Below are 44,978 nucleotides of genomic sequence, written 5' to 3'. Positions count from 1 at the left end.
CAAATCCTGTCCCCGCAACCAAATCCACAAAACGGCCCGCCTCGCGCGGGCCGTTTTGCGTTTGCGGCCTGGCGCGGCCAGTTTTGATCCTCGTCAAGCTACCCGACGATGTGGGTCTCGGCAGGCGCCGTTTTCCCGTGTTAAACTGCTTGGCATGGAGATGGACACCGACAAGATCGACAATGCCGTTCTTGGGCTGCTTTGGCTAACGCTGCATGAAGAGAGGCGCGCCTGGAAGGGATTGGATTGGGATGCTCTGGATCGCTTGCACCAGAAGGGACTGATCGCCAATCCAGCAAACAAGGCGAAGTCGGTGATTCTGACAGATGAGGGCCTGCGACGGGCTGAGGAACTGTTCCGCACCCTGTTCACGCGGCCGGCGTCATGAGCGCTGCTGGCGTTCCATTTCGACAGCAAGAGTCGCGCAGGCAAAACCGACAATTTGCTCCGCAGACTCATCCCGCAACAATTGCGGTTGGGCGTTCCGCCCGACCATCGTCTGGCGGCGGTGTCCGGAGCGGCGGACTTTCAAGTCGAATTGCTACCGCCGGCGCTGCCATGGCGCCTGGTTCAGTTGATACGGTTTTCCATCCCCACCGTCAGCGGAATCTCAAGCCCCCGCCGCAACCCCGTCGCAACGACCGACACCCTGAATTTTCCTGCGAGCGCCTTGTCGAAAATGGCGCCGACGATGATGTCGGCATCGGCGTCGACCTCCTCGCGTATACGGGTGGCGGCTTCGTCGACCTCGAACAGCGTCATGTCAGTGCCGCCCGATATCGAGACAAGGACGCCCTTGGCGCCCATCATCGACGCTTCGTCGAGAAGCGGGTTTGCGATCGCCGCTTCGGCTGCCTTCCTGGCGCGGTCCTCCCCGGTGGCTTCGCCGGTCCCCATCATCGCGCGACCCATATCGCGCATCACCGACTTCACATCGGCGAAGTCGAGATTGATCAGGCCTTCCTTGACGATGAGATCGGTGATGCAGCCGACGCCGGCGTAGAGAACGCGGTCCGCCATGGCGAAAGCGTCCGCGAAGGTCGTCTTGGCATCGGCGATCCTGAAGAGGTTCTGGTTCGGTATGACGATGACGGTATCGGCGCTTTCGCGCAGCCGCTCGATGCCCTCATTGGCGGCATGCATTCGGCGGTTTCCTTCGAAGACGAACGGCTTGGTGACGACGGCCACAGTCAGTATTCCCGCATTGCGCGCGGCCTGCGCTATGACCGGTGCTGCACCGGTTCCAGTTCCGCCTCCCATGCCCGCGGTCACGAAACACATATGCGTTCCCGCAAGATGGTCCATGATTTCGTCGATCGATTCGACGGCCGCGGCATGGCCGACCTCGGGCAGGGATCCTGCACCAAGACCCTCCGTGACGTGCGCTCCCAATTGGATCAGCCGCGTTGCCTTCGACATGGTGAGCGCCTGGGCATCGGTGTTGGCAACGACAAATTCGGTGCCCTGCAAGCCTTCGGCGATCATGTTGTTGATGGCGTTGCCGCCACCGCCGCCAACCCCGATGACGGATATTTTGGGCCTCATCTCCGAGATTGCCGGCCTCGTTGCAGTGTTCATTTGCCGTCTCTCCCCTTGAATGCGCAAGCGCAGCGGTCGGTGGAAGGCTTGTTCCCGGCGCACTGCAAAGACTTTGGACAGTGCGCGAATCAGGACAGCCGAGCGTGACCAAGGGAATCAGACGGTTGAACCGGCTGCAAGTGCACTATTCGCGCTCGCGCATGTTATGCGCTGTTGGTTCGCCGTCGGTGCTACGTGTGGCGGCTGCCCGAATATCGTCCGATGACAACGTCTCCCGTAAAGCCGAGACCGATTTTCCCGTTCTACTTCACGCCGATGCCGGCAGTCAGGCCGCCATCGATCCTGTAGTCCGCGCCGGTGCAGAACCCGGCTTTCGACGAACACAGAAAGGCGATGAGTTCCGCCACTTCCTCCGGCTCGCCGATGCGCCCGATGGGGTGCGCTTCGCCGAAGCGCTTGTAGGCGGCCTCGACATCGGCGTCGGTGCCGTTTTCGCCGCGCGCCGCCTTTTCCAGGATCGGGGTGCGGATCGAGCCCGGGCTGACGGAATTGACGCGAATGCCAGAGCGCGCGTGGTCGAGCGCCAGAGCGCGCGTCAATGTGTGGATGGCGCCCTTGGTCGTGGCATAGGCGGCGACGTTCTGCTGGCAGGCGAAACCTTGCACCGAAGCCACGTTGACGATGGCGCCGCCGCCTCGCCTGATCATTTCCGGGATGCCGAAATGCGCGGTCATGTAGATCGAGCCGACATTTACGGACATCGCCCGGTTCCAGGTGTCGAAATCGGTGCTCACAGCGGTTCCATATGGATGGACCGCCGCGGAATTGACAACGATATCGAGGCCGCCGAACCGCTCGACACCGGCTGCGACCGCGTCGCGGACCTGATCCGGCACGGAGACGTCGACGGTCATGACCAGCGCCCCAGCGCCGGAGCTGTCCAGTTCCGCTGTCATCGCCGCGTTGGCCGCGCGATCGATGCCGCAGGCGATGATCGCCGCGCCGCCCGCAGCAAGACGTCTGGCGGTCGCCAGGCCGATCCCGGTCGTCCCCGTCACCAGAGCGATCTTGCCGTCGAAATCCTTCATTGCGCAAACTCCTTTAATTTGACTTCCATTGTGGCCCAACAATACGGTTCTGTTTTATCGCAAAGGGAAAGCCTCGATGGAACAGTGTTGGCGCTGGTATGGCCCGAACGACCCGGTGACGCTCGATCATGTCAAGCAGGCCGGAGCCACGGGCGTCGTGTCCGCCCTGCATAATATCTACGACGGCCGCGCCTGGCCTTTGACGGACATCCTGGAGCGCCAGCGGATCATCGAGGCCGAAGGGCTGACCTGGTCGGTCGTGGAGAGCATTCCCGTCCACAATTCGATCAAGATCGGCTCGGCGGAAAGGCTTCGCTATGTCGGCTGGTACAAGGACACGATCCGTGCGCTCGCCAAGGCTGGCATTGCGACGATCTGCTATAATTTCATGCCGGTGGTCGACTGGACCCGCACCGACCTTGCATATCGGCTTCCAACGACGGGCTACGCCCTGCGTTTCGATGCGATCGATTTTGCCGCATACGACATTTTCGTCCTGAAGCGCAGGAATGCCGAAGCCAGCTACAGCGCGGCACGTGTCGCCGAAGCGGAATCGCGACTGAAGGAACTGAGCGACGAGCAGATCGACAGGATCGAGCGCAATCTCATTGCCGGCCTGCCGGCGACCGAGCGCAGCTACGACCGTGATAGTTTTCGCGAGGCATTGGCGGAATATGACTCGATCGGGCCGAAGGAGTTGCGCGACAATCTTGCCTGGTTTTTGCGCGAGATCATTCCGGTGGTCGAGCAGGAGGGAGTGCGCATGTGCATCCATCCCGACGACCCGCCATTCTCGCTCTATGGCTTGCCACGGATCGTTTCGACTCCCGAGGACGCGCGTTTCATCCTCAACGCCGTCGACAGCCCGGCGAACGGCCTGACATTCTGCACCGGCTCCTATGGTACGCGCGCCGACAACGACATTGTCGGCATGGTCAAGGAATTCGCCGACCGGATCCATTTCGTCCATCTGCGCAATGTAACCATCGAGGATGACGGCTCCTTCTATGAAGCCGAGCATCTGGAGGGCGGCACCGACATGGCGCATGTCATCCTCGCTTTGATGCAGGAAGAGACACGTCGCCGTAGGGAAGGTCGCGCCGATTGGCGGATTCCCATGCGACCCGATCATGGCCATCTGCTTGCCGACGATATCGGCAAGACCAGGATCAACCCCGGCTACTCGTTGATCGGCCGCCTGAAAGGCCTCGCCGAACTGCGTGGCATCATGCGCGCTGTGGAACGTTTTGAGCTGGCCTGAGGATCGCAAACAGGAAGGCCCGGGCGATCAACATCGGCTGGTGCTAAGGTCGATGGCTTGATGAAACAAGCTCGGCCTTGCGCCGTGCCGTCTCCAACCCGATGGCGATGAAGCGGCGCGCATGCCGGGCCAGTTCCATATTGTCGGTCCACAGATTGCGCCAGATGGCGGTTTTCTTCGACAGGTTCTCGTCGACGATCTCGGACGAGAAGGATTCGAAACTGAGGTCGTCGCTATAGCCGATTGCGGTCAACGCATCGAAGATCGCGGCAAAGTCGATGTTGCCGGTGCCGAGGAAGCCGCGATGGCTCTCGCCGATATGGACATAGCCGATCTTGTCAGCCGCATGGCGGATGGCCAGCCCGATATCGGCCTCCTCGATGTTCATGTGGAAAGTGTCGAGATGCAGGAAGATGTTGTCGGAACCGGTGTCCTCGATGAACGCCAGCCCTTGCGCGGCGGTGTTGAGCAGATTGCTCTCGAAGCGGTTGACGATCTCGAGGTTGAGCGTAACGCCGGCGGCTTTGGCGGTCTCCGCGACCTTGGCAAGCGTTCCGGCGCTGCGGTTCCATTGATCGCGTGTCGGCGCCTGCGCCTGCAATCCATGGCTGGTGCTGAGGATGCCGGCGACCTTCTGGCCGCCGAGATCGCGGGTGAGCGCGATCGTGCGTTTCAGGATTTCGACGCCATGCGCGGCAATCGCCTTGTCGGCGATTGAAATGTCGCCGTCGGCCGGTAGTCCGATGCTGATCGCCACGCCGAGATCGAGCTCGGCGATGCGCTTGGCCAGTCCGCCAATATCGACATTGGCAGGGTCGAGATAGGAGAATTCGATCAGGTCGAAGCCGGCCTCTTTGGTGTTGGCCAGCGTCCGCTCGAGGTCGCCTTGCACCGAGCTCGCCGACCAGACAAAAGAATGGATTCCAATGCGCGACATGATCGTCTCCTGCTGGTCGAGAGCATCGGACCCAAAAGTGGAAACCGGTTTTGGGAAAATCCGATGCTCAAACAAAAAAACGGTGCGACCGGTCGTCCCGGCCGCACCAGCCTTGGGAGGCTCTAAGCTAGCGGGCCGCGGTCCAGCCCTTGTAGTCCTTCAGGTTCTCGGCCGTGATCAGCTGCGGGTCGAGCAGCACCGTCGCCTCGGCCGGCTTTTTGCCGGCAAGCACTTCGGCTGCCATCTGCAGCGACTGGCCAGCCATGACGTAAGGATCCTGCGAGGCCGAGGCCTTGATCATCGACGTGCCGGAAGAGAGTTCCTTCTCGATATCGGGCGCGCCGTCGACCGCGGTGAAGATGAACTCCGAGCGGTTGAGCTGCTTGGCCGCAAGTTGGGCGCCGATCGCCGTCGGATCATTGATGGCGAATACCGCATCGATCTTGTCGAAACGGGTCAGCAGCGACTGGAACACTTTTAGGCCGCCGTCGCGCGAGCCTTCGGCATTCTGGTCGTCGGAGAGGATCTTGATATCCGGGTGCTTCGCAAGCACGTCCTTGCAGCCCTTCACCCGCTCCAGGATCGACGACGATGCAGGGCCGTTCAGGATGACATAGTCACCTTTGCCACCGGTTTGGTCGACGAGGTACTGGCAGGCCGCTTCGCCGGCCTTGACGTTGTTGGTCATCACGGTGACGTCGGCGCCCGGCGCCGAGACGTCGAACGCGGCAACAACGATGCCCGCCGCTTGCGCCTTCTTAACCGCTGGTGCGATGGCCTTAGCATCGACGGCGTTGAGCATGATCACGTCGACGCCGGCCGCGATGAAGGAGTCGACCTGCGAGACCTGCTTGTTGAGGTCGTAGTCGGCCGACACCGACGTCACCTCGACATTGGGATTGATCTTTCTGGCCGTGTCTTCGATGCCCTTGATGGTGGCGACGAAGAACGGGTTGCCGAGCAGGCCGACCGATATGCCGACCTTGTTCAGATCCTTGGCCGAAGCCGGTGCGATGGCGACGGCCGCGAGGGCAACGCCGCAGAGCAGTTTAGCGATGGTCTTCATTGTTTTCCTCCTGATGCCCCGCGCCTCTCACGGTGCGTTACATGAAACCGGGTCGTTGACGCCGGCGACTAAGGTCAATCACGTTCTTGCTCCTGCCTGGAGCCTGTAGCGGTCGAGGGCGACCGCCACGATGATGACCAATCCCTTGATGATGTACTGCCAGATGTCGGAAACACCGGCCAGGATGAGCCCGTTGGAGAGCACCGCTATGATCAGGCCGCCGATCAGCGTGCCCCAGATCGAGCCGACGCCGCCGACGAAGCTGGTGCCGCCGAGAATGACCGCGGCAATGGCGTCGAGTTCGTAGGACTGCCCAAGCTGCAGCCCGTTGGCGGCATAGAGCCGGGCCGCCGACATGGCGCCGCCAAGACCGGCCAGAAGGCCTGAAACGCCATAGACGAAGAGCAGCACCAGCGGCACCTTGATGCCGGTGAGGCGGGCGGCCTCGGCATTGCCGCCGACGGCATAGATCCAGGTGCCGAGCACGGTGCGTTTGAGCACCAGCCAGGACAGCACCACGACCGACAGAGCAATGATGACCAGCCAGGGAATGCCGAACAGCGAACCGTTGCCGATGAAGTCGAACGGCAGGTCCGAGTTGAACACCGTGGTGTCCTGGCCGAGCAGGCGGGCGACGCCGCGCACGGCGGTCAGCGAACCCAGCGTAACGATGAAGGGCGGCAGCTTGATATAGGCGACGAGCAGCCCGTTGATGACGCCGAAGCCGAGGCCGACCAGAATGGCCGCCGGCACGCCGAGCATGCCCCACTCCGGCACCAGCGACACCATCACCGCCACCATCGCCGATGCGGCAAGGATGGAGCCGACGGACAGGTCGATGCCGCCGGTCAGGATGACGAAGGTCATGCCGGCCGCAAGGACGATGTTGATCGACGACTGCTGCGTGACGATCAACAGGTTGGTCTCGGTGAGGAAGCGCGGGTTCATGATCTGGAAGCCGGCCGCCAAAAGGATCAGAACCGGCAGCATGCCAAGGGCGGCGAAGGCGGTGCGCAGCCGCCGGGTTCTGCCGACGGCCTGGTCGCCCGCGCTCATCTCGGTTGCCTTGTCGGTCATCCCTTGGCCGCTCCCGTTGCAAGTTCCATGATTGCCTCCTGACTGAGCGGCTGGCCTTCGGATGCCGTCACCTCGCCAGCGATAGTGCCGTCGCGCATCACCAGCACGCGGTCGGCGACGCCGATCACCTCCGGCAGTTCGCTGGAGATCATCAGGATGGCGATGCCCTTCTTGGCGAGATCGTCGATCAGCCGGTAGATTTCCGACTTCGCCCCGACATCGACGCCGCGGGTCGGTTCGTCGAGGATGAGGACCCGCGGTTCGGTTTCGAGCAGGCGGGCGAGCAGCACCTTCTGCTGGTTGCCGCCCGACAGCGAGCCGGCATTGGCCTGCACCGACCTGGTGCGGATGGAGAGGTCGGAAACGGCCTTGGCGGCGCGCTTTTCGGCCGTCGCGAAGTCGCGCAAGCCTCCGGCCTGCGCATCCCTGGCGAGCACGCCCATGCTGATATTGTCGGAAATCGACATGTCGAGGAACAGGCCGAGTTCCTTCCGGTCTTCGGTAAGATAGGCAATGCCGGCGTCCAGCGCCTCGCGCGGCGAGCCGATCGCTATCGGCTTGCCGTCGAGTTCCAGCGTGCCTGATGTGTGCCTGTCGGCGCCGAAGATCAGCCGTGCGAGCTCGGTGCGGCCCGAACCGACAAGGCCCGCCAGCGCCAGCACTTCGCCCTTGTGCAGATCGAAGGAACAGTGCTTCAGGAGATTGCCATCCGACATACCGCGCACCGACAATGCGATCGCCCGCTTGCTGTCCGGCGGGCGGTGATCTTTTTTGTAGAAGGCAGACAGGTCACGGCCGACCATCATCGAAACGAGGCGCGAGGCGTTCAGATCGGCGCGATCGAGCGTGCCGACATAGCCGCTGTCGCGCAGCACGCTGACGCGGTCGGCAAGCTGGTAGACCTCCTCCATGCGGTGGCTGATGTAGATGATGGCGATGCCCTGCGACTTCAGCGTCGCAATCACCTCGAACAGCCTGTCCGTCTCGCGCGAGGTCAGCGAGGTCGTCGGCTCGTCCATGACGATGATGCGCGCGCTGCTCGACAGCGCGCGGGCGATCTCGACCATCTGGCGCTCGCCAAGCGACAGGCTGGAGACAAGGGAGCGCGCCGGGAAGGAAACGCCGAGCCGCGCAACGATTTCCTTGGCGCGCCGGTTGCACTGGTCGCGGTCGACGATGCCGAACCGTCTCGGCTCGTTGCCGAGGAAGATGTTCTGGGCAACCGTCAGGTTGGGCGCCAGCGACAGCTCCTGATAAATGACGGCAATGCCATTGGCGCGTGCCTTGATCGGGTCGCCGGTCGCGACCGGCGCGCCGTCGATCAAGATGTCGCCGCCGGGATCTGGCCGATAGGCGCCGGACAGCACCTTCATCAGCGTCGACTTGCCGGCGCCGTTTTCTCCCATCAGCGCGTGCAGTTCGCCGGCGTGCACAGTCAGCGACACATCCTGCAAGGCGCGGATCGGGCCGAACGTCTTGGAGATGTGCCGCATCTCCAGCACCGGCTGGCGCACTGGTTCGAACCGGGCAGCGGCGGTCATCGCGCGCCTCCCGCTGCTGCACCAACGATGCCTCGGTCGGCGGAAAGGCCGCGCCAGCTGTCGCGATAGAAGGCAAGCCCTGTGAGGCTTGAAGCACGAACAGGCTCCGGCGCCTCGGCGGCAAATTCGCGTCCAACACTCTCGAAGGCGAGAGCCGCCGCTCCAGTGGCGCTGCCCTCCAGCGTGGCGCCCTGCATGAAGGCCTGGCCGGGACGCAGCTGCGCCAGCAGGCTGGCGAGCAGGCCGCCACTGTTCAGCCCGCCATCGACGATTATGGTGTTGTTCGAATGGATCAGGTCGAGACACAGATCGACCATCAGCGCGACATAGAGCAGCGCCACGGCCGCGCGCTCCTCCGCGGTGGGTGTGCGCCCGACCAGTTCGCCGGGATGGCCAGGCATCGGCCCACCTGGCGCGAAGCTCGGTAGCGCCATGATGCCGGCGTCGATCACCTGCTGTACTGTGGAGCGGTCGATTGCCCCCTGCCAGCCGGCGCTGATCGTCGCGAATTCACGGCCGCCCATGAAGCGGATGGTCGGCACCGGGCCACCGTCGACATCGACATTGACCAGCATGTCGCGATCGCGATCGAGCGCGTCGAGCGGGCAGTCCGGATTGAGCACGACGACCCAGGTGCCGGTCGAGACGACGGTGACCGGGCCAAGCTCCTGCCGGCGATAGGCATGGAGCGCCGCATTGCTGTCATGGACACCGTTGTGAATGGCGATCGGCCGTGTCGCCCCGCCAAAGCGATGCTCGCCGATCACCGCGCCGGCACGCTCGAAGGCGGGCATCTGGCCGCGCCATCCTTCGGCGTCAACCAGCGAGGAGAAATCGCGCTTGCGCGGCGCCCACAGATGCGAGTGGCAGCCGAGATAGGACACCTCCGACACCGCCCGGCCACCAAAGCGCCAGCTCCAGTATTGGGGATAACCGAGGATCGATTTGGCGGCGGCGAACGCGCTTGATTGCACCGTCTTCAGCCACAGCATGTGGCGACCATAGTTGAAGCCGAGCGGCAGATGGGGCGAGAAGGTCTCGGCAAAATCCGGAATGCGGCGATCGATCTGAGCGGCAATCTCGGCCGGCGGCTCCTGCTCGTAGTCGAGGATCGGATGCGTCAGCGCTGCATCGTCAATCAAGGCAAAGGTGCAGCCATGGCCCGAAACCATCAACCCCTCTATGCGATGGATATCGACCGCCTCGCCGACGGCGCGAGCCGCCCAATCGTGAAGCGCTGCCTCATCGAGCACGCTGAAGCCGCCTTTGCGCGTCCATTTCGGCTGGGTCCGGCGCTCGTCGAGGATTTGCCCGTCCTGACCGAAGACGAACAGCTTCGAGTTGGTCTTGCCGAAGTCGAGGACGGCCACTTTCACTGGACGGCTCCCGAGGAAGAGGCGATCCGCACCATGACGCCGGCGTCTTCCAGCATGCGTGCGTCGGCATCGGAGAGGCCGTCGTCGGTCACCAGCGTGCCGATGCGCGACAAGGGCAGCGCGACGTTGCGCGCGTGGATCGACAGTTTGCGGCTGTCGGCCAGCACCACGATCTGGTCGGCGCATAGGCTGAGTTCGACGATGGAGCGGACCAGCAGCGGATGCGATTCCAGCACGCCCTCCGGGCTGATGCCTTGCGCGCCAAGAAAGAACTTCGATGCGTAGAAAGGCACCGTCTGGGTGAGCGAATGAATGATGCCAGGCTCGCGATGAAGTTCACCCCCGGCAACGGTTAGGCTACAATGGCCGTGGTCGCTCAAATAGGCGATGAGCGGCATCGAATTGGTGTAGAGCCGGATGTTGCGGTCGGCGAGTTTGGCGCCGAGATGGAAACAGGTCGAACCGCCGTGCACGATGACGGCGTCGCCATCGCGCACCATGGTCGCAGCGAGAGCGGCGATCTGCCGCTTGGCTTCGACCGCGAGATCGCGGTTCTCGTCGTAAGGCCTGGCAAAGGCGACACCCGCCTGCGAAGCGCCATCGAGCGCCGAGATGCCGCCGTAGACCTTCCGTGCTTCGCCGGCCTCGTCGATCTTGTCGATGTCGCGCCGCACCGTCGCAGCCGACACGCCGAGCCGCTCCTGCAGCTCGCGCACCGAGGCGAAGGGGCGATCCCGCAACAAGTCTACGATCTGACGCTGGCGGCCGGAGTCGCTCAACGGATACCCTCCCGAAATGCCATTTTGCCACGGCAATTGGTGAAACTTACTCAACGCGGATCAGATTGCAAGCTAGATTTGATGGGGTAAGATCACCATTGACGTAACTTACTCGCATCTGCGATACCAACGTCATTCGTTATCCCAGCTACGGGGATCCAAAGCCGTGGCTACGCGTCCGGTTTGTTGAAAGGAGTTTCGATGGCAATCAATGCGGATGCGCAGGAACTGGCCGCTTTGCGGTCGCTTTCGGCCAGCATCGGGCGCGACCCGCATTTGACCCAGGCCGCGGGCGGCAACACTTCGCTGAAAGCCGGAGACACGCTCTGGATCAAGGCTTCGGGTACCTGGCTGAAGAATGCGCTCGCCGAAGACATCATGGTTCCCGTGGCGATCCCCCCGCTGCTCAGGGCTGTCGAACAGCGCGACCCGGCCGCCGATCAGCCACAGGCGTTCGCCATCCAGGCGCTCAACATCCGTAAGCTGCGACCCTCGATCGAGACCACGGTTCACGCGCTGATGCCGCAGCGCGTCGTTCTGCATGTCCACTGCGTCGACACCATTTCGCTTGCCGTGCAGGCCGACTGCGAGGCTCAAATCGCCAAGCGCCTGGATGGCCTCGAATGGGCGTATGTCCGTTATCTCCGGCCGGGCCTGCCGCTTGCCCAGGGCATTGCCGAGCGCCTTCGGCCTGGGGTCGATGTGCTGATCCTTGCCAATCACGGCCTGGTGGTCGCAGCCGAGACCGTGGCCGGCGCCGAGGCGCTGCTGCGCCGCGTCACGGGGCTGCTGGCGCGGCCGCCACGCGAGGTGGCGGAGCCAGACATCGCGGCATTGACGGCGCTCATCGGACGCACCGGTTACAGGTTGCCGGCGGATGTCGAAGCGCATGCCGTCGCGATCGATCCTGAAAGCTGCCGCATGGCGTCGGGGGGCAGCCTCTATCCCGATCACGTCATCTTTCTCGGCAAGGGTTCGGTCGTGGCGCGGCCTGGCGAGGACGTTCTGCGCGTCATCGAACGGTGCGGCACGGCACCGGTGGCGATCCTGTTTCCCGGGCTTGGCGTGCTGATGCGCGGCGACGCCAGTCCCGGCGCCGATGCCATGCAACGCTGCCTTGCCGACGTGACGGCGCGGGTCGACGTCGCGGCGAAGCTGAATTATCTGACCGCCGCCGAGAACGACGAACTGATCAACTGGGACGCCGAGCAGTATCGCCAGAAACTCAATGCAGCTGGCGGCTGACATGGCGCGTTCAATTGGCCCCCTTTCGATCGGCATCGACATCGGCACATCAGGCGCCCGCGCCGTCGCCATGCGCCCGGATTTTTCGATTGCCGCGCGTTCCGCCGTTCCACTCGACAGATTTGGCCAGAACGCCCGCGACCCCTCAGTGTGGTGGTCAGCGGTGGGCGCGGCGCTGGCGGAACTGCTTTCGGGCATCGATCGTGCGGCGGTCCGGTCGATCGCCGTCGACGGCACTTCGGGCACGCTGCTGCCGGTCGACGGCGCCGGGCGGCCGCTGGCCGAGCCGTTGATGTACAACGACAAGGTCGACGACGACGCCATTCTGGCGGTGATCGCGCGCGAGGCGCCGGCCGCGAGCGCAGCACGTGGGGCGACGTCCGGTCTCGCCAAGGCGCTGTCATACCAGCGCCTGTCTGGCGTTGCCGCGGTGCTGCATCAGGCCGACTGGATCGCGGCACAGTTCTCTGGCCGCTTCGACACCAGCGACGAGAACAATGCCCTGAAAACCGGCTACGATTTCGAGGCCCGCCGCTGGCCGGACTGGATCGCGGCGACCGGCATGCGCATGGAACTCCTGCCTGATGTCGTCAGGCCGGGCGATGTCACGGGAACGCTCACCGCGAGCGCAGCGGACCTGTTCGGCCTGGCGCACGACGTCGCCGTGGTCGCCGGCACGACCGATGGCTGCGCGTCGTTCCTGGCGACGGGCGCTGCGGCAGTTGGCGACGGCGTCACCGCGCTGGGGTCCTCGCTGACCCTCAAAATCCTCTCCGACCGGCCGATCTCGGCGCCGCAGTTCGGCATCTACAGCCATCGGTTGGGAGATGCCTATCTGGCGGGTGGTGCGTCGAATTCGGGGGGCAAGGTGCTGGCGCAGCATTTCTCGCTCGGGCGTATCATCGAGCTGAGTGCGGCCATAGACCCCATGACGGAGACCGGCCTCGACTATTATCCGCTTCCCGCGGTCGGCGAACGCTTTCCGATCGCCGACCCTGCTCTGCCGCCACGTCTGACGCCGCGGCCTGCGGACGACGCAGACTATCTGAAAGCGATGTTGGAGGGCATTGCCGAGATCGAGGCGCTCGGCTATCGCCGGCTTGCCGAGCTCGGCGCGCCTCGCCTGCTCTCGGTGAGAAGTGTCGGCGGCGGTGCGGCAAATCCCGCCTGGACCGCGATCCGGCAGCGCAAGCTGGGGGTCGGTTTTCTGCCGGCGCGTTCGGATGAGGCGGCCGCCGGCACGGCGCGGCTGGCGCTGATGGGCGCAATCGAAGCGGGGCTTTTGTGAGCACGAAAACGGTTGAACATCTCGACGGCATCGCGGCGCTGGTTGAGCGCTATCAGGTGTTCCTGCTCGATCAGTTCGGCGTGCTGCACGATGGTACGAACCCCTATCCGGGCGCTGTGGAGGCATTGTCGGCGCTGAAGCGAGCAGGCAGGACGATCGTGCTGGTCTCGAACTCCGGCAGGCGGGCGCGGCCCAATGAGGCCCGGTTGCTGAAGCTCGGCTTCCAACCAGGAAGCTGGGATCAATTTGTCTCTTCCGGCGAGATCGCGTGGCGGTCCTTTCACGAAATGGCGGTATCCGGAACGCTGCGCCCAAACACAAAGTGCCTGCTGATCAGCCGCGAAGGCGACCGCTCGGCGATTGAAGGCCTGCCTTTCACGTTGACCGGGGACGGCGACGATGCCGAGCTGGTGCTGATCGCCGCCAGCGAGGGCGATCGCTACGACATCGACCATTATCGCAGACTATTTGCACCGGCAGCGATGCGGCAGGTGCCGTGCTTCTGCACCAATCCCGACAAGATCATGCTGACGGCAGTGGGGCCTCGCTTTGGCGCCGGTCAGCTTGCGGATCTCTACGAGAGCTTCGGCGGCAGCGTCACCCGTATCGGCAAGCCCTACGCCCCGATCTTCGACGCCGCGCTGGCGCTGGCGGGCAACCCGGACCGCAGCACTGTGGTCTGTGTCGGCGACAGTGTCGAACACGATATCGCTGGTGGAACTGGCGCCGGCGTGGCGACTGCGCTGGTCTTGTCCGGAATATTGGCGGACACCCCTGACCTGGCCGACCTTTTCGACAGTCTGGACGCCTACCCCGATTACACCACGGATATTTTCAAATTCGCTGATTGAGGCCGGGAATTTCCCAGGGTGATCACTGCCTTCTGGTCGTGCTACTTTCGGGGGCACAATTCTTGGCGCACATCGCTAGTTCGGAGGCTATTGATCCTGCATGCGTGATTTTCAATTTCCCGGACGGTCGCCGGTTCGTGCGACGGAAGCGATGGCCGCGACATCGCACCCTCTGGCGACGCTGGCGGCGGTCGAGATGCTGCGGTCCGGCGGCAATGCAATGGACGCAGCCGTGTGCGCGGCGGCGGTGCAGGCGGTCGTCGAGCCGCAATCGACCGGTATCGGCGGCGACTGTTTCATCCTCTACTGTCCCAACGGCCAAGGCGAGGTTCTGGCCTTCAACGGCTCCGGCCGCGCACCGGCAGCAGCAGAGGCTGAGTGGTATCTGGACAGGGGGCATGACGAACTGCCTGAGTCCGGTCCGCACGCAGTCACCGTGCCGGGCGCCGTCGACGCCTGGTGCCGGCTGCTCGACGATCACGGCAGAAAGGGCATCGACGCTGCGCTCGCACCCGCCATACGTTACGCCGAACAGGGCTACGTCGTCCAAGACCGTGTGGCCTTTGACTGGGCTGAAAGTGCTGCCTTGCTGGCCGCCGACGAACATGCCGCGCGGATTTTTCTGCCGGATGGAAAGGCGCCGCTGGCCGGCGAACTGCACCGGCAGCCGCAACTGGCCGACACCTTGCGCATCGTCTCGCGCCGTGGCCGTGCCGGCTTCTATGAAGGCGAGGTCGCCGACGACATGGTGTCGCGTCTGCGTGCTCTCGGTGGGCTGCATGCGCTCGAGGATTTTGCGGCCACGAAGGGCGACTATGTCAGGCCGGTCGGCACATCCTACCGGGGCTACGACATCCATCAGATGCCGCCGAACAACCAAGGGCTGACGGCACTGATCATGCTGAATGTGCTGTCGGGCTTTTCGCTTGGCTCCCTGGAGCCGAATGGTGCCGAGCGCTTTCACCTCGAGATCGAGGCGGGGCGGCTTGCCTATCAGGACCGCGACAATTTCATCGGCGACCAGAACCACGTCCATGTTCCCGTAGAGCAGTTGTTGTCTGGATCCCATGCGGACCAGCTTCGCGCCGAGATCGATCCGGCGCGCGCGATGACGCATCTGCCTCGCCTTGATCTCCAGCCGAGCGATACCGTCTACATCTCGGTGGTCGACCGCGACCGTAATGCAGTCAGCTTCATCAACTCGACCTTTTATTCGTTCGGCAGCGGGGTGGTCGGCCCCAGGACCGGGGTCGTCTTGCAGAATCGCGGCAGCAGCTTCTGCCTGGCGGCAGACCACCCAAACCGCATCGCCCCGGGAAAACGCCCGATGCACACCATCATGCCGGGCATGGTGACAGCCAAGGGCCGGGCGATCATGCCGTTCGGCGTGATGGGTGGCGGCTACCAGCCGTTCGGCCATGTCCACCTGCTCACCAACATGATCGATTTCGGCATGGACCCGCAGGAGGCGCTGGATGCGCCACGCGTGTTCTACAGACAGGATACGGTGGAGGCCGAGCGTGGCGTTCCGGCCGATGCAATCGCCGGCCTGCTCGAGCGAGGCCACCAAGTGTCCATCGCGACCGGGCCGCATGGCGGCGGCCAGCTGGTGCTGATCGACTGGGACAAGGGTACGCTTACCGGCGCGTCCGATCCACGCAAGGATGGTTGCGCGCTGGGTTACTGACGATCGGCCGCGCCCTGCGTGCTGGTCCTGTTCAGTTTTGGCGCTGCCGCCACCAGCGCCTTGCCGATCGCCGACTGCGGGGCACCGATGACCGCACGGGCGTTGCCGCTCTCGGCGACGCGGCCGGCATCGACAATGACGACACGATGAGCGATGGCGCCAATAACGCCAAGATCATGCGAAATGAATAGATAGGCGATCCGTTCCTCGCGTTGCAGATCGAGCAGCAATTGTAGGATCTGCCGGCGCACCGATACGTCGAGCGCGGACACCGCTTCGTCGAGCACGATCAGCGACGGCTTTGTCGCAATGGCGCGGGCAATCGCGATGCGCTGGCGCTGGCCGCCCGAGATCTCGTGGATGGCGCGGCCGGCGAGATCAGCGCTCAAGCCGACACGCTCGAGCAGAGCAGCGATGCGGTGCGGGCGCTCCGGTCGAGAGGCGACGCCATGGATGCGCAAAGGATCGTCAAGCACGCGCGCTACCATGGCGCGCGGGTTGAAGGCGGCGAGCGGGTCCTGGAACACCATTTGCAAACGCGCGCGCCGGGCGCGCAAGGCGGCGCCGTTCAGGGACAGGAAATCGCCGCCCTCGAACTCGATACGGCCGGCGTCCGGTTCGATCAGCCGCAGCACCAGCCTGGCGATCGTCGATTTGCCGCTGCCGGAAGGCCCGGCCAGCGCCAGCGTCTCGCCGGCCTCGATGTGGAAGGAAACGTCGTCGACGGCGGCGATTGTCTTGCCGCCGCGACGATATCGTTTGGTCAGGCCGGAAACGGCCAGCAATGGACTGCTCACCTCGTCGCTCCTGCCTGCCGCAGCAGCGGTTCGGCATCGAGGCCGAGATGGGCGTCGAGCAGCGCTCTTGTGTAGGCGTGGCGCGGGCTAGCGATGATCTGCGCCGTCGCACCGAGCTCGACCAGCTCGCCGTGCCGGAACACGGCGATGCGCTCGGCCAGCTCGGCGGCCAGCGCGATGTCATGGCTGACGAACAGCAGCGTCATGCCGTCCTCGGCCACCAATTGCCGGATCAGCGCGACGATCTCGGCCTGCACGATTGTGTCGAGCGCGCTGGTCGCCTCGTCGGCGATCAGCAGTTTCGGACCGGCCGCGATCGCTGCGGCGATCGCCACGCGCTGCTTCTGGCCGCCGGAAAGCTGGTGGGGATAGGCGCGCAGAGCGGCCTCCGGGTCGGGCAGGCGGACGCGTCCAAGCAGGGTTTTTGCCTTGGCATAGGATTGCGACCAAGTAAGGCCGAGATGCGTATTCGCGACTTCCGCGACCTGCTCGCCGACCGCCATCACCGGATCGAGGCTGGCCGACGGGTCCTGAAAGACGAAGCCGATATCGCGGCCACCGAATGGGGTGTGGGTGGACCGGGTAATGAATTCGGATGGCGGCGACTGCAAAAACCAGTCGATACGGCCTTCAATCCTGGTGGATTGCGGCAGCAGCCCGGCAATGGCCAGCGCCAGCGTGCTCTTGCCCGAACCGCTCTCGCCGATGATGGCGAAGCGTTCGCCGGCGGCGACATCGAAGCCGACATGTTTCAGCGCCGCCACCTCGCTGCCGTCACGGCGATAGATCACCGTCAGATCGCGGATCGAAAGCAGCGCCGTCACGACAGGCTCCTTCTCACCGCCGCCGTCTCGACGAAGCCTTCACCGGCGAGATAGACGCCGAGCACGGTCAGCACGAGCGCTACGCCCGGAATGATCGACAGGAAAGGCGCGGTGCGCAGCACGGCGCGACCTTCGGCGATCATGCCGCCCCAGGTCACGCGGTTGGGGTCGCCGAGGCCGAGAAACGAGAGGGCCGCTTCGGTGAGGATCGCGGCGGCGACGATCACCGACGACAGCGCCAGCACCAGCGGCAATGCGTTGGGCAGCACTTCGCGAAAGGCGATCTCCAGCGGATGCATGCCGATGACACGGGCGCCGGCGACAAAATCGCGCTCGCGGATCGACAGCACTTCGGCGCGGGCAACACGCGCCGGCCCCGTCCAGGCGCCAAGCGCGATCGCTGCGACAACGACGCCGAGCGACGGCCCGACGACACTGACGAAAGCCAGCGCCAGCAGGAAGCTCGGCACGGTCTGGAAGGCGTCGGTGATGCGCATCAGCACCTCGTCGACGAGGCCGCCGGCAAAGCCCGCCAGCGTGCCCACTATTGCGCCGACGGCAAGGGCTGCGGCTGCCGCCGCCAGCCCGACCGCCAAGGAGGTACGGGCGCCGTGGAGAAGCTCGGCCAGCACATCACGGCCGAGCCGGTCGGTGCCGAGCGGCAGCGACCAGTCCTGAAAGGGCGGCAGCAGCGCCGGCCCGGCAATAGCCTGCGGATCGCCGGGAAAGAATAGCGACGCCGATAGCGCCATGGCGAACAGCGCTACCAGAATGATCGCGCCGGCGATCGCTTCCGGCGTGCGAAGAAAGCGGCGAAACGGGCTCACGCGCTGGTCTCGCTGGCGCCGACGCGCGGATCGAGGAAAGCGTAGGCGATATCGACGAGAAGGTTGATGATGATAACGAGAACGGCGCTGACGAGAATGATGCCGAGCAGCAGCGGCGTGTCGCGCGCCGCCACCGCCTCCTGCGCCAGCCGGCCAAGGCCGGGCACCGAAAAGACGCTTTCGATGACGACGCTGCCGCCGAGCATCTGCGCCGATTGCAGGCCGAGCATGGTGACCAACGGCAACAGCGCGTTGCGGGCGACGTGAGCGAGCACGATGCGGCGGCGGGAAAGCCCCTTGGCGCGAGCGGCGAGCACAAAATCCTGCCGCCAGACTTCGGCCACGCCGGCGCGCATCATGCGCAGATAGAGTGCCAGATAGATGAAGCCGAGTGCGGACACCGGCAGGATGAGATGGCGGGCGATATCGGCCGCGCGGTCGAGGCCGGTCTTGCCCGACGCGATGCTCTCGATGCCGCCGATCGGAAACCAGCGCAGGTCGACGGCAAAGATGATGATCAGCACCAACCCGAGCCAGAAGCCCGGTACCGCATAGAGCGCCAGCGAACCGATCGACAGGAAACGGTCGCGAAAACTGCCGGGCCTGGCGCCGGCATAGACGCCGAGTGCCGAGCCGAGCCCGAAGGAGAGCGCGGTGGCGCTGCCCATCAACAGCAACGTATTGGGCAGGCGTTCGAGGATGACGTCGCGGATCGGCCGCGAGAAGGTGACCGACTGGCCGAGGTCGAGATGCAGCAGCGCCCAGAGGTAGTTCGCCAGCCGCGTCAACGCCGACTGGTCGAGGCCCCAACGATGGCGCAGCAATTCGATCATGCCGGCGTCACCGCCGGTCGAGACGATATAGGCGTCGACCGCGTCGCCGGGGGCGGCTTCCAGCAAAAGGAAAGTGCCGATCACGACAATCAGCAGCACGAAGACGCTGCCGACGAGGCGACGGCGAAGGAGGAGAACCGCGCGGGTCATGGTGGCGCCGGCTGCTTGGCGGTGTGCCGATCGTGAGATGCGCTGCGCCCCACACAGATTTCGCTGCGAATTTTCATCCGCGCGATAGTGTCACGATTCCAAATAAGTGTCCGCCCAGTTCGACACCGCCCAGCGCGGGTTGTTGGCGACATTCCCCACCGTGTCTCTGACAACGCTGATGAAGCTCCATTCGGCGACATTGATCAGCGGCAGGTCGGCTGCGACCTTTTTTTGAAACTCCTTGTAAAGTTCCGTCCGCACGGTGGGGTCGAGCGTCTCGGACGCCTTGGCGATGAGGGCGTCGAGTTCGTCGTTCTTGTAGCCGCCCTGGTTGGAGAAAGGCACGCCGTCCGGAATGCCGCTCTGCACCAGGATGGTAGTCGAGATCGCCGGATCGCCGCGGAACACCGGCGGCCCGACCGCAAGGTCGAAGGCGTGGTCGGTGTAGACCGCCTTGATATGCGCGGCCGAGTCGTTGTTGACCAGCTGGGCGTCGATACCGATGGCGGCCAGCGCCTGGCGCAGATAGTCGCCGAACTGCTTGGTTTCGTTGAAATAGGGCGCCGGCAGCAGCTTCAGCGAAAAGCGCTTGCCGTCGTCTCGCTTGCTGTAGCCGGCTTCGTCGAGCAAGGCGTTGGCCTTGGCCACGTCGAAGGCGTAGGTCGGCACATCGGCCGTATAGAATTGCGGATCGTTCTTCGGCACCGGGCCGGTGGCTGTCGCGGCGTAGCCGAGGAACACCGTCTTGACGATGAAATCCTTGTCGATGGCGTGGGCGATCGCCTGGCGCACCTTCAGGTCGGCAAGCTCCTTGCGGCGATGGTTGATCTCGACGACGAGCTGATAGGTCAGCCCCTCATAACCCTTGGTGATCACCTTGAGGCCAGGTACTTTGGATATGCGGTCGAGATCGGCCAGCGGCACAGCGGAAAAGGCGGCGAGCTGGATTTCTTCGGCCTCAAGCGCGCTTGCCGCCGAAGTGCGGTCGGGCAGCACCTGGTAGATGATTTCATCGAGATAGGGCTTGTCCTTGCCCCAATAGTCGGCATTCTTCTCCAGCCGGTAATATTCGCCTGGCTTGTGTTCGACGAATTTGAACGGGCCAGTGCCGATCGGTGCGTTGTTGGCCGGGTTCTCTTCGATCTTTCCGGTCTCGTAGATGTGCTTCGGCACCACGCTGCTCAGCGCCGGCAAGGCGTTGCGGATCAGCTGGAACGGTGTCGGTTTGGCGAATTTGAAAACCGCCGTCAGTTCGTCCGGCGTGTCGACCGCCTCCAGATCCTTGAACACGGTGCGGCCGAGATTCTGCAGCGGCTTCCAGATTTGCAGCGCCGAGAACGCGACGTCGGCGGAGGTGAAGGGTTTGCCGTCGTGCCATTTGACGCCCTCGCGCAATTTGAACGTCACCGACAGGCCATCGGCGGCGCCCTCCCAGCCTATCGCCAGGCGCGGGTCGAGCCCGTCCTTCCCGTCGAAGGACGCCTCGGCCAGCGTTTCCACGATTTTGCTCGAGATAAAGAACACACCGTTGGAAGCGACGATCGCCGGGTTGAGATTACGCGGCTCGGAATGGGCGGCGACAACCAGCCGCCCGCCTTTCTTCGGCGTCTGTGCCAGACCGATGGTCGGCAGCGCCGTCGAGGCCAGCAGGAATGCCGAACCGGCAAGCATGGTGCGCCTGGAAATCGTGACATCTGACATGATCGAACTCCGTCCCTCTCAGCCACCCGGCCGGGTGGCCCAGTACCCTCGGACGCCGGACGGCATCCTTGCAAGGATGATTATGAGCCTTGCCGAGGGTTTCGCCAGAGACGGATTTGGCGCATCCTCATGTGGCTTTGAAAATTTCGTCCGCTGGACCAGTTACAGGGAAGCGGTTCAATCCGACCTTATCTGGTAGGACCAGACTTATCTAGTAGAACCAGACTGGGCACCGCCGGCGATCCGAGCGGCCGGCCAGGGAATTCAGGGAGAGAAAGATGAACGTCGCCCCGGGTAAGAATGCCGTCAGCACCATCCCGTTCGACCACGCCAGGGTCGATCGGCTGATGGAGGAGGCCGGCATCGATGTGCTGCTCGCAACCTCCAAGCACAATACGCAATATCTGCTTGGCGGCTACAAGTTCATCTTCTTCGCCGCCATGGATGCGATCGGCCACAGCCGCTATCTGCCTATCGTTGTCTACGAGAAGGGCGGGCCGGACCACGCCGCCTATATCGGCAACCGCATGGAGGGCGCCGAGCACCAGAATAACCCGTTCTGGACGCCGACCTTGCACGCCGCCTGCTGGGGCACGCTCGACGCCGCCAATCTTGCAGTCGAACACCTGACGAAAATCGGCAAGGGCAACGCACGCATCGGTATCGAGCCGGCTTTCCTGCCGTCGGATGCCTACACGCTGATCCGCAAGGCGCTGCCGGATGCCAAGCTGATCGATGCGACTGATATGCTGGAGCGGATGCGGGCGATCAAAACCGAAGCTGAGCTGGAGAAGCTGCGCATCGCCTCCGAACTGATCACCGATTCCATGCTGGCGACCATTGCCTGGGCACGCGAAGGCACGACCAAGACCGAGATCATCGAGCAATTGCGGCGCGAGGAGACCAATCGCGGCGCGCATTTCGAATATTGCCTGCTGACGCTGGGCGCCAGCCACAACCGCGCCGGCTCGCCACAGGCGTGGAAGAAGGGCGAGGTGATGTCGATCGACTCAGGCGGCAACTATCATGGCTATATCGGCGACCTCTGCCGCATGGGCATTCTGGGCGAGCCGGATGCCGAACTCGAGGATCTTTTAGCCGAGGTCGAGACGGTGCAGAAGGCGGCCTTTTCCAAGGTACGCGCCGGCACACTCGGCGGTGATATGATCTCCTATGCGGAGGGCGTGCTGAAGAAATCCAAGGTTGCGCCCTATACCGATTTCTTCGCCCACGGCATGGGGTTGATAACGCATGAGGCGCCATTTCTGATGACCAACCATCCGGTGACCTATGAAGGCACCTATGCCGAAAAACCGCTGGAGAAAAACATGGTGCTCTCGGTCGAGACGACGATGCTTCACCCGACGCGCGGCTTCATCAAGCTCGAGGACACGCTGGCGGTGACCGAGACCGGCTACGTCATGTTCGGCGACCGGGGCAGGGGCTGGAATAGAGGTGGAGTTTGACAGCCCTGCAATGAAGGCGCTGCCCCCTCACCCGGATTGCCAACCGAATTGCAAAGGGCAATTCGGGACAATCCGACCTCTCCCCGAAGGGAGAGGAGATCGCCAGCGACGGCGCCTACCTCTTCTCCCCGCGGGGCCCCGAGGGGAGAAGGTGGCCGCCCACGGGTCTTGCCTCCGGCAAGCCCGAGGACAGGCTCCGCGGCCGGATGGGGGGCAACTCCAAATGCGATTAGCCCTGCCGCAAACAAGTAGGCGGGTGTGCAGAGATCACTTCCCGCCCGGCGGCAGCAGCCTGAAATCCGGCAGGTCACGCAGCGCCAGTTCCGGCCCGGCCGGCGAATAGACGACGAAGAGCTGCATGGGCACATCGCCGGTGTTCAGCGTCGAATGGAAGCGGCTTTCCGGCACATAGATGGTGCAGCCGGGGCCGACCTTCTCAACGACCGGATTGCCGTCCTCGTCCTCGACCATCTGCTCGCCATTGCCTGATATGACGAAGATGATCTCTTCCGCACCAGGATGGTTGTGGCGCGTGTGACCCTTGCCGGATGGAAGGTCGACGACGCCGCCGGAAAAGCGCGTGGCGCCGTTCACCTCGGGCGCCACCGTCAGCGAGAGTCTGCCCCAGTCGAAGCCGAAGGCGCTGACATCCTTCGGGTAGACAAACACCTTGCTCTTGTCGGTCATCGTCTCATCCCTTCTTTTTCTTCGCGGTCGTCTTGGCACCAAGCGTGACCGCCTTGAAATCGGCAGTCTGCCTGGCGATCGCCGCTTCCGCCGGCAGCCGCTCCATCGAGCTTGCCCCGTAAAAGCCGTGCAGGCCCTTGCAGCGTTCGAGGATGTAGCGGGCATCGTCCGGCATCGAGATCGGCCCGCCATGGCAAAGCAGAATGACATCCTTGCGCACGGCACGCGCCGCTTCAGCGATCGCGTCGATCTCCGTCACGCAGTCGTCGAGCGATTTGGCCGACGTCGCACCGATCGAGCCGCCGGTGGTCACCCCCATATGAGCGACGACGATGTCGGCGCCGGCCTTGGTCATGGCGCGCGCTTCATCGGGGTTGAACACATAGGGCGTGGTCAGGAGATCGAGCTCGTGTGCTGCGGCGATCATGTCGACCTCGAGCCCGAAGCCCATGCCGGTTTCCTCGAAACTCTGCCGCATCTGGCCGTCGAACAGGCCGATGGTTGGAAAGTTCTGCACGCCGGAAAAACCCATCGTCTTCAGCTCGGCCAGCAGCAGCGGCATGATGACGAAGGGATCGGTGCCGTTGACGCCGGCCAGCACCGGCGTCTTCTTCACCACCGGCAGCACCTCGCAGGCCATTTCCTTGACGATCTCGTTGGCGTTGCCATAGGCGAGCAGGCCGGCAGCCGAGCCGCGGCCGGCCATGCGGTAGCGGCCGGAATTGTAGATGATGATCAGGTCGATGCCGCCGGCCTCCTCGGCCTTGGCCGACAGCCCGGTGCCGGCGCCACCGCCGACGATCGGCACGCCGCCGGCCATCATCTTGCGGAACTTTTCCAGGATCTTCTTGCGCGGTATGGCGGGCATGGCTTCGTCTCTCACTGTCTGGCGATGTCGAGGAAAGCCGCAACCGCAGCCTTGGCGAATTCGGGATCGTTGATGTGCACCGGCAGGCGGATCACGCGACGCGTGTTATCCGGCATGATCGTGCGCTCGATGGCCTCGAAGAGTGCTGCATCGGCTTCAGGGTCAAAGAAGGCGCCGCCGTCAATGTCGAGCGCCGATACGCCCTTTTCGGGGATGAGGAACCGGACCGGACCGTCGCAGAGGCTCAGTCTCGCGCCGATCCATTCGCCGATTTTGCGGCTTTCTTCCGGTGTCGTGCGCATCAGCGTCACGTTCGGATTGTGCTCGTAAAACAGCCGCCCGCTATAGCGTTCCGGAATGGTCGACGGCGCCCAGAAATTCACCATATCGAGCGCGCCGACCGAGCCGACATAGGGCAGTTTCGTGCGGGCGATCGCGCCGAAGCGGTCTTCGGTCGCCGGCAGAACGCCGCCAAACAGGAGGTCGCAGACTTCTGTCGTCGTGATGTCGATGACGCCGGACAGCAAGCCGCTGTCGGCCAGCTTCTCCATGCTGCGGCCGCCGGTCCCGGTGGCGTGGAAGACCATGCAGTCATAGGTCGAACGAAGCTGCTCGGCGATGGAAGTCACGCATGGCGTTGTGACGCCGAACATGGTGAGGCCAATCGACGGTCTGCCGTCGGGTGGCGGCGGCGGTTTTGCAGCCATGCCTGCTATCGCCTGCGCGGCATTGTGCAGCACGACACGAGACAGCCGGTTCAGGCCGGCCATATCGGTCACCGACGGCATCATGACGATGTCGGAGACATCGACGTAAGGTGCAGTGTCGCCCGAGGCGAGCGTCGAGACCATGATCTTGGGCAGGCCGAGCGGCAGCGCGCGCATGCCTGATGTGATGATCGAAGTGCCGCCACCACCGCCGATGCCGATCACACCTGATATATCGGTGCGCGATTGGACAAACCGGGTGAAGGCGATGGCCATTGCCGCCACCGCGGTTCCGCGATCGTCGCTGCCCAGCACGGCACCGCTGCCATCGGGATGATGGCCGGCGACCTCTTCGGCCGAGACATCGACCGGCACGGTCGCATTGCGCGTTCCGACGTCGACGCGGGCGACAGCAGCACCGGTGGCTGCGACCGCATCGGCCAGAAAGGCGAGTTCCTCACCCTTGGTGTCGGCGGTGCCCACCACATAGACGCGCTTCATTGCGTTTCCCCGGTTCTAGGCGCGCTCGGTGTTGCCGCCTGCCGCTCTTTGCCCGGCCGTTCAGCATCGCGAAGGCCATTGCAATTTTTTGAGACGCGCGTATCGTATTGACATGAATGTCTCACGTCAACAAGCGGCGGTTTCCGACGATGCCGGTTCTGGGGCCGCACGTGGACCGCGCGCCCGCACAAGACGGTTGATGCTGGAGACGGCGACAAGGCTGATGCAGGCGGGCGCCACGCCTTCAGTCAGCGAGGTCGCCGAAGCGGCGGAAGTCTCCCGCGCCACCGCCTATCGGTATTTTCCAAGCCAGACGGCGCTGGTCCAGGCGGTGGTCGACGAAGGACTCGGGCCGATCCTCACCTGGAAATCGGCCTCGACCGATCCCGAGCGCCGCGTCGCCGAACTGTTCGATACCGCCATGCCGCGCATCGAGGCCTTCGAGGCGACCTTCAAGGCGGCGCTGAAGCTGTCGCTCGACCAGTGGGCGCGGCGGCAGGCAGGCACGTTGGGCAGCGAGCCGACCTTCACGCGCGGCCATCGTGTGGATCTGCTCAAGGACGCGATCGCACCGCTCAAGAACCGGCTGCCGCCACGCGAATTCAAGCGCCTGGCACAGGCCCTGTCGTTGATCTTCGGCGTCGAAGTGCTCATCATACTGAAGGATATATGGGGGCTGGACAGCCGCAAGATGATGTCGGTAGCGCAATGGGCAGCCGGCGCCCTGGTACGGGCTGCAGTGATGGAATCGATGACCGGAGGAGATAGAAGCGCGCCGGCGACAGCTACGGAATAGCATCGATCTGGTTCGACCAGATGGGGATGCCCACTACCGACAATAGCCGATATGCCGTAGCGCGAACAAGAGCCTTGTGTATCAACGAGTAGGAAAATTTAAGAAAAACAGACAGATGTTGCTGGAATCCGCTTGTCCGAGGCGCTGGCATCGTCCAAGAAAGAGCTTGACGTGCGTCCGAAATTGGTAATACCAGATCAGGACAATATAGCGGATTAAAAGTGAGGGCTGCGATCCATTTTCCGGCTGGGCGAGGAGGCTCAAAAACCGGAATGTTGCCATCACGGGAGGAACTACCAGGGTCGGCCTCGCCGCCGGCTCGCATGATACGGTAGAATGCGCACAAGGGAGGAAATCATCATGCGCAAGACAATGACCAGTATGCTTGCTGGTATCGGCTTAGTGCTCGCCTGCGGAACGTCCGTCTACGCGCAGGATAAGGAACTCACCATATTCTGGGCTGAATGGGATCCGGCGAACTATTTGCAGGAACTCGTCAACCTTTACGAGGCCGAAAGCGGCGTGAAGGTCACGGTCGAGACGACGCCGTGGCCAGATTTCCAGACCAAGGCCTTCACCGAATTCAACGCCAAGGGCAGCGCCTACGACATGGTCGTCGGCGACTCGCAGTGGTTAGGGGCAGCTTCCGAGGGCGGTCACTATGTCGATCTGACGGAGTTTGTGAAGAACAACAAAGTGCTGGAGACGATGGCCCCGGCGACTGTCAAATTCTATTCCGAATACCCGGGCAACAGCGGCAAATACTGGTCGATTCCGACTGAGGGCGACGCCGTCGGCTGGTCCTATCGAAAGGACTGGTTCGAAGACCCGAAGGAAATGGAAGCCTTCAAAGCCAAGTACGGCTATGACCTTGCCGTGCCGAAGACTTGGAAAGAAATGACCGACATCGCGGAGTTCTTCAACCGACCCGACCAGAACCGCTACGGCATCGCAATCTACACCCAGAACCAATATGATGGTCTCGCCATGGGCGTCGAGAATGCGATCTTTTCCTACGGCGGGGAACTTGGCGATTATGCGACCTATAAGGTGGACGGAATCATCAACTCGGACAAGAACGTCGCGGCGCTCGAGAATTACCGCAAGCTCTTCGGCTTCACGCCGCCCGGATGGACCAACGCCTTCTTCACCGAGGACAACCAGGCGATCACCGAGAACCTGGCGGCGATGAGCATGAATTATTTTGCCTTCTTCCCGGCCTTGGTGAACGAGGCGTCGAACCCGAACGCCAAGGGCACGGGCTTCTTCGCCAACCCGGCTGGCCCCGGGGGTGACCAGTTCGCCGCGCTCGGCGGTCAGGGCATCTCAATAGTCTCCTATTCCGAGAATAAGGAAGAGGCGATGAAGTTCCTCGAATGGTTCATCAAGGACGAGACCCAGAAGAAATGGGCCGAGCTCGGCGGCTACACTTGCAATAAGGCGGTGTTGGAGAGCGCCGAGTTCCAGAACGCGACGCCTTACAACAAAGCTTTCTACGAGACCATGTTCAAGGTGAAGGATTTCTGGGCGGTGCCGGAATACGCCGAGCTGTTGCAGCAGCTCAACCAGCGCGTCTATCCGTACGTCGTGAACGGTCAGGGCACTGCAAAGGAGACGCTTGACGCACTTGCAGCCGACTGGAACGCGACGTTCAAGAAGTACAACCGCATGCAGTAAAGCGCGGCTTGATCTCGGAGGGGGCGGTCGCCCGCCCCCTCCGTTTCCGTTTCAAGAACCGAAATTCAAGAAGAAGACTGGGAAAGAACGGTCCATGGCCACCACAGTCATAGCGACGTTGGATCCAAAATCGCGCGCCGCCTCCCATGGCATGAGCGACATCACGATCCGCAACCTCTTCATCATACCGACGATCCTATTCCTGATCATCTTCAACATTTTTCCGCTGATCTATTCGCTCGGTTACTCCTTCACCGACTTTCGTGCATCGACCAGCGCGGCTGCGAATTTCGTCGGACTGCAGAATTATCGCGAGCTGCTCAACGATCCCTACATCTGGAACAATTTCGCGGTCACGGCAAAATACGTGATCGTCTCGGTCGTCGGCCAGGTCGTGGTCGGCTTCGGCACGGCGATGCTCCTCAATCGCGACATTCCCTTAAAGGGGCTGATCACTACGCTGCTGCTTTTGCCCATGATGCTGTCTATGGCCGTCGTCGGTCTGTTCTGGAAACTGCTCTACGACCCGTCCTTCGGCATTATCAACTACGCGCTGGGCCTTGGGAAATTCGAATGGGTCGGAAATGCCGACATGGCTCTCTACGCGATCGCCATGACTGACATCTGGATGTGGGCGCCCTTCGTCATGCTGCTGTCGCTCGCCGGCCTGTCGGCAGTGCCGAAGCATCTTTACGAGGCGGCCGCGATCGACCGCGCCGGTTCGCTCTACACTTTCTTCCGCATCACGCTGCCACTGGTCGCGCCCATCCTGATGATCGCGATCATCTTTCGCACCATGGAGGCGTTCAAAACCTTTGATCTTGCCTATGTGCTGTCGACGCAGCCAACCACCGAGGTGATCTCGATCCGGCTCTACAAGATGGCGTTCCAGGAATGGCAGACCGGGCGCTCCTGCGCGCTCGCCTACATCGTGCTGATCATGGTCCTGGCGATCACCAATATCTACGTCAAATACCTGAACAAGGTGAAGGAGCGCTAGAATGGCCGCCGTCACCACCTCTGCCGAGCGTTCGCTCAACAAGCTCGCCATCGTCGGTGTGCTGATCGTCACGATGATCTTCCTGGCGCCGATCTACTGGATAGCCTCGACGGCGTTCAAGCCGCGCAATCTCGCCACCACTATCCCGCCGACAGTGGTCTTCCAGCCGGAGATATCGCCCTTCGTAAAGCTGTTCACCAAGCGGTCGCAGTTGCGCACTGCGCCGACGCCGGAACAATACGCCGCCGCCCCGTGGTGGGAGCGGCTGGTGTTTGACGGCGGCGAGAAGGTGGTGCGCTCGGGCAGGGGCGAGGTGCAGTGGTCCGGCTATCCGAGCCGTTTCATGAATTCGCTGATCGTGGCCATCACCTCGACGATCCTCGCCGTCGGCATGGGCACCTTCACGGCTTACGGGTTCTCGCGCTTCAAGATAAAGGGGGAACAGGACCTGCTGTTCTTCATCTTGTCGACGCGCATGCTGCCGCCAGTGGTGGTGGCGATCCCGATGTTCCTGATGTACCGGGCCGTCGGCCTCAACGACACGCATTGGGGCCTGATCATCCTCTACACCGCCTTCAATCTCAGCTTCTCCGTATGGCTGATGAAGGGGTTCATGGACGAAATTCCGAAGGAGTACGAGGAGGCGGCACTCGTCGACGGTTATACGCGCATGGAGGCCTTCTTCAAGATCGTGCTGCCGGAGGCGGCCACCGGCATCGCCGCCACCGCCGTGTTCTGCTTCATCACCGCGTGGAACGAATATGCGTTCGCGCTGATCATGACCAACCGACGCGCCCAGACGGCGCCGCCGTTCATTCCAAGCCAGGTCGGTTCCGGGTTGCCCGACTGGACGGTCATCGCGGCCGGCACCTTCCTGTTCCTGCTGCCGGTCGCCATCTTCACCTTCCTGTTGCGCAACCACCTCCTGCGCGGCATGTCCTTCGGAGCGATTCGCAAATGATCCGCCATGCTACAATCCAGCGCACGGCCGAGATCGTGATGGTGCTCGGCATCATCGCGCTCTGCCAGCCGTGGAATCTCTTCCTGCACCGCTACGGGCTGACGATCATCATCGTCGGGCTGCTGACGTTCATGATCACCGGCTGGGTCGGTCCGAGGCAGAAGCCGCAGGCGACTGGCGCGCCGGAAAAAGAAGGTCACCCATGACCCAGATCGAGCTTCGTGGCGTCCAGAAATTCTTTGGCGCCGTTCAGGTCATCAAGGATCTCAATCTCAAGATCGATGACAATGAGTTCATCGTGCTGCTCGGCCAGTCGGGCTGCGGCAAGACGACGACGCTTCGGGCCATCGCCGGGCTGGAGACGATCGACGGCGGCGATGTCCTCATCGACGGCAAGCCGGTGCAGCATCTCAAGGCCGCCGACCGCGACATCGCCATGGTCTTCCAATCGTTCTCGCTGTATCCGCATATGAGCGTCTACGAGAACATCGCTTTTCCGTTGCGCGCCATGCGCAAGAGCAAGGCGGAGATCGACGGCGAGGTGCGCTCGGTCGCCAAAGTGCTGCAGATCACCGACCTGCTCGGCAAGAAGCCGTCGGCGCTGTCGGGCGGTGACATGCAGCGCGTGGCGATCGGCAGGGCGCTGGTGCGGCGGCCGAAGGCGATGCTGATGGACGAGCCGATCGGCGCGCTCGACGCCAAGCTGCGCGAGGAGATGCGCGCCGAGATCAAGCGGCTGCATATCAAGCAGGGCTCGACCACCATCTACGTCACCCATGACCAGATCGAGGCGATGAGTCTTGCCGACCGCATCGTCATCATGCATGAGGGCGTTCTGCAACAGGTAGGCAGCCCATCGGAAGTGTATACGCACCCGGCCAATCTGTTCGTCGCGCAATTCGTTGGCTCGCCTGTGATGAACGTCGCCAACGCGGCGGTGACGATGAACGGCTCCGGCGCCAGGGTCACCCTCGACGGGGCCGCGGAAGGGTTCCTTTTCCCGGCCGAACTGGTCGGCCAACTCGACGCCGCGAACGTCGGGCAGGACCGCCTTGCGCTCGGCATCCGCCCCGAAGGAGTGATAGTCGCGCGCGAGGCGGCGGACGGTTATCTGCCGGTCGAGGCGCACATCATCGAACCGCTTGGATCCTACGACATTGTCGACCTCAAGGTTGGGGCACAGATGTTGCGCGCCCGCACCCGTTCCGGTTTCGTCGGCAAGCCGGGGGTCCAGGTCTTCGCCAAGCTCGACCCGGCGCAGGCGCACTTCTTCGACACGACAAGCGGCAATTCGCTGGGGGTGAGACTCTGATGGCCCATATCCAGCTCAAGAATATCTCGAAGACATTCGGCAATCACACCGCATTGACCGGGCTCAATCTCGACATTGCCGACGGCGAGTTCTTCGTGCTGCTCGGCGAGACCGGCGCCGGCAAGACGACGACGTTGCGCATGATCGCCGGCCTGGAAAAGCCGGACGAGGGTCAGATATTCATTGACGGCGCTGATGTCGCTGACTGGGGTGCGGCCGAGCGCGACGTGGCACTGGTTCTGCAGCAATACTCGCTTTATCCACGCTACACGGTGCGCGAAAACCTCGAATTTCCGCTGAAGCCAAAAATCCGCCGCATCGAGCCCGACGAGATCAAGACGCGCGTCGATCGCGTTGCCAGGACCTTGCGTATCGAGCATCTGCTCGACCGCAAGACGGATCGCCTCTCTGGCGGCGAGATGCAGCGCGTCTCGATTGGTCGCGCCATCGTCAGGAAGCCCCGCGTATTCCTGATGGATGAGCCGCTGTCGGCGCTCGATGCCAAACTGCGCGAGGCGCTGCGCACCGAGCTGAAGAACATCCAAATGAACCTTGGTCAGACCTTCCTGTTCGTCACGCACGACCAGATCGAGGCGATGTCGATGGGCGACAAGGTTGGCGTGCTCAACCATGGCCACATTGTCCAGACCGGCACGCCGTATGAGATCTACAACAATCCGCGCGACACCTATGTGGCGAGCTTCGTCGGCTCGCCGCCGATGAACCTCATCGACGGCAAGCTGGTCAACGGCCGCGCCGTGATGGCGCCGCTGAATTTCGAGCTGCCTTTTACGGGGGGTGCCAAGACGAGCGGTGCGACCGACGGTCGCCCGCTCGTCTTCGGTATTCGTCCCGAGGATGTCTATCTCGAGAGCGGGGCGCCGGTGGAAGCGCGCGTCCACGATGTCGAGAACCATGGCGTCGAAAAGATCCTGACGCTGCGGGTCGGCGACGCCATGCTGCGGGCCACGGTGCCGGCCAGAACCGATGTCGAAATCGAGCAGCCGGTGCGCTTTGCCTGGGATCCGGACAAGGTGGTGCTGTTCGACAAGGATAGCGGAATAAGCCTCCGTCACGCGGGCTAAAGCGCGTCGCGTTTGACCGGCCCCATGCGACGCGCTTTAGGTTGTTGTTTTATGCATGTCGTTATCGCAAGACCGCTGCACAGGCGCGACATGCATTAAGCGCGTCTGTTGGGTGGAGACGCTAAGCGGCTTGAAGTCTCTGGCCAGGCTTAGCCGGCTTGACGGGTCTCAGCCTGTTCCTCGGCCCGGAAATGGCTGGGAGCCGATCCGATGACGCGCTTGAACGCCCGACTGAAGGACGCGTCGGATTCATAGCCGAGGCGCGCGGCGACGACGGAAATCTTCAGCCGGTCGCGGACCAGCCATTGCCGTGCCTGGTGCATTCTCACCTGGGTGACATATCTCGCCGGGGTTTCGCCGACGATCGTTGCGAAGCGCTCGGCGAAACCCGATCGCGAGGCGCCCATCATCCTGGCGAGCGTTTCCACGGTCCAATCGCGGTCCGGTTCGAGGTGGATCGCGGCCAGCACGCGCCCGATCTCGCGGTCTCTCACCGCCGCAATCCATCCGGACGAGTCGCCGCAGCCGCGCTCAACCCATGAGCGGATGATGGTGGCGGCGAGCACATCGGCAAGCCGGGCCAGAATGCCGCCGGAGCCGACGCGCTCCATCGTCACTTCGCGCGCCATCGCCTCCAGCAGATGCGGGATACCAGGTTCATAGGCTTCCAACTCGTGCGCGCGCATGACATCCGGCATCATGCCGAGCAAAGGGTGCAAACCGTCGAGATTGAAATACATGCTGCCAAAAAACAGCAGCGTCCCCGGCCGACAGCCTTCGTTGGACAGGCAGTAAACGCCCTTGCAGACCTCTGCGACCTCATAGCCCTGGATCGGCGAAGCCTCAGTGCCCGGCTCGCTCGCCAGGACGTGTGCGGCACCGCGCGGCAGCAGCACCGCGTCGCCCGCCTTGAGCTCGACCCATTCGCCGGACGGCTGCAGCAACCAGCATCCTGTGCGGCCGATGAAGTGAAACCGCGCCGCCGTCTGAGCCGGAAACTGGAGGCCCCAGGGCTCCTGCATTTCACAGCGGCCATATTCGACGCCGTCGAGCCGTAACCCGCGCAATATGTCTGTCAGCGGATCGCCGGTAACCGGAACTTTGGACGAATGGTCAAGCATGATGGTGTTTCTAGCATGGAAACTCCAGACGGTCACTCCCTATGTTGCACTGCAGCCAAATGTTGCGCTGCAACCAGATCGGAGATCCCATCATGACCGAACCCGCGACAGGCGTCATCGACGCCGTTCTCGATCCCGCGGAAACCGACGAACGAGCCGAGCCGGCGTGGGGGGCGGTCGTATCTCTCGCGCTCGGTGTGTTTGGGCTGGTGACGGCAGAATTCCTGCCTGCCAGCCTGCTGACGCCGCTGGCGCAGGATCTCGGTGTGACCGAAGGCACTGCCGGCCAAGCGGTGACGGCAACCGCCGTCGTCGGCGCGATAGCCGCTCCGACTATGGCCATCATCACCAAACGGCTGGACCGCAGGCTCGTCATGTGGGGACTGACCGTGCTCCTGATCCTGTCGAACCTCTTGGCGGCGTTTGCGTCCTCGCTTCCCGTTCTTCTGATCGCCCGCATCATGCTCGGGATCAGCCTCGGCGGGTTCTGGTCGATGTCGGCGGCTATGGCGATGCGGCTTGTCCCGATGCGGCTGATGCCTCGCGCCATGTCGATCATCCTCACCGGCGTTTCGGTGGCGACGGTCTGTGCCGCCCCGGTCGGTGCCTATGTCGGCGACATCTGGGGATGGCGAACGGCCTTCATGATCGCAGCGATTGTCGGCGCCCTGGCGCTGCTGGTGCAGATCGCCACACTTCCGAAGCTGCCGCCGGCGGGCGTGGCAAGCTTTCGGACCTTGCTGGAGGTAATAAAGCGGCCGATGATCAGGGTTGCGCTTCTGGTGGTCCTGCTGGTCGCCTCGGGACACTTTGCCGGCTTCACCTATGTCCGCCCGTTTCTTGAGAAGGTGCCCGCGCTGGACATCGAGACGATCTCGCTTGTGCTGCTCGCTTACGGCATCGGTGGCTTCTTCGGCAATTTTGCCGGCGGGTTCATGGCCGAACGCAGCCTCAAGACCGCCGTCGGCCTGGCGCCTCTACTGATTGCTGTGGCAGCCGCCTTGCTGCTTACTCTCGGAGCCTCGCCAGTCGTTGCGGCGATAGCGGTTGCCGCCTGGGGCTTTGCCTTCGGCGCGGTGCCGGTCGGGCTGCAAACCTGGCTGGTGCGAGCCGCTCCCGACCAGGCAGAAAGCGCCGGCGGACTGATGGTCGCCACGTTCCAGGTGGCCATCGCGCTGGGTGCCGTTTTCGGCGGCCTGCTGGTCGACAATGCCGGCGTTGCCAGTGCTTTCGCCTATTGCGGAATCGCGACGTTGCTGGCGGCCTTGGCGGCGTTCTTGCTCGGCCCGAGAAGCGCGACCTAAGCCATTCCGCGCGTCCGTCCAACGTAGGACGCCTCTTGCCTCCAAGAAATGGCCCGAAAATCGGTTATGATTTTCGGGCCGTGGCGATTGCGGCGACGAAACGGCCCAGACTGTCTTCGACGTAGGATGCAACTTCGACTTTCGGGTCGAAACTCCACCAAAGCAGCGAACCTTGCCAGTGCGATGCCATCAGCAGGCCGATATCCAACGGCGTGTTGGCCACCGAAGCAAAGCAAGAGTCGAGGATGTTGCACAAGGATGCCTTCCACGATGCCCCGCGCGCGCGAAGCACCGGATCGCGCAGATCTTCACGCAGGACGAGCAGGCCCTCGGCATAGGATTCGATGCCGCCATAGTCACGCGATAGCGCCACCAACAATCCGATCGCGCCAGCAGGGGTTCTCTGTATCGCACCGGCGAGCTTTATCGTCTTCTCATCCAGCCTATCCCATGCCTGCAGCAAGGTTCTTTGCCTGAGCGTAGCCTTGTTCTTGAAACGCTGCACCAGGGTCGAGCCGGAAAGTCCGCAAGCCTTGGACAGCCGTTCGAATGTGAGGCTCTCCGGGCCATGCTCGTGGATCAGCCGGTGCGCCGCTTCCAGCACGTGCTCGTCGGATTGCGTTTTTTGCCGAGGCATCTTGACATCCATTTATAACCGAATGATCATTTATATATCATGGCGTTGAAGAAAGCCAGCGTTTGGTTGGTCGGAGTCTGGGGAGTTCAATGACGCTTGAGGGAAAAGTCGCCTTGGTCGCGGGTGCAACGCGCGGTGCGGGGAGAGGTATTGCGGTCGAACTGGGCGCCGCGGGCGCGACGGTTTATGTCACAGGGCGGACGACACGCATGCATCAGTCCGAATACGCCCGCCCGGAAACCATCGAGGAAACGGCGGAGCTTGTTTCAGCGCAAGGCGGCCATGGCATCGCTGTGCAAGTCGATCATCTGGTTGTGGAAGACGTGCGCAAGCTGGTCGACCGGATACGTACCGAGCAGGGCCGCCTCGATGTGCTGGTCAACGACATCTGGGGCGGGGAGAAACTGTTTGAATGGAACAAGCCGGTTTGGGAGCATGATCTCACGAATGGTTTGCGCATGTTGCGGCTGGGCATCGACACGCATCTGATCACCGCGCATTACGCGCTGCCGCTTCTGATTGAGCGCCCGGGCGGGCTGCTTGTCGAAGTCACCGACGGCACAGCCGAGTATAATGGAGACCACTATCGGCTTTCCCCGTTCTACGACCTCGCCAAAGTGTCGGTGACCCGCATGGCCTGGGCCCATGCTCAGGACCTTGCCCCGCACGGTGCCACCTCGATTTCGCTGACACCCGGCTGGTTGCGTTCGGAAATGATGCTCGAGGCATTCGGCGTCACGGAGGACAACTGGCATGATGCGACAGCGAAAGTGCCGCATTTTGTCATCTCGGAGACGCCGCGCTTTGTCGGGCGCGCGGTGGCGGCGCTTGCGGCGGACCCGGATCGTTCGCGCTGGAACGGACAGTCGCTGTCGAGTGGCGGGCTGGCGCAGTTCTACGGTTTTACCGATCTCGACGGCTCGCGGCCCGATGCGTGGCGCTATGTTCCCGAGGTTCAGGACGCCGGCAAACCAGCCGATGTGACGGGGTACCGTTAGACCGCTCGAACGCTGGGAGCCGGCAATAGTTTCGGTTTCAGGCCGCGCGGCCGTCGAAGTCGAGAACCGGCACAGCGGCAAGGTCCAATCCGTCGATGCAATGGATATTGACGTAGGCGCTTCGTTCGCTCCCTTCGCTGACATCCTCGGCGAAGGGGTGAATGCCGCAGGTCCGGCAGAACCGGTGGGCGATGACATGGTTGCCGAAAGTGTACCTGCCAAGATCGTCGCCCCAGGCAAGCACCTGCAATGCCTCGTGCGGCACCGCCCATAGCAGCGCGCCCTTGCGCGAGCAGATCGAGCAATTGCATCGCACGGCTCCGGTCAGATCGCCTTCGACCTCGAAGGCGATCTTGCCGCAGTGGCAGCTGCCTTTGTAGAGCATCAGGTCTCCTCCTTCCGTTCGACAGGGGTGCAAATGTGCTTTTGCCGGGTTATGTCTCTGCAGGCCATGCACCAGTCGTTGCCTGTAAGACGTTGCAGGCGTCCGGAGTCCGACACCGAAAATGCAATCCGTCCGCGACCGCCTCGAAGTCGTCCTTTCGCGTCTCGCCGTCCGCGCGGACAATGAAAGCGTATTCGTAAAGCTCTATCCGGAGGCCGCACGGGCAGCAGCCGATGCCGCCGATACCAGGCGCAGAGCCGGCGTGACGCTCGGGCCGCTCGACGGAACAATTCTGTCGATCAAAGACCTGTTCGATGTCGCCGGCGAGCCGACCACGGCCGGTTCGTTGCTGCTCAGCACCGCGGCGCCGGCGCTGCGGGATGCCGTCATCGTGCAACGATTGCGGCAGGCGGGCGCCGTCATCTTCGGCAAGACCAACATGACTGAATTCGCCTTCACCGCGATCGGCGTCAACCCGCATTACGGCACGCCCGGCAATGCGACCGACGCCAGCCGGATTGCGGGCGGCTCATCCTCCGGCGCCGGTGTTTCCGTTGCCGAAGGCACGAGCGAGATCTCGATCGGTTCCGACACCGGCGGTTCGGTGCGCATTCCGGCATCGCTGAACGGTGTCGTCGGCTTCAAGCCGACGGCGCGGCGCGTGCCGCGCGATGGCGTCTTCCCGCTATCGGCCACGCTGGACTCCATTGGCCCGCTCGCGCGCACCGTTGCCGAATGTGCCGCAGCCGACGCGGTGATGGCCGGCGAAGAGTTCGCGGCACTTGTTCCGCTCTCGCTTGCCGGACTGCGCATCGGTGTTCCGCGCGGCGCGCTCTTCGAGGATACGGAAGAAGAGGTCGCAGCAGCGTTCGACCGATGTGTTCACAAGGTGGAACTCGCGGGTGCACGCCTCGCTGATCTGTCCATCGATGACCTCCTTGCCGATTTGCGCGCGGTAACCAGGCGGGCCTCGATCGCGGCAATGGAGGGTGCCGAGGTCCATGCAGATTGGCTGGCGACTGGCGCGACGACACCGGTGGATCCGCGGGTGAGCGAGCCGTTGTCACGCGCTGCCGCCGTTCCGGCCACGGCCTATATAAGGGCAATCCGCCGCCGCAGGGCGCTTGTCGCGGCCATGGACGAGCGGCTGGCGTCTGTCGATGTGCTGGCCCTGCCGACCACACCGGTCACCGCACCGACAATCGTGTCGATGACCAGCGACGAAGTTCTATGTGAGCGTATGGAAGGCCTTCTGCTGCGCAACACGCAGGTCGCCAACCAGTTCGACCTCTGTGCGATCTCGCTGCCGATGCCGGGAATGGCGCGCCCTGCCGGGCTGATGCTGGTGGCGCGCAACGGCCACGACCACCGTCTCTTGCGTATCGCGGCGGAAGTCGAGGCACTGCTTGGCCGTGGATGATGTGAACGTCAATGCGACGAACAGTGGCCGCGTTCGCTATCCCTGGACGCGCGTTCGACACCGGTCGCGACCAGCCATGGCAAAGTGTATCGCTTGCCGTTGAGGGTCTGGGTCCGGGTCTCGATGGAGCCGACAACGACGACCTTGCCGGCGTAGAGCTTGTCAGAGAGATCGAGCGCCTTGTCCTCCTGCGGCAATCCATCGATGTCGATCGACACGCCCTTGATGATCTTGCCCGTGGCGAGATCGAGCGCGCTGTTCGACGGACAGGGCGCCATCACGCACCGCAGGCCGTCGTCGCAATAGACATAACTGCTCTCGGCCGCAGCGACCGAGGGCAGGACGCAGATCGAAACAAGCAGCGGCGTGCGGCGAAAAACGAGCATGGGGTGCAGCGTCGTGCAGAAATTGGGCGATACGGCGACGGCGTTACACGTCGGCCGGGAACCGTCGCCGGTAGTGCTCGACCACTTCGGGATTGCGCAGATTGACCGGCAATTTGTTGGCCAGCACCAGCAAGGTTTCATCAGCCGAACCAACGCCCATGCGCATCATCGACTGCTCGGTGATGCCGGCCATGTGCGGCGTGACAATGACATTGTCGAAGCCGAAATAGGCGTGATTGGGCGGCAGCGGCTGCGTCGCAAAGACATCGAGCGCGGCACCGCCGATACGGTCCTTCCGCAGCGCTTCGATCAGCGCATCGTCGTCGATCACCGGCCCGCGCGAAATATTGATCAGCAGCACGTGCGGCTTCATTCGACCGATGCGCTCGTGGTTGATCAGGCCGCGTGTCTCCGGTGTCAGCGGGCAGCACAGAACGATGATATCGCTCTGCTCGACCAGTGCGTCGATCGACAGAAAGCCGACCCTGTCCGGCGCCGGCCTCATGCTGCGCGTCGTCGCCACCACGTTCAGGTCGAAACCATGCGCCGCAATGTGGCCGACTGCCTGTCCGATGGCGCCGAAGCCGATAATGCCGATCGTTTTGCCGGCGAGCTCGCTGGCGAGAATGGTGTGGTCGCGACCGGCCAGCCAGCCCTTCGCCCGCAAGTCGCGGTCTACTACGCGGAAACGCCGAAGCAGCGCCAGGGCCGCGAACATCACGTATTCGGCGACCGACCGGGCATTGACCGCCGGCACGTTTGCCACCAGGACGCCGGCTGCCGTGGCGGCTTCCATGGGAACCATGTCGAGCCCGGCGCCGTGGCGGATTGCGGCCCGGAGCTTCGTCGCACGTTCGAAAAGCGCCGATGGCAGTGGCGCACGAACGATGATGATGTCGGCATTCCTCGCCTCAGTCGCCAGCGTGTCCGCATCGAGGGCGGAGGCGACGACGAGTTCACCGGCCCCAGTCAGCATGGCGGAGGCGCGCGGGTGAAGCGTGTGTGTCGTCAAGATTTTAGGCATGTCAGACCTGTTCGAGCGCTGGACTGTGAGGTTCTGCCCCGCCACCCTCGATCAGGCCCTTCCAGTAGCTTTCCGCGCCTTGCAGATGGGCGCTCATCAGCGCCTGGGCGAGGTTGCCGTCGCGGCGCAGCAGCGCCTCGTAGATCTGGATGTGCTCGGCATGCGAGCGCACGCTGCGTTCGGGATCGTTGAAATAAATCGGCAGGCGTTGTTCGCCCATCATGTAATAGACGCTGCATATGTTGTGAAAGACGCTGTTCTTGGTCGCCCGCACGATCTCAAGGTGAAATTCGCGGTCTTCCTTGGCGAGACCCTCGCCCGCCGCAATGCGGTCTTCCGAAGCCTTCAGGATTTCGCGCAGCCGCTCGAAATTTTCCTCGGTGGCACGCGAACAGGCAAGCTCGGCGGCCTTGATCTCGTGGATCTTGCGCAACTCGACCGTCTCGTAGATCTGGATCGGATCGAGCGGCAGGCCGGCCCTGGCAAAAAGCGCCATCGCCTCGACGCTGGCCTGCTTGGTGTCGATGTAGATGCCGGACTTGGCCCGGCGCTCGACGATGCGCATGGCTTCGAGGATAGCCAGCGCCTCGCGGATCTGGCCGCGGCTGACGACGAAATGCTCCGCCAGTTCTCGCTCCGACGGCGTTCGGCCCGTCGCCTTGTCGGAGTGGGAGAACAGATAGGCGGCGAGTTCCGCGAGAAGGTTCTTTTCTTTCATGATCAGCCGCGTAGCGCGTGCGCCTCCAGGAACCGTTCCGAAAGGGTGAATCCCAGTCCGGGCTTCTCGGGGATCGCTATCATACCGTCCTTTGCTTCGACAGTCTCCTCGATCAGATCGTGGATCATCGGGTTGGCGCCAAGCGAATATTCGACGGTAAAGCTAGCCGGCGAAGCAGCGCAGACATGCAGCCCGGCAAAGAAGCAAGGGGCGCCGGCCCACAGATGCGGCGCGAAGCGCAGATTGAAGGCGCTGGCGATGGTGCCGATCTTCATCGCCTCGCTGATGCCGCCGCAGAAGGCAGGATCCGGCTGGAAGATGTCGGCCGCTTTGAGCGTGGCGAGGTCGCGGAAGGCATAGCGCGTCGCCTCGCTCTCACCGGTGGCGATCGGGATGGAGCCGGACGCCCGCACTTCGGCCATCCCAGGCTTGTCGTCGGCGATGACCGGCTCCTCGAACCAGGCCAGATCGAGATCGCCGGCGAGATGGATGAAGCGTTTGGCTTCCGCCACCGTATAGGTGCCGTGCGCATCGACCATAAGATCGAGTTCAGGGCCGAGCGCCTGTCTTGCGGCGCGGACGCGGGCGGCCGAATTGTGCGGGGTGCCGTCCATCGCGCCGATCCGCATCTTCAGCGCCTTGAAGCCACCCTTGGCGATATAGGATTTCAACTGGTCGCCGATCGCTTCGGTGGGGGCCCAGCCACCGGAAGCGTAGGCCGGCATGCGATCGAGCTTGCGGCCGCCGAGCAGCCGCCAGACCGGAACCCCCAGCGACTTGCCCAGAATATCCCACAATGCGATGTCGACGGCGCTGATTGCGGCGACGCTGATGCCGCGCCGCGCCAGTTGCGGCATGGCGTGGCCGTTTTGCGCGGCGCTGTCGTGGCGCACGCCATTGTAAAGCATCTCCCAGATCACCCCGAGGTCGGCCGGATCGCAGCCGATCAGCTGCGGGCCGACCTCATGGTTCAGCATGTGGACGAGGGCGCCATAGCTGCCGGTGCTGCCGGCGGCATTCTTGCCTTCGCCCCAGCCGACCAGCCCATCGTCGGTCTCGACGCGCAGAATGGCGGCGTCGAACGTCGTCACCTGACCGAAGTCGCTGCGGTGCTGCCGTGCCGCTTCGATCGGTATGCGGACCCACCAGGCTTGGACCGTCTTGATGCGCATGTTCATCCTCTGCCCTGCCGCCGTTAGGGGCCGCCGTCGGGCGGAAAGGCTCGTTTCCAGAGATCGACTACTTGATCAGCGGCAGCAGCGTTTCGGCGGTGATGCGCATCTGGTCGGTGTAGAACTTTTCCGTGAGCACGCTGGAACCGTGGTCCTGGATGAATTTGAGCTGCTCCGGCGAGATGTCGACCGGGTTGCGTTCAACCATGTCGGGATAGGGAGCAGCCGGCGTGCGGTCGACAGGGGCGACGAACTCGTTGGTCAGCGCGCCGTCGTAGCCGACTTCCTTCAGGGTGCCAACGATCTTCGGCCAGTCGATCTGTCCGAGACCGGCGGCGAAGCGGTTGTTGTCAGCGACGTGGAAATCGAACAGGCGCTTTCCGACCTGCCGGATGGCATCGTAGACGTTAAACTCCTCCATATGGAGGTGATAGGCGTCAAGGCAGACACCGCATTCGGGGCTGACCGCATCGGCCAGCGCCATTGCCTGGGCGCCGCGGTTGAACAGATAGGTCTCGAAGCGGTTGAGCGGCTCTACCGCGATCTTGACGCCCACTTTCCTGGCATGGGTAAAGCATTCCCTGGTGGCGTCGACCACCCATTTCCATTCTTCTTCCTCGGTGCCGTCCGGCACCACCTTGCCGACGGTGGCGGGAACCAGCGTGATGATCTCGCCGTCGAGTTCGCTCACCATCGTCAGCACGTCCTTGACGTACTGCACCGAGCGCTCGCGCTGGCCCTGGTCCTTGGCGGCGAGGTTGCGCTCGCCCAGCATCAGCGTCACCGCCCCCCAGCAGCGGATGCCGTGCTCCTTCAGGAGGGCACGTGTCTCATTGATCTTGTATTGCGCGGGCTCGCCGGAAATCTCGATCGACTCATAGCCGAATTTCTTGATGCGTTTGAGCGTCGTCTCCAACGGTTCCGCCCGCATCCAGTTGTGCGTCGAAAGATGCATGGTCTGTCCTTCCCAGAATTCGCCTGTAACAATTCGCCTGCGACGCACTCCACCAGATTGCGTTGCATGGTTCCTCCCCAAGGCACTCCAGCATTTGTCGTAACTGGTTCGACCAATTGGGCGTGAAAAGAGGGTCTACAGCAATTTCATCTGGACGGCAAGAAATCCTGCACGGCAGCCCCGGCCCATGATTATTTCTTTGATTAAACTGGCGTATTTGCCCGCAGCCCGGTAATTTTCGCAGCGCTGGTTGCGAGCGGCGGCGCTTGACCAAACGACCATATTTGGTAATACCAGAATGGCGGTGCGCACTAGCGCCTGTCGAGAAAAGACCAAAGAGGCTGGCCCTGCTTTCAATCGGCGCTATGCTTGGTCGTGGATAAATTAGGGAGGATGCCGATGCCGTCGACAATGAAGGGTCCTGGGCTGTTTCTGGCGCAATTCGCGGGCGATGCCGCACCGTTCAACTCGCTGCCGTCGATCACCAGATGGGCGGCCGGGCTGGGCTATAAGGGCGTGCAGATCCCGACCTGGGACAGCCGGCTGTTCGACCTCGAGAAGGCGGCGTCCTCCCAGGCCTATTGCGACGAAGTGAAGGGCATCTGCACTGAGGCGGGCGTTGAGATCACCGAGCTGTCGACGCACCTGCAGGGGCAGTTGGTGGCGGTGCATCCGGCCTATGACGCGCAGTTCGACGGCTTCGCGCCGCCTGCGGTGCACAACAATCCTAAAGCCAGGCAGCAATGGGCCGTCGAACAGATGAAGTTCGGCGCCAAGGCTTCGAAAAATCTCGGGCTCAAGGCGTCGGTGTCGTTTTGCGGGGCGTTGGCCTTCCCCTACCTTTATCCTTGGCCGCAACGGCCGGCGGGGTTGATCGAGGAGGCGTTTTCCGAACTGGGAAAGCGCTGGAAGCCGATCCTCGACGTCTATGAGGACAATGGCGTCGATCTCGGCTACGAGATCCATCCGGGAGAGGACGTCTTCGACGGCGCGACCTTCGAGATGTTCCTCGACGCCGTGGGCGGCCACAGGCGCTGCAACATCAATTACGACCCGTCGCATTTCCTGCTGCAGCAACTCGACTATCTCGAATTCATCGACATCTATCACGAGCGGATCAAGGCGTTCCACGTCAAGGATGCCGAGTTCAATCCGACCGGCCGGCAAGGCGTCTATTCCGGCTATCAGAGCTGGACGAACCGGGCCGGGCGTTTCCGCTCGCTCGGCGATGGCCAGGTGGATTTCGGCGGCATCTTCTCCAAGCTCGCCCAATATGACTACGATTCATGGGCGGTACTGGAATGGGAATGCTGCCTGAAGCACCCCGAGGATGGCGCGGCCGAAGGCGCGCCCTTCATCCAGCATCACATCATCAGGGTGACGGACAAGGCATTCGACGATTTCGCCGGCGGCGCGACCGATAAAAAGGTGCTGCGCGCCATGATGGGAATCTAGCGCGATTTTCCCTCCCCCTCGAGGGGAGGGTCGATCCGCGCAGCGGATCGGGGTTGGGTCGCAGGGCGTAGAGCTCGGCATCAACCGACCCCTCCCGGCCCTTCGGGCCACCCTCCCCGCAAGGGGGAGGGGTATTTCAGACGAGGGAGAAAAATCATGGTCGGCGCATCGAAGTCGGAAACGGGAGGCGGCCCGATCCGCTACGGCATGGTCGGCGGCGGGCAAGGCGCCTTCATCGGCGCCGTGCACCGGATTGCGGCGCGCATGGACAATGAGTTCGTGCTGGTCGCCGGTGCCCTGTCATCCGACCCGGCGCGTGCCAAGGCTTCGGCCGCGGAGCTCGGGCTCGATCCGGCGCGCAGCTACGGCTCCTTCGCCGAGATGGCCAAGGCCGAGGCCAAGCGGCCCGATGGCATCGAGGCGGTGGCCATCGTCACGCCCAACAATGTCCATGTGCCGGCGGCGAAGGCGTTTCTCGAAGCCGGCATCCACGTCATTTGCGACAAGCCACTGGCGACGACGCTGGCGGAAGCGAAAAAGCTGGCGGCATTGGTCGAAAAGTCCGGCAAGGTCTTCGTCCTCACCCATAACTACACCGCCTATCCGATGGTGCGGCAGGCGCGCGAGATGGTGACCAAGGGGCAGCTCGGCGACATTCGCATCGTGCAGTCGGAATATCCGCAGGACTGGTTGACCGAGGACCTTGCCGCCACCGGCCAGAAGCAGGCAGCGTGGCGCTCGGATCCCAAACAGGCCGGCGCCGGCGGGGCGCTGGGCGACATCGGCACGCATGCCTATAATCTCGCGCGCTTCGTCTGCGGGCTCGAGCTCGATGAGCTTTCCGCCGATCTCGACGCCTTCGTGCCGGGGCGGCAGCTCGACGACAATGTCAATGTGATGCTGCGCTTCAAGCCGATCGGCAAGTCGCACCCGGCCAAGGGCATGTTGTGGGCGAGCCAGGTGGCGCCCGGCCACGAGAATGGGCTGAAGCTGCGTATCTACGGCTCGAAGGGCGGGCTTGAATGGGTGCAGGCCGACCCGAACTATCTCTGGTACACGCCGTTCGGCCAGCCGAAGCAGTTGATCACCCGAAACGGCGCCGGCGCGCTGCCTGTCGCCGGGCGTGTCAGCCGCGTTCCGTCAGGCCATCCGGAAGGCTATCTCGAAGGCTTCGCCAACATCTACCAGGAGGCGGCCCGCGCCATCCGCGCAGCGCGCCGCAAAGGCGGCAAGCCGGCTAAGGATGTCATCTTCCCGACCATCCAGGACGGTGTTGAGGGCATGGCCTTCATCGAAGCCTGCGTGAAGTCGTCGAAGAAGAATGGAGCCTGGACGAAACTTTAATCGCTGCGCCCGGTTAACGGGGGAGGCCCCCCCCCCCCCCATGAAAAACCAAAAATAAGCCAGCTGATCGGGTCCCCCAACCCACCACCCCCGGCGAGCAGAGAGGGGGGGCTGGGGGGGGGGGGAGGAGGA

The 44,978-nt window shown here is 63.2% G+C and carries 43 protein-coding genes; 19 read left to right on the top strand and 24 right to left on the bottom strand.

Annotation, left to right across the window (positions count from 1 at the left end; all coding sequences use genetic code 11):
* Positions 1-154 precede the first annotated feature (154 nt).
* Positions 155-388 carry a DUF6429 family protein gene (locus tag AC0L14_RS31640; RefSeq protein WP_473751845.1) on the top strand — a complete coding sequence of 78 codons (234 nt, stop codon included), beginning with the start codon at positions 155-157 and terminating at the stop codon, positions 386-388.
* A gap of 182 nt (positions 389-570) precedes the next feature.
* Here AC0L14_RS31640 and ftsZ read toward each other — a convergent pair whose 3' ends face one another.
* Positions 571-1,578 carry a cell division protein FtsZ gene (gene ftsZ, locus AC0L14_RS31635; RefSeq protein ID WP_473751843.1) on the bottom strand — a complete coding sequence of 336 codons (1,008 nt, stop codon included), beginning with the start codon at positions 1,576-1,578 and terminating at the stop codon, positions 571-573.
* A 263-nt stretch (positions 1,579-1,841) separates the two neighbouring features.
* Positions 1,842-2,627, bottom strand: coding sequence for an SDR family NAD(P)-dependent oxidoreductase (locus AC0L14_RS31630; RefSeq protein ID WP_473751841.1), 786 nt, complete (start codon positions 2,625-2,627; stop codon positions 1,842-1,844).
* A gap of 76 nt (positions 2,628-2,703) precedes the next feature.
* Here AC0L14_RS31630 and uxuA point away from each other — a divergent pair, with 76 nt between their 5' ends.
* Positions 2,704-3,888, top strand: a complete 1,185-nt coding sequence (uxuA, locus tag AC0L14_RS31625) for a mannonate dehydratase (RefSeq protein ID WP_473751840.1) — start codon at positions 2,704-2,706, stop codon at positions 3,886-3,888.
* 43 nt (positions 3,889-3,931) lie between these two features.
* On the opposite strand, the gene AC0L14_RS31620 is transcribed toward uxuA, so the two are convergent.
* From AC0L14_RS31620 to AC0L14_RS31595, 6 genes are all read right to left on the bottom strand, one after another.
* A complete protein-coding gene (locus tag AC0L14_RS31620; RefSeq protein WP_473751839.1) occupies positions 3,932-4,825 on the bottom strand; it encodes a sugar phosphate isomerase/epimerase family protein in 894 nt (297 codons plus the stop codon).
* A 127-nt stretch (positions 4,826-4,952) separates the two neighbouring features.
* Entirely contained in the window at positions 4,953-5,891 is a 939-nt protein-coding gene (locus AC0L14_RS31615) for an ABC transporter substrate-binding protein (protein WP_473527383.1), read from the bottom strand.
* 78 nt (positions 5,892-5,969) lie between these two features.
* Positions 5,970-6,968, bottom strand: coding sequence for an ABC transporter permease subunit (locus AC0L14_RS31610; RefSeq protein ID WP_473751838.1), 999 nt, complete (start codon positions 6,966-6,968; stop codon positions 5,970-5,972).
* The gene (locus tag AC0L14_RS31605; protein ID WP_473527382.1) at positions 6,965-8,509 is read right to left on the bottom strand and encodes a sugar ABC transporter ATP-binding protein; all 1,545 of its coding nucleotides are present in this window, start codon (positions 8,507-8,509) and stop codon (positions 6,965-6,967) included. Before AC0L14_RS31605 ends, AC0L14_RS31610 begins: the two co-directional genes overlap by 4 nt.
* Positions 8,506-9,885, bottom strand: a complete 1,380-nt coding sequence (locus AC0L14_RS31600) for an FGGY-family carbohydrate kinase (RefSeq protein WP_473751837.1) — start codon at positions 9,883-9,885, stop codon at positions 8,506-8,508. The genes AC0L14_RS31605 and AC0L14_RS31600 overlap by 4 nt, the downstream gene beginning before the upstream one ends.
* Positions 9,882-10,664, bottom strand: a complete 783-nt coding sequence (locus tag AC0L14_RS31595) for a DeoR/GlpR family DNA-binding transcription regulator (protein WP_473751836.1) — start codon at positions 10,662-10,664, stop codon at positions 9,882-9,884. Before AC0L14_RS31595 ends, AC0L14_RS31600 begins: the two co-directional genes overlap by 4 nt.
* 201 nt (positions 10,665-10,865) lie before the next feature.
* Between AC0L14_RS31595 and AC0L14_RS31590 the strand changes: the two genes are divergently transcribed.
* From AC0L14_RS31590 to ggt, 4 genes are all read left to right on the top strand, one after another.
* Complete coding sequence (locus AC0L14_RS31590; RefSeq protein ID WP_473487799.1) at positions 10,866-11,909, top strand: class II aldolase/adducin family protein; 1,044 nt, start codon at positions 10,866-10,868, stop codon at positions 11,907-11,909.
* A gap of 1 nt (position 11,910) precedes the next feature.
* Positions 11,911-13,197, top strand: coding sequence for an FGGY-family carbohydrate kinase (locus AC0L14_RS31585; protein ID WP_473751835.1), 1,287 nt, complete (start codon positions 11,911-11,913; stop codon positions 13,195-13,197).
* Positions 13,194-14,048 (top strand): TIGR01459 family HAD-type hydrolase, encoded by an 855-nt coding sequence (locus AC0L14_RS31580; RefSeq protein WP_473751834.1) that lies wholly within the window; start codon positions 13,194-13,196, stop codon positions 14,046-14,048. The genes AC0L14_RS31585 and AC0L14_RS31580 overlap by 4 nt, the downstream gene beginning before the upstream one ends.
* A 100-nt stretch (positions 14,049-14,148) precedes the next feature.
* A complete protein-coding gene (gene ggt / locus AC0L14_RS31575; RefSeq protein ID WP_473751833.1) occupies positions 14,149-15,735 on the top strand; it encodes a gamma-glutamyltransferase in 1,587 nt (528 codons plus the stop codon).
* Here the strand turns inward: ggt and AC0L14_RS31570 are convergent.
* The 5 genes from AC0L14_RS31570 to AC0L14_RS31550 all read right to left on the bottom strand — a co-directional run bounded on the left by AC0L14_RS31570 (position 15,729) and on the right by AC0L14_RS31550 (position 20,867).
* On the bottom strand, positions 15,729-16,532 hold the full coding sequence (locus AC0L14_RS31570; RefSeq protein ID WP_473751831.1) for an ABC transporter ATP-binding protein: 804 nt from the start codon (positions 16,530-16,532) through the stop codon (positions 15,729-15,731). The genes ggt and AC0L14_RS31570 overlap by 7 nt on opposite strands.
* Positions 16,529-17,356: an ABC transporter ATP-binding protein gene (locus tag AC0L14_RS31565; RefSeq protein ID WP_473751830.1), complete on the bottom strand. Its 828-nt coding sequence runs from the start codon at positions 17,354-17,356 to the stop codon at positions 16,529-16,531. Before AC0L14_RS31565 ends, AC0L14_RS31570 begins: the two co-directional genes overlap by 4 nt.
* Positions 17,353-18,183, bottom strand: a complete 831-nt coding sequence (locus AC0L14_RS31560; protein ID WP_473487805.1) for an ABC transporter permease — start codon at positions 18,181-18,183, stop codon at positions 17,353-17,355. The genes AC0L14_RS31565 and AC0L14_RS31560 overlap by 4 nt, the downstream gene beginning before the upstream one ends.
* Entirely contained in the window at positions 18,180-19,166 is a 987-nt protein-coding gene (locus AC0L14_RS31555; RefSeq protein WP_473751829.1) for an ABC transporter permease, read from the bottom strand. The genes AC0L14_RS31560 and AC0L14_RS31555 overlap by 4 nt, the downstream gene beginning before the upstream one ends.
* A 90-nt stretch (positions 19,167-19,256) precedes the next feature.
* Positions 19,257-20,867 carry an ABC transporter substrate-binding protein gene (locus AC0L14_RS31550; protein WP_473751828.1) on the bottom strand — a complete coding sequence of 537 codons (1,611 nt, stop codon included), beginning with the start codon at positions 20,865-20,867 and terminating at the stop codon, positions 19,257-19,259.
* A gap of 278 nt (positions 20,868-21,145) precedes the next feature.
* Between AC0L14_RS31550 and AC0L14_RS31545 the strand changes: the two genes are divergently transcribed.
* Positions 21,146-22,333, top strand: coding sequence for a M24 family metallopeptidase (locus tag AC0L14_RS31545; RefSeq protein ID WP_473751827.1), 1,188 nt, complete (start codon positions 21,146-21,148; stop codon positions 22,331-22,333).
* A gap of 267 nt (positions 22,334-22,600) precedes the next feature.
* Here the strand turns inward: AC0L14_RS31545 and AC0L14_RS31540 are convergent, their stop codons facing one another.
* Genes AC0L14_RS31540 through AC0L14_RS31530 form a run of 3 tightly spaced genes read right to left on the bottom strand, consistent with a single transcriptional unit; the run spans position 22,601 to position 25,096 of the window.
* On the bottom strand, positions 22,601-23,020 hold the full coding sequence (locus tag AC0L14_RS31540) for a cupin domain-containing protein (RefSeq protein WP_473751826.1): 420 nt from the start codon (positions 23,018-23,020) through the stop codon (positions 22,601-22,603).
* Positions 23,021-23,024: 4 nt separating this feature from the next.
* Positions 23,025-23,888 (bottom strand): phosphoenolpyruvate hydrolase family protein, encoded by an 864-nt coding sequence (locus tag AC0L14_RS31535; RefSeq protein WP_473751825.1) that lies wholly within the window; start codon positions 23,886-23,888, stop codon positions 23,025-23,027.
* An 11-nt stretch (positions 23,889-23,899) separates the two neighbouring features.
* Positions 23,900-25,096 (bottom strand): Tm-1-like ATP-binding domain-containing protein, encoded by a 1,197-nt coding sequence (locus AC0L14_RS31530; protein ID WP_473751824.1) that lies wholly within the window; start codon positions 25,094-25,096, stop codon positions 23,900-23,902.
* 112 nt (positions 25,097-25,208) lie between these two features.
* Between AC0L14_RS31530 and AC0L14_RS31525 the strand changes: the two genes are divergently transcribed.
* From AC0L14_RS31525 to AC0L14_RS31495, 7 genes are all read left to right on the top strand, one after another.
* Complete coding sequence (locus AC0L14_RS31525) at positions 25,209-25,892, top strand: TetR/AcrR family transcriptional regulator (protein ID WP_473527368.1); 684 nt, start codon at positions 25,209-25,211, stop codon at positions 25,890-25,892.
* 360 nt (positions 25,893-26,252) lie between these two features.
* On the top strand, positions 26,253-27,569 hold the full coding sequence (locus AC0L14_RS31520) for an ABC transporter substrate-binding protein (protein WP_473548714.1): 1,317 nt from the start codon (positions 26,253-26,255) through the stop codon (positions 27,567-27,569).
* 94 nt (positions 27,570-27,663) lie between these two features.
* Positions 27,664-28,569 carry a carbohydrate ABC transporter permease gene (locus AC0L14_RS31515; RefSeq protein WP_473548712.1) on the top strand — a complete coding sequence of 302 codons (906 nt, stop codon included), beginning with the start codon at positions 27,664-27,666 and terminating at the stop codon, positions 28,567-28,569.
* A gap of 1 nt (position 28,570) precedes the next feature.
* Entirely contained in the window at positions 28,571-29,530 is a 960-nt protein-coding gene (locus tag AC0L14_RS31510; RefSeq protein WP_292192860.1) for a carbohydrate ABC transporter permease, read from the top strand.
* A complete protein-coding gene (locus AC0L14_RS31505; RefSeq protein ID WP_473751823.1) occupies positions 29,527-29,736 on the top strand; it encodes a hypothetical protein in 210 nt (69 codons plus the stop codon). The genes AC0L14_RS31510 and AC0L14_RS31505 overlap by 4 nt, the downstream gene beginning before the upstream one ends.
* Positions 29,733-30,842, top strand: a complete 1,110-nt coding sequence (locus AC0L14_RS31500) for an ABC transporter ATP-binding protein (RefSeq protein WP_473751822.1) — start codon at positions 29,733-29,735, stop codon at positions 30,840-30,842. Before AC0L14_RS31505 ends, AC0L14_RS31500 begins: the two co-directional genes overlap by 4 nt.
* The gene (locus AC0L14_RS31495; protein WP_473751821.1) at positions 30,842-31,927 is read left to right on the top strand and encodes an ABC transporter ATP-binding protein; all 1,086 of its coding nucleotides are present in this window, start codon (positions 30,842-30,844) and stop codon (positions 31,925-31,927) included. Before AC0L14_RS31500 ends, AC0L14_RS31495 begins: the two co-directional genes overlap by 1 nt.
* Before the next feature lie 149 nt (positions 31,928-32,076).
* On the opposite strand, the gene AC0L14_RS31490 is transcribed toward AC0L14_RS31495, so the two are convergent.
* Complete coding sequence (locus AC0L14_RS31490; protein ID WP_473751820.1) at positions 32,077-33,048, bottom strand: AraC family transcriptional regulator; 972 nt, start codon at positions 33,046-33,048, stop codon at positions 32,077-32,079.
* Positions 33,049-33,140: 92 nt separating this feature from the next.
* Between AC0L14_RS31490 and AC0L14_RS31485 the strand changes: the two genes are divergently transcribed.
* Positions 33,141-34,352: an MFS transporter gene (locus AC0L14_RS31485; protein WP_473751819.1), complete on the top strand. Its 1,212-nt coding sequence runs from the start codon at positions 33,141-33,143 to the stop codon at positions 34,350-34,352.
* A gap of 64 nt (positions 34,353-34,416) precedes the next feature.
* Here AC0L14_RS31485 and AC0L14_RS31480 read toward each other — a convergent pair whose 3' ends face one another.
* The gene (locus AC0L14_RS31480; RefSeq protein WP_473751817.1) at positions 34,417-34,989 is read right to left on the bottom strand and encodes a TetR/AcrR family transcriptional regulator; all 573 of its coding nucleotides are present in this window, start codon (positions 34,987-34,989) and stop codon (positions 34,417-34,419) included.
* An 89-nt stretch (positions 34,990-35,078) separates the two neighbouring features.
* Here AC0L14_RS31480 and AC0L14_RS31475 point away from each other — a divergent pair, with 89 nt between their 5' ends.
* Positions 35,079-35,987 carry an SDR family oxidoreductase gene (locus tag AC0L14_RS31475; RefSeq protein WP_473751816.1) on the top strand — a complete coding sequence of 303 codons (909 nt, stop codon included), beginning with the start codon at positions 35,079-35,081 and terminating at the stop codon, positions 35,985-35,987.
* Between the two features lie 37 nt (positions 35,988-36,024).
* Here AC0L14_RS31475 and AC0L14_RS31470 read toward each other — a convergent pair whose 3' ends face one another.
* Positions 36,025-36,372, bottom strand: a complete 348-nt coding sequence (locus AC0L14_RS31470; protein ID WP_123151660.1) for a GFA family protein — start codon at positions 36,370-36,372, stop codon at positions 36,025-36,027.
* A gap of 121 nt (positions 36,373-36,493) precedes the next feature.
* On the opposite strand from AC0L14_RS31470, the gene AC0L14_RS31465 reads away from it, so the two are divergent.
* A complete protein-coding gene (locus tag AC0L14_RS31465; RefSeq protein ID WP_473751815.1) occupies positions 36,494-37,792 on the top strand; it encodes an amidase in 1,299 nt (432 codons plus the stop codon).
* A gap of 8 nt (positions 37,793-37,800) precedes the next feature.
* Here AC0L14_RS31465 and AC0L14_RS31460 read toward each other — a convergent pair whose 3' ends face one another.
* The 5 genes from AC0L14_RS31460 to AC0L14_RS31440 form a co-directional block, all read right to left on the bottom strand.
* The gene (locus AC0L14_RS31460) at positions 37,801-38,178 is read right to left on the bottom strand and encodes a hypothetical protein (protein WP_473751814.1); all 378 of its coding nucleotides are present in this window, start codon (positions 38,176-38,178) and stop codon (positions 37,801-37,803) included.
* Positions 38,179-38,221: 43 nt separating this feature from the next.
* Positions 38,222-39,202 (bottom strand): NAD(P)-dependent oxidoreductase, encoded by a 981-nt coding sequence (locus AC0L14_RS31455; RefSeq protein ID WP_473751813.1) that lies wholly within the window; start codon positions 39,200-39,202, stop codon positions 38,222-38,224.
* A 1-nt stretch (position 39,203) separates the two neighbouring features.
* Positions 39,204-39,920, bottom strand: a complete 717-nt coding sequence (locus tag AC0L14_RS31450; protein WP_123151663.1) for a FadR/GntR family transcriptional regulator — start codon at positions 39,918-39,920, stop codon at positions 39,204-39,206.
* Between the two features lie 2 nt (positions 39,921-39,922).
* Positions 39,923-41,092: a mandelate racemase/muconate lactonizing enzyme family protein gene (locus AC0L14_RS31445; protein ID WP_473751812.1), complete on the bottom strand. Its 1,170-nt coding sequence runs from the start codon at positions 41,090-41,092 to the stop codon at positions 39,923-39,925.
* Between the two features lie 67 nt (positions 41,093-41,159).
* Complete coding sequence (locus AC0L14_RS31440) at positions 41,160-42,047, bottom strand: sugar phosphate isomerase/epimerase family protein (RefSeq protein ID WP_473751811.1); 888 nt, start codon at positions 42,045-42,047, stop codon at positions 41,160-41,162.
* Positions 42,048-42,446: 399 nt separating this feature from the next.
* On the opposite strand from AC0L14_RS31440, the gene AC0L14_RS31435 reads away from it, so the two are divergent.
* Together AC0L14_RS31435 and AC0L14_RS31430 are read left to right on the top strand one after the other, a co-directional pair.
* Positions 42,447-43,502 (top strand): sugar phosphate isomerase/epimerase family protein, encoded by a 1,056-nt coding sequence (locus tag AC0L14_RS31435; protein ID WP_473751810.1) that lies wholly within the window; start codon positions 42,447-42,449, stop codon positions 43,500-43,502.
* Positions 43,503-43,658: 156 nt separating this feature from the next.
* A complete protein-coding gene (locus tag AC0L14_RS31430) occupies positions 43,659-44,846 on the top strand; it encodes a Gfo/Idh/MocA family protein (protein ID WP_473751808.1) in 1,188 nt (395 codons plus the stop codon).
* Positions 44,847-44,978: the final 132 nt, after the last annotated feature.

This window comes from Mesorhizobium sp. WSM4841 (genome assembly GCF_055811515.1).
Note: the sequence above shows the minus strand (reverse complement) of the source record. Positions and strands in the feature narration are given on the sequence as shown.

Coding starts and splice junctions, on each gene's coding strand:
- AC0L14_RS31485 (WP_473751819.1), top strand. CDS start 33,141: ATGACCGAACCCGCGACAGGCGTCATCGACGCCGTTCTCGATCCCGCG.
- uxuA (WP_473751840.1), top strand. CDS start 2,704: ATGGAACAGTGTTGGCGCTGGTATGGCCCGAACGACCCGGTGACGCTC.
- AC0L14_RS31610 (WP_473751838.1), bottom strand. CDS start 6,968: ATGACCGACAAGGCAACCGAGATGAGCGCGGGCGACCAGGCCGTCGGC.
- AC0L14_RS31460 (WP_473751814.1), bottom strand. CDS start 38,178: ATGCTCGTTTTTCGCCGCACGCCGCTGCTTGTTTCGATCTGCGTCCTG.
- AC0L14_RS31620 (WP_473751839.1), bottom strand. CDS start 4,825: ATGTCGCGCATTGGAATCCATTCTTTTGTCTGGTCGGCGAGCTCGGTG.
- AC0L14_RS31640 (WP_473751845.1), top strand. CDS start 155: ATGGAGATGGACACCGACAAGATCGACAATGCCGTTCTTGGGCTGCTT.
- AC0L14_RS31495 (WP_473751821.1), top strand. CDS start 30,842: ATGGCCCATATCCAGCTCAAGAATATCTCGAAGACATTCGGCAATCAC.
- AC0L14_RS31510 (WP_292192860.1), top strand. CDS start 28,571: ATGGCCGCCGTCACCACCTCTGCCGAGCGTTCGCTCAACAAGCTCGCC.
- AC0L14_RS31605 (WP_473527382.1), bottom strand. CDS start 8,509: ATGACCGCCGCTGCCCGGTTCGAACCAGTGCGCCAGCCGGTGCTGGAG.
- AC0L14_RS31450 (WP_123151663.1), bottom strand. CDS start 39,920: ATGAAAGAAAAGAACCTTCTCGCGGAACTCGCCGCCTATCTGTTCTCC.
- AC0L14_RS31535 (WP_473751825.1), bottom strand. CDS start 23,888: ATGCCCGCCATACCGCGCAAGAAGATCCTGGAAAAGTTCCGCAAGATG.
- AC0L14_RS31615 (WP_473527383.1), bottom strand. CDS start 5,891: ATGAAGACCATCGCTAAACTGCTCTGCGGCGTTGCCCTCGCGGCCGTC.
- AC0L14_RS31470 (WP_123151660.1), bottom strand. CDS start 36,372: ATGCTCTACAAAGGCAGCTGCCACTGCGGCAAGATCGCCTTCGAGGTC.
- AC0L14_RS31445 (WP_473751812.1), bottom strand. CDS start 41,092: ATGCGCATCAAGACGGTCCAAGCCTGGTGGGTCCGCATACCGATCGAA.
- AC0L14_RS31500 (WP_473751822.1), top strand. CDS start 29,733: ATGACCCAGATCGAGCTTCGTGGCGTCCAGAAATTCTTTGGCGCCGTT.
- AC0L14_RS31630 (WP_473751841.1), bottom strand. CDS start 2,627: ATGAAGGATTTCGACGGCAAGATCGCTCTGGTGACGGGGACGACCGGG.
- AC0L14_RS31515 (WP_473548712.1), top strand. CDS start 27,664: ATGGCCACCACAGTCATAGCGACGTTGGATCCAAAATCGCGCGCCGCC.
- AC0L14_RS31540 (WP_473751826.1), bottom strand. CDS start 23,020: ATGACCGACAAGAGCAAGGTGTTTGTCTACCCGAAGGATGTCAGCGCC.
- AC0L14_RS31585 (WP_473751835.1), top strand. CDS start 11,911: ATGGCGCGTTCAATTGGCCCCCTTTCGATCGGCATCGACATCGGCACA.
- AC0L14_RS31490 (WP_473751820.1), bottom strand. CDS start 33,048: ATGCTTGACCATTCGTCCAAAGTTCCGGTTACCGGCGATCCGCTGACA.
- AC0L14_RS31430 (WP_473751808.1), top strand. CDS start 43,659: ATGGTCGGCGCATCGAAGTCGGAAACGGGAGGCGGCCCGATCCGCTAC.
- ggt (WP_473751833.1), top strand. CDS start 14,149: ATGCGTGATTTTCAATTTCCCGGACGGTCGCCGGTTCGTGCGACGGAA.
- AC0L14_RS31480 (WP_473751817.1), bottom strand. CDS start 34,989: ATGCCTCGGCAAAAAACGCAATCCGACGAGCACGTGCTGGAAGCGGCG.
- AC0L14_RS31545 (WP_473751827.1), top strand. CDS start 21,146: ATGAACGTCGCCCCGGGTAAGAATGCCGTCAGCACCATCCCGTTCGAC.
- AC0L14_RS31440 (WP_473751811.1), bottom strand. CDS start 42,047: ATGCATCTTTCGACGCACAACTGGATGCGGGCGGAACCGTTGGAGACG.
- AC0L14_RS31465 (WP_473751815.1), top strand. CDS start 36,494: ATGCAATCCGTCCGCGACCGCCTCGAAGTCGTCCTTTCGCGTCTCGCC.
- AC0L14_RS31530 (WP_473751824.1), bottom strand. CDS start 25,096: ATGAAGCGCGTCTATGTGGTGGGCACCGCCGACACCAAGGGTGAGGAA.
- AC0L14_RS31520 (WP_473548714.1), top strand. CDS start 26,253: ATGCGCAAGACAATGACCAGTATGCTTGCTGGTATCGGCTTAGTGCTC.
- AC0L14_RS31475 (WP_473751816.1), top strand. CDS start 35,079: ATGACGCTTGAGGGAAAAGTCGCCTTGGTCGCGGGTGCAACGCGCGGT.
- AC0L14_RS31525 (WP_473527368.1), top strand. CDS start 25,209: ATGAATGTCTCACGTCAACAAGCGGCGGTTTCCGACGATGCCGGTTCT.
- ftsZ (WP_473751843.1), bottom strand. CDS start 1,578: ATGAACACTGCAACGAGGCCGGCAATCTCGGAGATGAGGCCCAAAATA.
- AC0L14_RS31505 (WP_473751823.1), top strand. CDS start 29,527: ATGATCCGCCATGCTACAATCCAGCGCACGGCCGAGATCGTGATGGTG.
- AC0L14_RS31435 (WP_473751810.1), top strand. CDS start 42,447: ATGCCGTCGACAATGAAGGGTCCTGGGCTGTTTCTGGCGCAATTCGCG.
- AC0L14_RS31590 (WP_473487799.1), top strand. CDS start 10,866: ATGGCAATCAATGCGGATGCGCAGGAACTGGCCGCTTTGCGGTCGCTT.
- AC0L14_RS31550 (WP_473751828.1), bottom strand. CDS start 20,867: ATGTCAGATGTCACGATTTCCAGGCGCACCATGCTTGCCGGTTCGGCA.
- AC0L14_RS31555 (WP_473751829.1), bottom strand. CDS start 19,166: ATGACCCGCGCGGTTCTCCTCCTTCGCCGTCGCCTCGTCGGCAGCGTC.
- AC0L14_RS31455 (WP_473751813.1), bottom strand. CDS start 39,202: ATGCCTAAAATCTTGACGACACACACGCTTCACCCGCGCGCCTCCGCC.